Source organism: Roseomonas genomospecies 6, assembly GCF_008365375.1.
In the GTDB taxonomy this organism is placed as follows: Bacteria; Pseudomonadota; Alphaproteobacteria; order Azospirillales; family Azospirillaceae; genus Azospirillum.
In genome coordinates this window covers 1-54,905 of record NZ_QOKW01000022.1, presented here as the reverse complement: position 1 = coordinate 54,905, position 54,905 = coordinate 1, and the positions used below count along the sequence as shown (strand labels likewise).

Annotated in this window: 59 protein-coding genes and 1 pseudogene (1 of these 60 running past the window's edge); 26 read left to right on the top strand and 34 right to left on the bottom strand. The window is 63.8% G+C overall.

What is annotated here, in order from left to right; translation table 11 throughout:
* From DS843_RS22750 to DS843_RS22735, 4 genes and pseudogenes are all read left to right on the top strand, one after another.
* Nucleotides 1-571, top strand: partial view of a hypothetical protein gene (locus DS843_RS22750; protein WP_149471119.1) — the 3' portion only. 830 nt of this gene lie to the left of the window's left edge; the window shows 571 of its 1,401 coding nt (coding positions 831-1,401); the start codon falls outside the window, past its left edge; the stop codon is at nt 569-571.
* A 15-nt stretch (nt 572-586) separates the two neighbouring features.
* Nucleotides 587-1,054, top strand: a pseudogene (locus DS843_RS22745) (metal-dependent hydrolase); the annotation flags it as partial.
* Between the two features lie 217 nt (nt 1,055-1,271).
* Entirely contained in the window at nt 1,272-1,826 is a 555-nt protein-coding gene (locus tag DS843_RS22740; RefSeq protein WP_149471117.1) for a hypothetical protein, read from the top strand.
* Nucleotides 1,799-2,104, top strand: a complete 306-nt coding sequence (locus DS843_RS22735; protein ID WP_149471116.1) for a hypothetical protein — start codon at nt 1,799-1,801, stop codon at nt 2,102-2,104. Before DS843_RS22740 ends, DS843_RS22735 begins: the two co-directional genes overlap by 28 nt.
* Nucleotides 2,105-2,188: 84 nt before the next feature.
* Here the strand turns inward: DS843_RS22735 and DS843_RS22730 are convergent, their stop codons facing one another.
* Complete coding sequence (locus DS843_RS22730; protein WP_149471115.1) at nt 2,189-2,629, bottom strand: hypothetical protein; 441 nt, start codon at nt 2,627-2,629, stop codon at nt 2,189-2,191.
* 11 nt (nt 2,630-2,640) lie between these two features.
* Nucleotides 2,641-3,690, bottom strand: a complete 1,050-nt coding sequence (gene parM / locus DS843_RS22725; protein WP_149471114.1) for a ParM/StbA family protein — start codon at nt 3,688-3,690, stop codon at nt 2,641-2,643.
* Between the two features lie 160 nt (nt 3,691-3,850).
* On the opposite strand from parM, the gene DS843_RS22720 reads away from it, so the two are divergent.
* Together DS843_RS22720 and DS843_RS22715 are read left to right on the top strand one after the other, a co-directional pair.
* Nucleotides 3,851-4,801 carry a ribonuclease H family protein gene (locus DS843_RS22720; protein ID WP_149471113.1) on the top strand — a complete coding sequence of 317 codons (951 nt, stop codon included), beginning with the start codon at nt 3,851-3,853 and terminating at the stop codon, nt 4,799-4,801.
* Nucleotides 4,802-4,978: 177 nt separating this feature from the next.
* The gene (locus DS843_RS22715) at nt 4,979-6,160 is read left to right on the top strand and encodes a hypothetical protein (RefSeq protein WP_149471112.1); all 1,182 of its coding nucleotides are present in this window, start codon (nt 4,979-4,981) and stop codon (nt 6,158-6,160) included.
* Between the two features lie 122 nt (nt 6,161-6,282).
* Here DS843_RS22715 and DS843_RS22710 read toward each other — a convergent pair whose 3' ends face one another.
* The gene (locus DS843_RS22710) at nt 6,283-6,534 is read right to left on the bottom strand and encodes a hypothetical protein (RefSeq protein WP_149471111.1); all 252 of its coding nucleotides are present in this window, start codon (nt 6,532-6,534) and stop codon (nt 6,283-6,285) included.
* Nucleotides 6,535-6,715: 181 nt separating this feature from the next.
* Between DS843_RS22710 and DS843_RS22705 the strand changes: the two genes are divergently transcribed.
* From DS843_RS22705 to DS843_RS22695, 3 genes are all read left to right on the top strand, one after another.
* Complete coding sequence (locus tag DS843_RS22705; protein ID WP_149471110.1) at nt 6,716-7,378, top strand: hypothetical protein; 663 nt, start codon at nt 6,716-6,718, stop codon at nt 7,376-7,378.
* Between the two features lie 132 nt (nt 7,379-7,510).
* On the top strand, nt 7,511-7,747 hold the full coding sequence (locus tag DS843_RS22700; protein ID WP_149471109.1) for a DUF433 domain-containing protein: 237 nt from the start codon (nt 7,511-7,513) through the stop codon (nt 7,745-7,747).
* Complete coding sequence (locus DS843_RS22695; protein WP_286192266.1) at nt 7,747-8,163, top strand: DUF5615 family PIN-like protein; 417 nt, start codon at nt 7,747-7,749, stop codon at nt 8,161-8,163. Before DS843_RS22700 ends, DS843_RS22695 begins: the two co-directional genes overlap by 1 nt.
* 45 nt (nt 8,164-8,208) lie before the next feature.
* On the opposite strand, the gene DS843_RS22690 is transcribed toward DS843_RS22695, so the two are convergent.
* The 3 genes from DS843_RS22690 to DS843_RS22680 form a co-directional block, all read right to left on the bottom strand.
* Nucleotides 8,209-8,394 (bottom strand): hypothetical protein, encoded by a 186-nt coding sequence (locus DS843_RS22690; RefSeq protein WP_149471108.1) that lies wholly within the window; start codon nt 8,392-8,394, stop codon nt 8,209-8,211.
* Between the two features lie 105 nt (nt 8,395-8,499).
* Nucleotides 8,500-8,751 (bottom strand): helix-turn-helix domain-containing protein, encoded by a 252-nt coding sequence (locus tag DS843_RS22685; RefSeq protein ID WP_149471107.1) that lies wholly within the window; start codon nt 8,749-8,751, stop codon nt 8,500-8,502.
* Nucleotides 8,748-9,386, bottom strand: coding sequence for a hypothetical protein (locus tag DS843_RS22680; RefSeq protein ID WP_149471106.1), 639 nt, complete (start codon nt 9,384-9,386; stop codon nt 8,748-8,750). The genes DS843_RS22685 and DS843_RS22680 overlap by 4 nt, the downstream gene beginning before the upstream one ends.
* Before the next feature lie 538 nt (nt 9,387-9,924).
* On the opposite strand from DS843_RS22680, the gene DS843_RS22675 reads away from it, so the two are divergent.
* From DS843_RS22675 to DS843_RS22665, 3 genes are all read left to right on the top strand, one after another.
* A complete protein-coding gene (locus DS843_RS22675) occupies nt 9,925-10,350 on the top strand; it encodes a hypothetical protein (RefSeq protein WP_149471105.1) in 426 nt (141 codons plus the stop codon).
* Nucleotides 10,350-10,586 (top strand): hypothetical protein, encoded by a 237-nt coding sequence (locus DS843_RS22670; RefSeq protein ID WP_149471104.1) that lies wholly within the window; start codon nt 10,350-10,352, stop codon nt 10,584-10,586. Before DS843_RS22675 ends, DS843_RS22670 begins: the two co-directional genes overlap by 1 nt.
* Nucleotides 10,587-10,647: 61 nt before the next feature.
* The gene (locus DS843_RS22665; protein ID WP_149471103.1) at nt 10,648-11,085 is read left to right on the top strand and encodes a hypothetical protein; all 438 of its coding nucleotides are present in this window, start codon (nt 10,648-10,650) and stop codon (nt 11,083-11,085) included.
* Between the two features lie 516 nt (nt 11,086-11,601).
* On the opposite strand, the gene DS843_RS31325 is transcribed toward DS843_RS22665, so the two are convergent.
* The 3 genes from DS843_RS31325 to DS843_RS22650 all read right to left on the bottom strand — a co-directional run bounded on the left by DS843_RS31325 (nt 11,602) and on the right by DS843_RS22650 (nt 14,421).
* The gene (locus tag DS843_RS31325; protein WP_167525420.1) at nt 11,602-12,894 is read right to left on the bottom strand and encodes a calcium-binding protein; all 1,293 of its coding nucleotides are present in this window, start codon (nt 12,892-12,894) and stop codon (nt 11,602-11,604) included.
* 239 nt (nt 12,895-13,133) lie between these two features.
* Entirely contained in the window at nt 13,134-13,649 is a 516-nt protein-coding gene (locus DS843_RS22655) for a nucleotidyl transferase AbiEii/AbiGii toxin family protein (RefSeq protein ID WP_286192265.1), read from the bottom strand.
* A gap of 94 nt (nt 13,650-13,743) precedes the next feature.
* Entirely contained in the window at nt 13,744-14,421 is a 678-nt protein-coding gene (locus tag DS843_RS22650) for a recombinase family protein (protein ID WP_475849343.1), read from the bottom strand.
* A gap of 125 nt (nt 14,422-14,546) precedes the next feature.
* Here DS843_RS22650 and DS843_RS22645 point away from each other — a divergent pair, with 125 nt between their 5' ends.
* Entirely contained in the window at nt 14,547-17,609 is a 3,063-nt protein-coding gene (locus DS843_RS22645; protein ID WP_149471101.1) for a Tn3 family transposase, read from the top strand.
* Between the two features lie 17 nt (nt 17,610-17,626).
* On the opposite strand, the gene DS843_RS22640 is transcribed toward DS843_RS22645, so the two are convergent.
* The 7 genes from DS843_RS22640 to DS843_RS22610 form a co-directional block, all read right to left on the bottom strand.
* Nucleotides 17,627-18,079 carry a nucleotidyl transferase AbiEii/AbiGii toxin family protein gene (locus DS843_RS22640; protein WP_149471100.1) on the bottom strand — a complete coding sequence of 151 codons (453 nt, stop codon included), beginning with the start codon at nt 18,077-18,079 and terminating at the stop codon, nt 17,627-17,629.
* A gap of 10 nt (nt 18,080-18,089) precedes the next feature.
* Nucleotides 18,090-18,746 carry a type IV toxin-antitoxin system AbiEi family antitoxin domain-containing protein gene (locus DS843_RS22635; protein ID WP_149471099.1) on the bottom strand — a complete coding sequence of 219 codons (657 nt, stop codon included), beginning with the start codon at nt 18,744-18,746 and terminating at the stop codon, nt 18,090-18,092.
* A gap of 110 nt (nt 18,747-18,856) precedes the next feature.
* A complete protein-coding gene (locus DS843_RS22630; RefSeq protein ID WP_149471098.1) occupies nt 18,857-19,153 on the bottom strand; it encodes a hypothetical protein in 297 nt (98 codons plus the stop codon).
* Nucleotides 19,154-19,182: 29 nt separating this feature from the next.
* Entirely contained in the window at nt 19,183-19,374 is a 192-nt protein-coding gene (locus DS843_RS22625; protein ID WP_149471097.1) for a hypothetical protein, read from the bottom strand.
* A 40-nt stretch (nt 19,375-19,414) separates the two neighbouring features.
* Nucleotides 19,415-19,771 carry a hypothetical protein gene (locus DS843_RS22620; RefSeq protein WP_149471096.1) on the bottom strand — a complete coding sequence of 119 codons (357 nt, stop codon included), beginning with the start codon at nt 19,769-19,771 and terminating at the stop codon, nt 19,415-19,417.
* A gap of 37 nt (nt 19,772-19,808) precedes the next feature.
* Entirely contained in the window at nt 19,809-20,435 is a 627-nt protein-coding gene (locus DS843_RS22615; protein WP_149471095.1) for a nuclease-related domain-containing protein, read from the bottom strand.
* A gap of 79 nt (nt 20,436-20,514) precedes the next feature.
* A complete protein-coding gene (locus DS843_RS22610) occupies nt 20,515-21,255 on the bottom strand; it encodes a hypothetical protein (RefSeq protein WP_149471094.1) in 741 nt (246 codons plus the stop codon).
* A 245-nt stretch (nt 21,256-21,500) separates the two neighbouring features.
* Here DS843_RS22610 and DS843_RS22605 point away from each other — a divergent pair, with 245 nt between their 5' ends.
* Nucleotides 21,501-21,725: a hypothetical protein gene (locus DS843_RS22605; RefSeq protein WP_149471093.1), complete on the top strand. Its 225-nt coding sequence runs from the start codon at nt 21,501-21,503 to the stop codon at nt 21,723-21,725.
* Between the two features lie 893 nt (nt 21,726-22,618).
* Here the strand turns inward: DS843_RS22605 and DS843_RS22600 are convergent.
* From DS843_RS22600 to DS843_RS22585, 4 genes are all read right to left on the bottom strand, one after another.
* Nucleotides 22,619-23,227, bottom strand: a complete 609-nt coding sequence (locus DS843_RS22600; protein ID WP_149471092.1) for a hypothetical protein — start codon at nt 23,225-23,227, stop codon at nt 22,619-22,621.
* 2 nt (nt 23,228-23,229) lie between these two features.
* Nucleotides 23,230-26,877 carry a DUF927 domain-containing protein gene (locus DS843_RS22595; RefSeq protein WP_149471091.1) on the bottom strand — a complete coding sequence of 1,216 codons (3,648 nt, stop codon included), beginning with the start codon at nt 26,875-26,877 and terminating at the stop codon, nt 23,230-23,232.
* 209 nt (nt 26,878-27,086) lie between these two features.
* On the bottom strand, nt 27,087-27,380 hold the full coding sequence (locus tag DS843_RS22590; RefSeq protein ID WP_149471090.1) for a hypothetical protein: 294 nt from the start codon (nt 27,378-27,380) through the stop codon (nt 27,087-27,089).
* A 148-nt stretch (nt 27,381-27,528) separates the two neighbouring features.
* Complete coding sequence (locus tag DS843_RS22585; protein ID WP_149471089.1) at nt 27,529-27,795, bottom strand: hypothetical protein; 267 nt, start codon at nt 27,793-27,795, stop codon at nt 27,529-27,531.
* Between the two features lie 158 nt (nt 27,796-27,953).
* Between DS843_RS22585 and DS843_RS22580 the strand changes: the two genes are divergently transcribed.
* Together DS843_RS22580 and DS843_RS22575 are read left to right on the top strand one after the other, a co-directional pair.
* Nucleotides 27,954-28,289: a hypothetical protein gene (locus DS843_RS22580; RefSeq protein ID WP_149471088.1), complete on the top strand. Its 336-nt coding sequence runs from the start codon at nt 27,954-27,956 to the stop codon at nt 28,287-28,289.
* A 119-nt stretch (nt 28,290-28,408) separates the two neighbouring features.
* Entirely contained in the window at nt 28,409-30,301 is a 1,893-nt protein-coding gene (locus tag DS843_RS22575) for a sigma-70 family RNA polymerase sigma factor (protein ID WP_149471087.1), read from the top strand.
* 229 nt (nt 30,302-30,530) lie between these two features.
* Here DS843_RS22575 and DS843_RS22570 read toward each other — a convergent pair whose 3' ends face one another.
* Entirely contained in the window at nt 30,531-31,850 is a 1,320-nt protein-coding gene (locus DS843_RS22570) for a hypothetical protein (RefSeq protein ID WP_149471086.1), read from the bottom strand.
* A gap of 792 nt (nt 31,851-32,642) precedes the next feature.
* Between DS843_RS22570 and DS843_RS22565 the strand changes: the two genes are divergently transcribed.
* Nucleotides 32,643-33,436, top strand: a protein-coding gene (locus DS843_RS22565; RefSeq protein ID WP_149471085.1) for an IS5 family transposase whose coding sequence is annotated in 2 segments (ribosomal slippage) — nt 32,643-32,988 and nt 32,988-33,436 — 795 coding nt in all. Because the reading frame shifts where the segments join, the coding sequence is not laid out codon by codon here.
* Here the strand turns inward: DS843_RS22565 and DS843_RS22560 are convergent.
* Entirely contained in the window at nt 33,426-33,839 is a 414-nt protein-coding gene (locus DS843_RS22560) for a hypothetical protein (RefSeq protein ID WP_149471084.1), read from the bottom strand. The two genes, DS843_RS22565 and DS843_RS22560, sit on opposite strands and share 11 nt — an antisense overlap.
* 1,014 nt (nt 33,840-34,853) lie before the next feature.
* On the bottom strand, nt 34,854-35,453 hold the full coding sequence (locus DS843_RS22555; protein WP_149471083.1) for a helix-turn-helix transcriptional regulator: 600 nt from the start codon (nt 35,451-35,453) through the stop codon (nt 34,854-34,856).
* Nucleotides 35,454-35,635: 182 nt separating this feature from the next.
* Here DS843_RS22555 and DS843_RS22550 point away from each other — a divergent pair, with 182 nt between their 5' ends.
* From DS843_RS22550 to DS843_RS22540, 3 genes are read left to right on the top strand one after another with little or no spacing between them, the layout of a single operon-like run.
* Complete coding sequence (locus DS843_RS22550) at nt 35,636-36,619, top strand: hypothetical protein (protein ID WP_149471082.1); 984 nt, start codon at nt 35,636-35,638, stop codon at nt 36,617-36,619.
* Nucleotides 36,620-36,622: 3 nt separating this feature from the next.
* On the top strand, nt 36,623-37,186 hold the full coding sequence (locus tag DS843_RS22545) for a hypothetical protein (protein WP_149471081.1): 564 nt from the start codon (nt 36,623-36,625) through the stop codon (nt 37,184-37,186).
* Complete coding sequence (locus DS843_RS22540) at nt 37,186-38,658, top strand: hypothetical protein (RefSeq protein WP_149471080.1); 1,473 nt, start codon at nt 37,186-37,188, stop codon at nt 38,656-38,658. The genes DS843_RS22545 and DS843_RS22540 overlap by 1 nt, the downstream gene beginning before the upstream one ends.
* Before the next feature lie 454 nt (nt 38,659-39,112).
* On the opposite strand, the gene DS843_RS22535 is transcribed toward DS843_RS22540, so the two are convergent.
* Entirely contained in the window at nt 39,113-40,324 is a 1,212-nt protein-coding gene (locus DS843_RS22535) for a hypothetical protein (RefSeq protein WP_149471079.1), read from the bottom strand.
* Nucleotides 40,325-40,641: 317 nt separating this feature from the next.
* Here DS843_RS22535 and DS843_RS22530 point away from each other — a divergent pair, with 317 nt between their 5' ends.
* The gene (locus DS843_RS22530) at nt 40,642-41,361 is read left to right on the top strand and encodes a hypothetical protein (protein ID WP_149471078.1); all 720 of its coding nucleotides are present in this window, start codon (nt 40,642-40,644) and stop codon (nt 41,359-41,361) included.
* Between the two features lie 142 nt (nt 41,362-41,503).
* Here the strand turns inward: DS843_RS22530 and DS843_RS22525 are convergent, their stop codons facing one another.
* The 3 genes from DS843_RS22525 to DS843_RS22515 all read right to left on the bottom strand — a co-directional run bounded on the left by DS843_RS22525 (nt 41,504) and on the right by DS843_RS22515 (nt 45,196).
* Nucleotides 41,504-42,391, bottom strand: a complete 888-nt coding sequence (locus DS843_RS22525; protein ID WP_286192264.1) for a ParB/RepB/Spo0J family partition protein — start codon at nt 42,389-42,391, stop codon at nt 41,504-41,506.
* A 53-nt stretch (nt 42,392-42,444) separates the two neighbouring features.
* Complete coding sequence (locus DS843_RS22520; protein ID WP_149471076.1) at nt 42,445-43,473, bottom strand: AAA family ATPase; 1,029 nt, start codon at nt 43,471-43,473, stop codon at nt 42,445-42,447.
* Between the two features lie 676 nt (nt 43,474-44,149).
* A complete protein-coding gene (locus DS843_RS22515; RefSeq protein ID WP_149471075.1) occupies nt 44,150-45,196 on the bottom strand; it encodes a site-specific integrase in 1,047 nt (348 codons plus the stop codon).
* A 178-nt stretch (nt 45,197-45,374) separates the two neighbouring features.
* On the opposite strand from DS843_RS22515, the gene DS843_RS22510 reads away from it, so the two are divergent.
* The gene (locus DS843_RS22510; protein WP_149471074.1) at nt 45,375-46,085 is read left to right on the top strand and encodes a nitrogenase component 1 family protein; all 711 of its coding nucleotides are present in this window, start codon (nt 45,375-45,377) and stop codon (nt 46,083-46,085) included.
* 110 nt (nt 46,086-46,195) lie between these two features.
* Here DS843_RS22510 and DS843_RS22505 read toward each other — a convergent pair whose 3' ends face one another.
* Entirely contained in the window at nt 46,196-46,720 is a 525-nt protein-coding gene (locus DS843_RS22505; RefSeq protein ID WP_149471073.1) for a hypothetical protein, read from the bottom strand.
* 426 nt (nt 46,721-47,146) lie between these two features.
* Between DS843_RS22505 and DS843_RS22500 the strand changes: the two genes are divergently transcribed.
* From DS843_RS22500 to DS843_RS22490, 3 genes are all read left to right on the top strand, one after another.
* Nucleotides 47,147-48,028 (top strand): hypothetical protein, encoded by an 882-nt coding sequence (locus tag DS843_RS22500; RefSeq protein WP_149471072.1) that lies wholly within the window; start codon nt 47,147-47,149, stop codon nt 48,026-48,028.
* 58 nt (nt 48,029-48,086) lie between these two features.
* A complete protein-coding gene (locus tag DS843_RS22495; RefSeq protein WP_149471071.1) occupies nt 48,087-48,320 on the top strand; it encodes a hypothetical protein in 234 nt (77 codons plus the stop codon).
* Nucleotides 48,321-48,392: 72 nt separating this feature from the next.
* Nucleotides 48,393-48,827 (top strand): MucR family transcriptional regulator, encoded by a 435-nt coding sequence (locus tag DS843_RS22490; RefSeq protein ID WP_475849337.1) that lies wholly within the window; start codon nt 48,393-48,395, stop codon nt 48,825-48,827.
* 40 nt (nt 48,828-48,867) lie between these two features.
* Here the strand turns inward: DS843_RS22490 and DS843_RS22485 are convergent, their stop codons facing one another.
* The 3 genes from DS843_RS22485 to DS843_RS22475 all read right to left on the bottom strand — a co-directional run bounded on the left by DS843_RS22485 (nt 48,868) and on the right by DS843_RS22475 (nt 51,936).
* Nucleotides 48,868-49,080, bottom strand: coding sequence for a hypothetical protein (locus DS843_RS22485; protein WP_149471069.1), 213 nt, complete (start codon nt 49,078-49,080; stop codon nt 48,868-48,870).
* Nucleotides 49,081-49,453: 373 nt separating this feature from the next.
* Nucleotides 49,454-50,893, bottom strand: a complete 1,440-nt coding sequence (locus DS843_RS22480; protein WP_167525418.1) for a helix-turn-helix domain-containing protein — start codon at nt 50,891-50,893, stop codon at nt 49,454-49,456.
* A gap of 353 nt (nt 50,894-51,246) precedes the next feature.
* Nucleotides 51,247-51,936, bottom strand: a complete 690-nt coding sequence (locus DS843_RS22475) for a DUF429 domain-containing protein (RefSeq protein ID WP_167525417.1) — start codon at nt 51,934-51,936, stop codon at nt 51,247-51,249.
* A gap of 145 nt (nt 51,937-52,081) precedes the next feature.
* Between DS843_RS22475 and DS843_RS22470 the strand changes: the two genes are divergently transcribed.
* Entirely contained in the window at nt 52,082-53,431 is a 1,350-nt protein-coding gene (locus tag DS843_RS22470; protein WP_167525416.1) for a tyrosine-type recombinase/integrase, read from the top strand.
* 64 nt (nt 53,432-53,495) lie between these two features.
* Here the strand turns inward: DS843_RS22470 and DS843_RS22465 are convergent, their stop codons facing one another.
* The 3 genes from DS843_RS22465 to DS843_RS31625 all read right to left on the bottom strand — a co-directional run.
* The gene (locus DS843_RS22465; protein ID WP_149471065.1) at nt 53,496-53,861 is read right to left on the bottom strand and encodes an HVO_A0114 family putative DNA-binding protein; all 366 of its coding nucleotides are present in this window, start codon (nt 53,859-53,861) and stop codon (nt 53,496-53,498) included.
* Nucleotides 53,836-54,225 carry a toxin-antitoxin system TumE family protein gene (locus DS843_RS22460; protein ID WP_149471064.1) on the bottom strand — a complete coding sequence of 130 codons (390 nt, stop codon included), beginning with the start codon at nt 54,223-54,225 and terminating at the stop codon, nt 53,836-53,838. Before DS843_RS22460 ends, DS843_RS22465 begins: the two co-directional genes overlap by 26 nt.
* Nucleotides 54,226-54,511: 286 nt before the next feature.
* A partial coding sequence (locus DS843_RS31625) for a hypothetical protein (protein ID WP_208852299.1) occupies nt 54,512-54,905 on the bottom strand: 394 nt, incomplete at its 5' end.

Sequence of the window (54,905 nt, the reverse complement as noted above, 5' to 3'; positions counted from 1 at the left end):
GATGCTGATCCACACGGGCCAGCTCCGCGCGATGATCGACATCTGGAACCAGGAGTCGAAGCAGAGCGCGTTCTTCCCTCGGATGCCGACCTTCGACGTCGCGTTCCATCGCGCCTACCGCGCGCGGGTCGCGCAGCCCGACAAACCCGCCTTTCCGGGCCACAAGGTCCTCGTGCTCGACCCGGCGGACGGCGACGGCCCGATGGTCGTCGTCGGCAACTGGCGCGACCTGCCGACCATGGCACAGGTGATCGGCGAGCGCGCCAAACAAGCTCTGCATAACGACCTGGGCCGGATTGCCGCGGAATGGAAAAAGAAAAACCCTCACGGGGAGCGCATCGCGCCGGTCATGGTCGATCCGAAGCCTCCACAAGCGCAGCCGCAAAGGACAAACGACGCTTCGCGCGATGTCTCGGCGTCACGGGTCGATCCGTTCGCCCGCCCGGCGTTCGACGCGTTCGCCGCGCCGGCTAAAGCCACCGCCAACCCCCAGGATCCGTTCGGACCGAAATGGGGCTCCCAGCCCAAGGACGACATCCTGGACTCCCTGTTTGGAGACAACGACAAATGATGGGACGCACGCACGCACATCGCGTTCAGCCTCGCTTGCGTGACGGGCGCGGTTTACGCCGGCGCAATGCCGGTGGATTGGTTGCCGGTGGCGGGTGCTGCCGCTGCCGTGGGATCGCTGCTGCCGGACATCGACGAGCCCGAATCAAAACTCGGCCGCGTCTGCGTGCCGCTGGCCCTGGTAATCAAGCTGCTGGTCGGCCATCGCACACTCACCCACTCCGCCCTGGCACTCGCCACCGTAATCCTGCTGCCGTGGATATGGTTGTCCGGAGAGTTGGCTATCGCGGTGTCCGCCGGAGTTGGTATCGGCTACGCCTCGCACCTTCTGGGGGACGCCATGACGCCGCAGGGCATCCAGCTCGCCTGGCCGCAGCCGGCCCGTTTCTCGCTGCGCTGGTTCCGCACCGGCTCGGCCGAGGACCATTTGGCGTTTTTCGGTCTATCGGCCGCCTCGATAGCCGCTGTGCTCAGCATGGTATAAAAATATAGAATAAAAAAATAGCCCGCGGTTTCCCGCGGGCTGTAAAGGCTTCTCTCTTAATTGGCTTGCCCATTATGCTTGCCATCCGCTGGGAGTCAACGAGAATCTCGAATATTATCTGAGACAATCGATTGAGACCTGTGCGCATATATCTGAACAGCACGTTTCGCGCTTTCCAATGAGGCGGTTATGATGCTCGGGTGAAGGAGGACCTGCCATGGCGACCGAACACGAGATGCTGCAAGATTACTTTTCCGGCCCGGACCCGTATATGGCTCTGGCGATGGACCGTTTTGCGCAGCAACGCCTGGAGCAGGACCGCGCGCTCGACGACAAGAAGCGCTTCGACGACAAAGCCTTCGAGGACGCCAAGCTCTGGACCGACAAGGTCGAGAGCGATCAGCGCGTCCAGCAGCAGATCGACGAGGGCAATCGCCGTTGGCAGGAGGACCAGCAGGCCATCGCGCGAGACCGCCAGCACGCTGAGGAAAAGGCCTACTGGAAGAGCCCGGAGGGGCAGGCCCATTCCTTCATGAATGAGGCGAACGCGCTCGACATAGCCAAGAACCACATCATCGCCACGGGTGTCGGCGTCGCCGTCGGCATGGTCGCCGGCCCGGTGGCCGGGATTGCCGCCGGCAAGCTGGCGAACGTGGTTGCCCTGCAGGCCGACACCAAGGATCTGCTGAAAAATTACCGAGAGGCCAAGGAGCTTGAGAAGGAACTCAAAGAGGAGGAAGGCTCGTGGGTGCCGAAGTTACTTCGTTCCTAAAGGTCCGGCTTGACGGCGTGACCCGTCGCGACTTCACGCCGCCACCGCCGAAGACCGAGGCGCCGAAGCGCATGGGGCGTCCTCCCAAGGGCGACGCCGCCCTGCTCGGCCAAACCGTCAAAATGACCAAGGCCGACCGGGAATTCGTCGAGGCGGCGATTGACCGCGAATTTGATGCAGCCTGCGGCGCGGCGCGGGAGGCGGGCACCGAGGAACCAAAGCGCCCGAGTTTTTCGGAATGGTCGCGTCGGGTTCTGCTGCAGGCTGCCGCCGGGTAACCGGATTTTTCGACCACGCCATGCAACACAAAGGGGGCCGGAACGTGAGTTCCGGCCCCCTTTGTGTGTCGATGATCCGGCGGATCAGCCCATCAGATCAAAATCGGCCAAACCTCCTCCAGCCTCGGCGGCGATCTCCTCCTGGCTCGGGAAGAGCGATGACCCTGATGACCCTGCCGGGGGCTGCGGGACGACGGGCGCCGGCTGTTCGACGGTTTTCGCCAGCACCGCGGCAACCGACACCTCGATGGCCTTCGGAACAGCAACGGTCACCGCCTCTTCGTTTTCCCCTCCAGCGGTGGTGTCCACCTGCGCGACAGGCCCGTGATCGGGTTCGACCGGCGCACCTCCCTCCTGCTGGAAGGCGCGCATCAGGAGACCGCGCAGCCATTCCTGGCCACGACCGGACCGCACGGCGTTCTCCTCCTCAAAGCGGCGATGGATCGCCGCCTCTAGGGGCTGGACGGGTGACAGATAGACCGTCACCCGCACCGGCTTTGCACGCTCTATTTTCTTGCGTGGCATGCTCGCCTCCCTCAGCCCTTCGCCCGGCCCCACTTGAGCATGCCATTGGCATTGCTCATCTCGGCGTTGGGCAGCGTCTCTACGTTCGGCCAGAGATCGCCCAGCCCGGGGAACAGATTGACGCTGCCGCCGACCAGCAGGATGCAGTCGAGATCGGCCGCGCGGTCCTTCAGCACCTTCTCCAGGTGCCGGCGGATGCGCTTCTCGATCTCGTCCTTGGCTGCCGCGACGATCTCCGACACGTCGATGGGCTTGCCGTACGCGGTGATGCTGCCGGTGCGCGCGGCGGCCTCGGCCTTGGCCAGGTTCATGGACGAGGCCAGCCGCGGATAGGCCGACACGATGTCGCGTTCGATGCGGGCGTACATGTCCAGCGCCCCGAGATTGACGCTGCCCGAGGCCCGGCCATCGATTGTGCGGCCACCCAGGACCACGGTCACGTCGGTCGTCCGCCCGCCGATGTCCACGACGCCGATGTTCGTGTCCTTCGCCACGCGGAGCGCGCCGGCGTCGTCGTAGGCCCAGTCCACCCACGTCGAGACCGCCTGAGCGACGACACGGACGCGGGAGATGGTGACCGGCTCGATCTTGTCGAGGCCGCAGAACGCTTCCACCGGCTTGGAGAGATTGGCGATCTTGCGCGCGATGTTCTCTTCATTGCGGCTGCCGTCGCCACGGAAGAATTCCTTGACCGGCAGGCCGACGACCAGATCGACCGTGCGTCCGGCCAGACCCAGCCGGTGCAGGGCGTGGTGCACGGCCACGAGGTTCAGCGTGGAGTAATGGAAATTGTCGGTGTCCGTGGACTCGGACCTGCCGACCGCACCAGCGGCTTCGAACACCTCGCCGTCCACCTCGTAGACGTCAGCGCCGGGGCCGTCCATGGCCACGTCGCCGGACGGACCGGCGCGGAAGCGGGTGGGGAGAACGACGCTGCGGCCGTCGGCGAGCGCCTTGAGCTGGGCGTAGCCGTCATCGACGACGGCGAGGATCGGTTTGTCCACCAGGCTCGCCCCGGCGGCCTCGGCGACAACGTCCTTCTTGGCGGTCTGCTTGCTCATGGTTGCGACACCTTATTTTGCTGTTTGAATACCGTGCGGATCAGATGCGCACGGTTTCCGAGGCGTCGCACGCGGAGTGCCCGGGACGGTCACGCCCCGCGGGCCGTCGCACGGGGCTTGGCCGTCATAGGCTCACTTCAGCACCGTCTGGAGCCTCGTCATGCATCTCAGCCAATCCCTGCAGCGCCGCCAGCCCCTGAGCTGGAACGACCTCCAGACGACGGTCAGCAACACCGGCGGCGCGCTGCGTCAGATCAAGGAGATGCCCGAGGACCAGATCGGCTGGCGCCGCACGGATCTTCACAGCCTGGCTTCTCGCATGACCGGCGCCGAGCCGGACAGCCAACTCCGTACCCTTGTTGTCCAACGGCTATCTCTGCACGACCGCGAGACCGAAATTCGATTTTCTGGAATTTCCGCCGAGGACCTGCTGACCGATCCCGAGGTTCACGCCGGCCGGGTCGCGGAATATCTCACGGTGCTGGCGCGCCGCTACACGGCTGACGCCAGCATGGCCGGGGCACACTGGGAAGAGCCGCATCTGGTGGCCTACGAGCAGGCCCGGCACGCGGAGCGGATTGGACTGGGTCGTCACGATGTCGAAAAACTGGTCCTCGGACGGCTGGCCGCTGCGCTCGACCGCACCGCCGATGTGGATGCTCTCGGCACAGTTGTTCGTCGCGCCGTCAGGAACATGCCCGACCTGGAGGACGATCTGCGCCTGGCCGCGGCGCAGCGCCTAGGACATCTCACCGAAACCAGCGCGCTCGCCGGGATCGAACTGCGCCACCCGGTGATCTGGCGGTTGCTGGACCGGGACGACAAGCGGCTGCGTGAGACCGTGGCGGCTGAGGCCCCTGAGCTGCTGCACGCGTTCGGCGCCTACGGCGTGACCGACAGAGTGTCGATCACGATGCACGCCATCCTGCAGCCGGGCACCTGGCAGGCGCTCGACGAGCGCCGCGTGGCCGAGCTGGCGACGTGGCTCTGGGTGCGCCATCACGCAGGCGAGCGCGCCGGCGAACTGTGCCGCGAGATCGCCGCCGGACGCGCCGGCATGGACGAGGTGATCGCCGCCGGCGCCGACGCGGAACCCGCCATCCCCTTCTGACAACCGAAGCCGAAATCCCGCGCGCATATGAGCGCTTGGCCCTCCCGACAGCCGGGACGGTCACGGGCCAGTGCGCCCGGTTCCCAACCCACGCGTGAGACACTCCACGACAAGTCAGGCCAAGCAAAACACGTCGGCCAGGACACGACCGCCGCATTATTTTTTGGGATTGCCTCCATGAAGATCAGCATTGCCGCCCCGAAAAACGACATCACCACGCCGGAAGGCCTGATGGCGCGTGTTTCCGCTAAGGAGCGCGGCGCGCTGCGCATCGAGGCCTTCAAGATGGCCTCAAAGGATCGACTGGTGAGGCGTCATTACATGGGGCAGCTGGCTCTGCCGATCCAGGGCCGGCCGGAAACACTGCGGCGCATGGCGGTCAGCCATCGGCTGGACCTGTTCGACGCCGACGCGCGCGACGCGCTCGGCAAGCTGGCCTCCAGCGACGCGGTGGCCACCCTGACCGGCAAGGACCGCGAGGCGATCAAGACGCTCGTCGAGGCCAACGGCGACAGCATCGCCTCTTACGCCAAGACCCTCCGGGACTACCGCAAAGACCGGCATGCCTGGGACCTACGCCTCGACCCCGCCACGGTCATCGCACGCGAGCATGTCGTCGCCGGCAACCGCGCCGGCCTCGACCAGTTCCACGCCGCCGAACTGGCATTGGCAACCAAAATGACCCACGCGCTCGCCATCGCAAACGGCAAAGCGCCGCGCAACGGCAAGGACGTGTTGGCCGAAAGACTGGCCGACGCCATCACGTCCTTTTCCCCGGAAGAGAAGGAGCAGCTGCGTATATCGGTGGCTGGTCGCATCGCGGACCTGCGCGGCAGCGCTGATCTCTCGCTCTACCTCGATAATCGCAAAGCGATTTTCGAAAGCCTCAAGAGCGCCTCTGATCTCGACCAGGGCGCTGTACTGGCCACCGCTGCCCTGCTGGCCGAGCAGGACCCGCTGCTGGAGCGCAACGTCGGCGGCTGCCGCGACGCGGTCGCCCGCGCGCTGAAGCCCGAGCCGAGCATTCGGGCCGACTGGCGGGAGATCGGCCGCTATCTCGACCATCGCCGGCTCGCCGAGCGCGTCGTGTGGACCCACTTCGAGGCGCTGGTCCAGGACGGCTACGCGAGCGCGTTCGCAAAGCACGATCAGCGCCGCGACAATCCCGCGCCCTACATGGCCTGGCTGACCGAGCGCGTGGCTGATGGCCGCCTGAAATGGGAGGACATCGGGCGCTGCGCGCAGGCGTTGGGTGAGTTCGAGCAAGCGAAGGGCGTTCTCGATGAACGCGATTTCAGCACAATCTGGCAAGCCGTAGAATCATCCACCAACACCGTGGCGCCCATTGTGGCCGCGTAGCGACGCGCCTCGATCGCGTACTCGTCCGCAATAGGGTTGGTGGCGGCTGTCGGCCGCCACCAACCCTATCACTCCCTGCGCCGTCTCTCTCAGCGGTCGGGCCGCGGCGGTAGAGGCCTGGATCAAGTTATTTGTGTCCCCTGTCCCGCCTCGGCGGTCGAGGGCGCCACGGTGTCGGCAGCGCCGTCGGCATTCCCAGCATGGTCCTTGCGAGCGGCCGCGCGCCACCCGGCGATGACCCGCACGACACGCAGGGCCACCTCGTTGTCCTGAATGGCGAAATGGCGGCGCAGCTCGACCACGGCCGCCCATTCCCCTCGCTCGTGGAAGGCGGTCTGGACGGCGGAGGCGGTGATCTCATCGACGGCGAACATGGCGCTGATGATAGCCGATCCAGACGGGCAGGAGCCAGGGACATCGGCGGAATCGTTTTCCCATCGCCCTTTGAAAGGCGACAAAGAACAATAATTCGGTTCGTCAAACATGTAGGCGCTTGATGCCTAGGCGCTCACCGCCTATATTTCGTGTTAAGGATCGAACCAGGGAGGCGCCGCCATGACAAACGATCTTGCCAAGAAAACTCCGAAATCAGTCATTGACATGACGGATCGCCTGGAGAGGCTGTTCGGCTCGTCGTGGCAGGCTGCTCTCGATCACGCTGGCGTCCTCAGCCGCCGCCGGGCACGCGAAATTGGTGCCGGAGAACAGCCCAGCCCGCAGCTGATCGCCATCGTCGAACTGCTCGAAACGACGCCACGTACGTCATGGCCGGCGCGCTGGAAAGGGAAAACGCCGATGGACGCGTTTAGGCGGAAGCACAGCGAAACCTACTGGTTCCCGGTGTCGTATGGCGACGAAAATCTGTGGGCCAAATCCGCGGACCTCATCGTCATGCGGACGCTGCAGCGCGTGGCCTTCTCGGACGCCCCAGAAGTCTCGCCCGGCTATCGTGTGTTCGAGCTGGTCGAAACCCGAATCGGAACGGCTTTCCGATTTGAAATCAGCCACAAGAAGGACAAGCCAATTTCGCGGCGGCCCACGACCTATGATCGGATCACCGGTCAATCCTTGTGGAACTACCGCTTCGGTCCCGACGCCGAGGAGCAATTCGAAAAGTCCGTCCTGCGGTATCGCGAGTCTGACAAGTGGACCGAGATCGATGCGGCACGGCTGATCGACGCTCCGGCCTCGGAGCTTCCTGGTCTGGAGGTGGCGTGACGCTTGTTCCGCATCGCGCGCTGAAAGCGCTGGAAAAGGTTTGCGGCCGAACGGGCGTCAGTCTCACATCGGTTGGCGTTTCCTGGCCGTGAGCACATCTATCACCTACCATCGACACGAAGGGAAACTGACATGCTGGCGCGTCACGAAACGACTGAGCCCAGCCGCGTGGTCAACGACCCTCGCATCATGAGCGGGGAGCCGACGATCAGCGGCACGCGGATTCCGGCCATGACCATCGTGGCTTACCTTCGCGCGGGACGCAGCGATCGGGAAATCTTCGAGGACTATCCGTATCTGCCAATCGACGGCATCACGGCGGTGGTCGCTTGGGCGAATACGACGCTCGGTCCGGATTGGCGGCGCTGATGGACCAGATCCTGATCGACGCGTGCCTGACGCCGCGCCTGGTGGCGGTGGCGAAGGCCCGCGGCGTGGACGCGACGCACGTGTCGTTCATGGGGCGTGCGCGCGAAGCTGATTGGGACCTGATGCCCTTTATCCTGGGCAACGACTACGTATTCGTGACAAACAACCGGAAGGATTTTTTGAAAGAATACGCAAAGCAGGAGATCCATAACGGGCTGATCATCGTGATCCCGCAGGGCGAACGTGAAGACCAGGAGAAGCATTTCACCGCAGCGCTCGATTTCATCGAGCCGTTGGACGATTTGGTAAACAAGCTCGTCGAGGTTTTGGAAGATGGGTCGGTCCGAATGCGCGACTGGACGAAGGACGACCACGATCCGGACTATGTTTATGAGCCACCTAAGCCAGGACGGTGACGGAATGGCGTGACAACTCGGCCGGGCTGGGTTGTGCTTGTTGGCTCATGCGGCGTCCGACGGCGGTGCGGGACGCCGCCAAGTCAGGATCGTTCTGACCACGCGCTGGGCCTCAGTGTTGTCCTGGATGCCGCGAAAAAGGCGACGCAACTCCACCACAGCAGCCAACTCGCCGCCGTGGTCGAAAGCCTCATGGATTGCGCGGATTTCAGTGTCGGATACGGCGAACATCAAGCGATCTTACCAATCCCGTCGCCACACGGCACTGGCGATGTCGCGCGCTCGCCCGCGGTCAGACAAGGCCCCGAAACGCCAAGCGTTTCGGGGCCTTGTTGTTCAATCGCTCTCGTGGTTGGCCGGCAGACCGTCTTCAACTTTGGCGATGATCGCCTTCGCCTGCTCGATTTGCTCCGGCGTCAGCAGGGACAGCAAGGCGTAGATCGCCACAGTCGGCCGGCTGGTGGCCTTGCTGCCGCGCTCGATGTCGCTGATCCATGGTTGGCCGGCGGTTCCGCGTTCGGAAGCGAAATGGGCGAGACCGGCCTGGTTTAGGCCGGCGCGCCGCCGCAGCTCGCGAAGCGTCGTCACACCTCATCCTCCCTGACGCGCGCGATGACCTCGCGGATCACGCCCTCCAGGTCGCCGGCGACTACGATGCCCTGCAGCTTGATCTCGTTCTTCAGGGACGCCACCGAGGCGGCGATGTCCTCGTCGGTGGCGCTGGTGGTCAGCCCCAGTTCGCGCAGGACCTCCTGGTCCGAGTTGTTGCCGATCAGCCAAATCCCAGCATCCCACACCTCGACGGTCGAGGCGTAGGCGTCATCGTTGATCAGATCGCGCAGTTCGCTCTCGGCGTCCTGTGCGTCCTCCGTCAGACGACCGACGTGGTTGCTGCCGTCCCATTCGACCGAGTGGCCGGCCCGAATGCGGTCGATCAGGATCGCCAGACGGCCGCCGTCGGCCAGGTCCGTCTTGAGGCGGGCGATGTCGAGCGCACGGGCGCCGCCCTGGGCGTCGGCAAGGTGATAGGTCAGGGTCCGCCGGTGCCACTCGGCCGCCGGCGTGCCGGCGTCGCCGTCGTACGTGCGGGTCGAGATCGACACCTGGCCGTGCTCGTCGATCATCAGCAGCGCCGCCTCGTGCGAGCGGCAGGCCAGAGACGTGTCGGCGGGGGTCCGCTCCAGGAGCAAGCTGTCGAAAACGATGGCGGTGTAGTCGGTCATAAGGCCCTCAATCGGTTCGGGTTTGCGTTTCTGAGATCAATATATCTCCCTAGAAGATAAACGTCAAGCCCATCATCGTCTGAAAAGATATTTTTCGCGCTCGTGCCGTTGGGCCCACGGCGGTCGCAGCCAGACGATATTCGTCCCAAAGCCAAGGCGGGGCCGGTGGCCACCGCAAGAGGACGCCGACGGGCGTGATCTTGGCGCGCAGACGGGCTGGCTGATGCCAGCTTGTGGGCGATCTGGGCTGCCGGCCGAACATGGCGCCACGTCCAAATCCAAGGCCAGATACATACCGCATGAGGTGAGAAGGGAGGACAGATTGCCGTCCTCCCTTCTCGGCATCGGCAATAGCTATCCTTTAACAATGCTCACAGTTAAGCGATAAATAAAAAATAGTGTTTTTCTTCATTTTCCTCTTGATCACTCCAACTTGGACCGTATTTATATAAACAGAAAGCGCGACAAGTTGGGCGGAAGGCGCTCCGCCAAAGAATCAAAGCAATCCACCCCAGATTTAATGAGAGGAAACCTCATTATGACCAAGCGCATCAAGATCACCGCCGAAAACGCCGACGCTCTCGAAGCCGCGCTGAAGGCCGGCCAGGGACGCGCCCAGGTCAATACTTTCAGTGTCGAACGACTGGTCCGGGTTGCCGAAAAGGCCGAGGAGGAGCTGGCCGATCTGCTTCCGAAAGCGGAGCGCAAGGGCGCTCGGTTTGTCCGGCGCGATGCGGGCCCCGCGGCCAACGCATACTCTTATAAGCAGGGAGCGACAAAGGTCACCATCGAGCGCGGCTCGTCGGCCTGGTATCTCTTGGACATCGAGAGGGTTGAGGCCCACCCGCGGCAGCCGGGATTGTCCGATCTGCTCCTAACGCCTGCGCAGAAGGCCGAGGCCGTGCGACGCTACGCCGAGAACCTCGGCTGCTACACCCCGCAGCCCACGAAGCTGGCCGCGTGATGTCGCAAGCAGACAACAAGACCAAGCTGCAGGGCCTCCTCGTCGATCTCGGGGAGGCCCTCGCCCCGAACACCAGCAACGAAAGGAAAATCGCCGTTCTGGCCGCGGAACTTCGCGCCGCGGAGAGCACCGTCAACAAGTGGTTTTACGGCGTCGCCGCGCCGAGAGGCGCGGCGTTCAACTACCTCTGCGGCGACATCCAGAGGCGTCTGACAGAACGCCAGTTAGGTCCATGAGAACGGCGTCCGCGACCATCTCCAGACTTTCTGACCAACCCATTGTGTCCGAGGAATTGCCATGACCGTCATTGTGATGCCACCGAAGCCCTGCCTGACCGTCGCCGAGATGGAATACTGCATCGACGTGCTCGGGTTTGAGCCGACGACCAAGACCGAAGCCGACGAAATGCTGGCCGGCTTCCGCGCGGCAAAGCCGTCACCGAAGCCCCGAACGTCTCCGGCGATGAACTCGAAGCACGACGCGGCGGTGAAGACCGCTCGCGCCGAGGCGCGGCAGGCCGGGTTGGCGAAGTTGACCGGCTCTACCGCGCAAAAGCGCTGGGCCGAACAGATCCGTCAGGACATGCTGCGTCAGGTGACGGATCAGGCTGTCCGCGAGGCCATGGGAACCTACCTGACCTCCGCCAAGGACTGGATCGACAACCGCACGAACCTGACCGGCCTGCGCACCATGGCCCTCGGAAGGCGCGACCGCCACCGGGCGCTGATCCGCTGATCACATTGGGTCAACATGCACTGGAAAGTGCCGACCACGCAGGATGAGGAATAAGGGCGTCCGGGACGCCGAGGCGGCCCAAGCAAAAGGGGGCGCGATCCGCGCACCCGCACCAGGAACTCGATCCAGGCCTCTGCCGGGTAGGGGGCGAGTGAGCGATTTTCTGCCGCGACGGGAGTGATAGCCATCCACGCGGCCCTGCCGCGTGGATGGCTATTGCGGATGGAGTGCAAAAATCGTGAGCGAGGCGGGACCCACCCGCTCTCGCCGCCGCCGGAGGCCACAATGGCGCTCTCAGAGCCGATGAGAGGGGCGATCCAATTTGGCAAGAGGTCCTTGCCTAATTTGGCCGGGGACAAAGACCAGACGTCAATGCAGCGCTGCCGTCGCGGCTGGGAAAGGCCTGCGGCCACCCGGCGCCCCCTCCTCCACCGTCGGTCGTCACACAAAAAAGCTGCCGGGGGACGCATATCCCCCGGCAGCTCCGCTTACATCAGGTCCCCTCGCTCTGCTCCGTCAGGTATACATCACCGCCAGATAGCTGCTGTCCCCGACCTGGCCGGGCAGGATCGTGAACTGGTTGGTGGTCGCCGCTGTCGTGCCCGAGAAGGTGATCGAGGCGTCGATGCTGCCGTTGCCGTCCAGGTCGGCGTGGAGCGTCCGGCCCCTGAAACCGTCGGCCCCGGCGCTGTCCACCCACGAGAAGCCGGACACGCCAGGCTTGTATCCCCACAGCGTCACCATCTCGCCCTTCTGGAAGTCGGTGATCGTACCCCAGGTCACCTGTCCGCCGCGGCCGTCGATGAAGAACGTGTCGATGCCGGCACCGCCGGTCAGGAAGTTCGAGCCGGTGCCGCCGTCGAGCACGTCATTGCCAGCCCCGGCGTCAATCGCGTCGTTACCAGCCAGCAGGTTGATGAAGTCGTTGCGGCTGGAGCCGATCACCGCCTCATTTGCCGCCGAACCGAGCCACTGCGTCTCCAGCGTCGTCACCGGACCGGAATAGAGGCTCATGGTGGCCAGTCCGCCGACGCCGTCGATGTTGACGGCGATCGTCGGCATAGTCGCCGGATCGATCGCCGTGCCGGCGCCGGCAGCTGTGTGGCTGGCTGTCTCGGCGTCGATCTTGACCGACGAGGACCCGACCGTCACGGTCTGCGACAGTGGGTTGGTGAACCCGGCACCGGAGAAGGTCACCGTGTAGGAGCCCGGCCCCACCGCCGCCTGCCAGCCGCCGGACGCGGTGGTCTGGACGATCTGCGAGCCGACCACGACCGTGGCGCCGCCGACCCCCTCGCCCGGATCGTAGAAGCCGTTCTTGTTGAGATCGTTGTAGACGACACCAAGCGCATATGTCTTGCCAGTGTCGGCGAGCAGCTCGGACACGCCGATCGTGCCGCTCGTGGTCCCGGGCGACACCGTGATGCCCACCTCGTTGAGCGCGGCGTTGATGAGGTTCGCTCGAAAAGGCAGGCCCGGAAGCATCCCACCGGTGCCTCCCGGGCCCCAGCTGACCGCATATTGCGCGTTGATGAAATCGAGGTCGCCGGCGACGTTCGACGCGGCGTTCTCGGCCCAGTTCTTGACCGCGCTCTTGTCGATCGCGCCGTTCCACGCGAGCGGAGCGAGCGGCTTGAGGCTGGCGGCTTGGCTTGCGACCAGGCTCAGGTCCACGCCAAAAACCCGCAACGCGCTTTGGATCTTCGGGTCGGCGGAATTGAGGATGCGGGTCAGTTCCGACTGCGGGCTCAGCCGGAAGCGGTTCACCAGCTCCAGCAGATATTGTTCGTCGTTGGTCGGTGCTCTCATGATGACCTCGGCAAAAGGGGTGGGCAGCAAGAAGCCGCTGCTCAGAAATGGCTGTCGTCATATGCGCGCGGATTTCCGGTTTGATTTTTTGTATGAGCGCCCGACCGTCCGAGCGAGTTGGCGCAAAGCGGTGAGGTAGGGCGGTCGGCGGAGGAACGCAGCGACGACGCCGGGCACCGCCCACTCTTACCGCTGCGTACATGAGCGATGGCGGTCGCCCGCCGCGCCCTGTGGGTGCCTCAGGGCCTCAAGACCAGGGATTGCCCCCATCCCTGCCCCGGCGTCCAGCGTCCGAGCTGGTGGCCGTCGCCAGCTTTCGCCGCGGCCATCGCCGGACCGAGAAATTCCCGGATTTCCGCCATGACCACCCGGATGTCATCCGGCGGCTGTGACCGCAGTTTCTCGCGCCCAACCCAATTCTTCCAGCGATCCGACAGGAATTCTGCCATGGGTTCGGCCCAGGTCAGGCAGTTCTCAACGTCGGGAATGGCATCGCCCCTGTGCTCGAAGACGGCGGCGATTGCCTCAGCAAAACCCTGGCCATCCACCTCCAGCCGACATGCGCAGGCCCAGAGATCGTGCCAGTCCTTTCCACGCGTGTTGCGCGGCCCCACCATCGCGCAGGCATGGGCTTTCTCGGCCAGGGCAAGAGCTGGCGTATAGGCCAGCACGCGGGCCGGCGGATCACCCGCGACCATCGAAGGAAGCTCCATAAACCGCGCCGCCGGTTTGGCGACCAGGGGGACGGTAACCAAAGCTGCGTAAAGTTCACACAGGGAGCGGCATGTCCCTCAATCGCGTTTTTTGCGTCCTGTGGACGCCGGAACGTCGGCTTTCCGGGTGATTCCGTCACCCATGGCGCCGGTCGAGCAGCTTGCGTCCGTCCTCCCGCAAGGAACCGTCGGGTCCGACATGACGGTATAGCGTCTGCCGGGTGATGCCCAGTTCCCGGCACAGCTCGTTCACCTTCGTTTCCGGTTTGCCCATGGCCGCCATAGCGAGGCGCAGCTTCGCCGCGGTCATCTTGAATTTCCGCCCGCCCGTCCGGCCGCGCGCGCGCGCGGCGGCCAAGCCGGCCCGGGTCCGTTCGGCGATGAGTTCGCGTTCGAACTCGGCCAGGGCGGCAAAGATGCCGAACACCAGCTTGCCTGATGCCGTCGTCGTGTCGATGGCGGCGCCGTGACCGGTCAGCACCATCAGCCCGACGCCGCGCGCGGTCAGATCATGCACCGTGTTGACCAGATGGCGCAGGTCGCGGCCGAGGCGGTCGAGCTTCCACACCACCAGGGTATCGCCGCCGCGCAGCGCCTTGAGGCACGCCGCCAGCCCGGGCCGGTCGTCGCGACGGCCCGAGCCCAAATCCTCGTACAGGCATTGGGGATCGACGCCGGCGACGAGCAAGGCGTCGCGCTGCAGGTCGAAGACCTGCGACCCGTCCACCTTGGACACCCGCATGTAGCCGAGGAGCATGCTCCCTCCCGTCACGCCAACGGCCGATTGCGTGACACCGGAAACCGGCGTCGTCATCCGGCGCCGAACAGTCACGCAATCGGTCTCGCAGACTATGACATGCAAACGGTCCGTGAATAGAATAAGTGACAGACTGGGTTGGCCGATGGCGCTCCCGGACCCGCGACCTTGGATTTTCCGCGATGCCCCTGATCCAGGACACCGCCTATCCGCGCTTGGCGGCGTCGCCTGGCATGGCGGAACTGGCCGGCTTCACGCCGACGGCGGCGGAGATGGTCTTCGTCGTTGGGCGCACCCGGCGGGCGGGGCCGCGGCTTGCCTTGCTCGTTCTGCTCAAAACCTATCAGCACCTGGGCTACTTCGTCGCCCTGGGGCAGGTGCCGCCCGCGATCCGCGACCATCTGGCCACCATCGCCGATCTCCGCGGCGCTCTCGACACGCTGCCCGATTACGACAGCTCCACCTACCGCGTCCGCCTCACGGCGGCGGTGCGGGACTTCGTCGGTGTTTCCAACGACGGCCCGACGATCCGCCGCACCGCCGTGCGGGCCAGTGTCGCCGCCGCCCGCGCCCGGGACGAGGCCGCTGACATCATCAATGCCGCCATCGAGGAGTTGGTGCGCCAGCGGCTCGAACTGCCGGCCTTCGACACCCTGCTGCGGATCGCCTTGGCCGCCCGCGCCGCGATCAACCGTGGGTACCATCGGCAGGTTGCCGACGCGTTGGGCGCCGACGTGCGTGACCGCCTGAAAGGATTGCTGGTTCTGCCGCCCGGCCAGACGCGCACCGCCTGGGACCGTGTGAAGACCGAACCGAAGCGGCCGACCCCGCGCCACCTGCAGGATTTCCTGCGCCATCTCGATTGGCTGCGCGAGCAGGGCGCCGACACCGCGGTGTTCGCCGAGGTCCCGGACGCCAAGGTCCGCCACTTCGCCGCCGAGGCGCGCTGCCTCACCGCCAACGTGCTGTCCCGGATGGTCGAGCCCAAGCGGTTGTCCGTGATGGCGGCGCTGCTGCAAAGCCAGATTGCGCGAACGTTGGACGATCTGGCCGACATGTTCGTCCGGCAGATGCAGAGGATGCATGCCCGCGCGCAGGACGCCTTGCGGCTTCATCAGCTCGAACAGACCGAACAGGCCGGCGCACTCATCGCCCTGCTGCGCGAGACGGTGCTGGCCTGCCGCACCGAGCGCAGCGGCGAGGAGCGGCTGGCCGCCATCGAGTCCTTGCTGCTGTCCGATGCCGACACGATCCTCGATCGCTGCGAGGCCCACGCGGCTGCGGCCAGCCACAACCATCTGCCGTTTCTACCCCGCTTCTATCGCGGGCTGCGCGGGGCGTTTCTGCGTTTTCTGGAGATCGTGCCCCTGACATCGACGTCGCAGGACCGCAGCGTCGAAGAGGCCATCGCGTTCGTGCTGAAGCAGCGGACCCAGCGCGGCTCCACCCTGCGCGTCGCCGATGACGAAGCGAACGTCGAAGGCCGAGAGCGTCGGCCAAGCCTCGATCTTTCCTTCGTGTCGCCGGCCTGGTGGCCACTGGTCACCGGGCAGAACGGCCGCGATCCGATGCCGACGACCGTGGATCGCCGGACCTTCGAATTGTGCCTGTTCACCCAGGTGATGAACGACCTCCGGTCGGGCGACCTGTGCATCCCAGGCAGTGACGCCTACGGCGACTACCGCGCCCAACTCGTGCCGTGGGAGACCTACGAACGGGAGATCGCCGCCTACACGGAGCAGGCCGGCCTGCCGGCCACACCCCAGGGGATCGTCGCCGCGTTGCGCGAGCGGCTGGCGGCGACGGCGGAGTCCGTCGATGCCGCGTTCCCCGACAACGAGCACGTCGAGATCGTGAACGGCGAGCCGGTCCTGAAGCGCCTGCGCGCCAAGCCTGAGGCCGCCGGTGCCGCCGACCTGGAGCGTCAGCTGAAGGAGCGGCTGGCTCCGGTCGATCTGGTGGACGCCTTGGCCGACACCGAGCACTGGCTGAACTGGACCCGCCACTTCGGCCCGATTTCCGGTTTCGACGCCCGGATCGAGCGGCCGCAGGAACGGTACCTCGCCACGGTCTTCTGCTACGGCTGCAAGCTGGGTCCCTCCCAGGCCGCGCGCTCCATGAAGGACCTGGACCGGCGGCAGATCGCTTTCCTCAACCAGCGGCACATCACCGAGGATGCGCTGGACGCCGCGATCGCCACCGTGATCAACGCCTATGCCGACTTCGATCTACCGCGGCACTGGGGGTCGGGACGATCGGCCTCGGCTGATGGCACGCAGTGGGATCTCCATCCACAGAGCCTGATGTCCGAGTACCACATCCGCTACGGCGGCTATGGCGGCATCGGCTATTACTTGGTGTCGGACACCTACATCGCCCTGTTCTCCCGCTTCATCGCCTGCGGTGCCTGGGAGGGCAACCACATCCTGGACTTCGTCACCGAGAGCCGGTCGGCTCTCCAGCCCGACACCCTGCATGCCGACACCCAGGGGCAAAGCGCCCCGATTTTCGGTTTGGCGCACCTGCTCGGCATCCAGCTGATGCCGCGGATCCGCAACTGGCAGGACCTGCACTTCTACCGACCGGACAAGGCAAGCCGGTACGAGCACATCGACACGCTGTTCACCGCGACGGTGGACTGGGAGCTGATCGAGACGCTGCTGCCCGACATGCTGCGCGTGGCCCTGTCGGTTCGCGCCGGGCGGATCCGCCCCTCGGCCATTCTGCGCCGGCTCGGCACCTACAGCCGCAAGAACAAGCTGTACTTCGCCTTCCGGGAACTGGGCCGGGTGGTCCGGACGATCTTCCTGCTGAACTTCCTGTCCTCGCTCGAACTGCGCCACTTGATCCAAGCGGCGACCAACAAGAGCGAGCTGTTCAACAAGTATGCTCAATGGACCGCCTTCGGCGAGAGTGGGCTGGTGAGCGAGGGCGTGCGGGACGAGCAACGCAAGCTGATAAAGTACAACCACTTGGTTTCCAACTTGCTGATCTTCCACACCATCGCGTCAATGACGCGGGCCCTGGACCAGATGGCCATCGAGGAAATCGCGGTGGACGCGGACACCTTGGCCAACCTGAGTCCTTACCAGACCGAACACATCAACCGCTTCGGACACTACACCCTGAACTTTGCGCGTGTTCCCGCTCCCTTGCCGTCGCAGATTGCGGTCCCAGCTCCGCGGTCAGAGGCGCCCTCCGTGGCCATTTCGGCTCAGGAGGCCCCTCAGCTCGCCGATGTGTGAACTTTACGCAGCTTTGATTACCGTCCCCCGACCATGCCGGACGTGGCGTCGATGCACATGGGCGTGCGCGTGGCTCCCATCCGCGCCTCAAACCGCACACGGATGGCGTGCCATTCTTCGCCCGCCAGACGCTCGACCTTGGCGTTTTCGAGATCGTAGGTCCATGGGTCGGCCGACGGCTGCGCCGCAGCGGCACGCAGGACGTCCATGACCCTGGTCTCGTCGGCGTCCTCGACGAATACGAGATCGATGTCCTTGGTTGGCCGGGCGATGTCAAGCAAGAGCGCGCCCATCAGAAGGCCGCCCTTGAGGACCACATCCTCGGCATGCTGGGAGGTCCCGATGCGCGCGAGAAGCCGGTCCTTGGCGTGACGGATCAGCGCCGTGTTCATATCGTGGCCGTTCGACGCGGACCACTTCTTGATGCCCTGAAACGTGTCCCTGACGTGCTTGTCGAGAATTGGCCCCATGGTGTCCTCCCTACATTTTTAGAGCGCCGCCGCCGGGGCCGCCGTTGCGGGCCAGTTCAGCCCATTCATTGATTTTTGCGAGGTCCTGACCGCGCAACAGACGCTCGGCCATGTCCTGCAGCTCGTCGAGATCGTGGCCGTCGCGGACGTATTGGCCAAAGGCCGCCACCCCCAGGTCGCCGCCGGCGATGCTGTCGTGGCGGACCAGATCGACCACGGTCCGGGCGCGGCCCGTGATGCGGAATTGGCCGTACGGATTGCCGGTCATAGGGTCGGCCACATCGACCGTTTCGACGCCGATCGTGAACAGATCATCGTCGCGCCACCGGACGACACGGAGTTCAACGCTTCCGATGCTCTGAGGTGGGCGGGACATCGCGTGTGGAACGCCCACCCAGATCTGTGTCGGCACCTGGTCAATCAGGTCCCAGTGCGCGCCGGCGGTGAGCAGGCAGACCACCGCATCAGGCACGGCGGCCGCCAGTTCGGCACGCTCATCGCCGATGGCATCAGCCGAGCGATAGACGCCGTCGGCCACGCGCTCGATCAGCCCATCCGCGACGGCGCGGGCTACCGCCTGCCGGTGGATGCCGGACGCGCGCAGGTCCGCGGCGGTCAGCAGCGGCTTCGCCGAGATCAGAGCTTCCAGGGTGGATTTCTGGGACATCGTTTGGCCTTGTGACGCTGTGCACACGGATCGGGAAAAGTGTGTGCACAGCGTCACATTAAGGGCCACGGGCGTAACCGCAAAGGCGGCGGGACATTATTTTATCAACGTCAGTAGATCGTGCCGTCGATGCGGGCAGGAGCAGCCGAAGTGCCGGCCGGGCTGGAGGTCTGGCTGACCTCCGGCAGACCCGCCGGGACGAGTTTGTGGTCCTCGACAGCGTTCTGCGACACCCGCGCTTGGAGTTCCTGGACCATCTGGTCGTGTGCGCGATCGAGCATCCGCTCCTGGCGGTCCTTTTCGAGCGCAGCGATCTGCGCCGGATCCACCAGGGCACCAGCACCAGCGGTCGAGGAAATAAAGGCAACGGAGGCGGCAAGCGCCAGGGAGGCAAAGGTGGCTTTCATGTCGAAGGTCCTTCTGCTGATGGTGGAAATCACGGGTTGATGGTGCCGTTCGGGGCCGACTGGAGCGCTGACAGGTTCACGTCGATCCGCGCACCGGCGCGGTCGAAGAGCTCCTCCTGGGCCGACGCCGGGCCCGGGTCGTCCAGCATTGTCGCTATGGCGTCCTGTTTCTCGATGACGACCGACGCGGTCAGGATGGCGATGATAATGAGCGCGTTCATGATGGTTTCCTTTCGGGAAGAGGCGGGTGATGGGATGGAATCAGTCCTTCTTGGCGCGGTCCGGGACGACCCACACATCGTGGGGCTCAGGGATGATCCAGCCCGTGATCGGTTCGCGCTTATGGATCGGAAATTCGTCTGAAGCCTCGCCGAGCAGCGCGCGCTCGATAGCGAACAGTCGCTGGTTGGCGATGGCGAGCTGTGCTTGGGCCACCGCGGCACCCTCGCGGGTCGCCGACATCTGTTCTTCGAGCTGCTCGACTTTGCTCTGCAGGCAGGCGTAGCTGCAGGGGGCGGCGCCTGCCTGCTCGGCCTCGTCGCGCGTGTCGTAGATCGCGTAGGCTGGGGTCGCGGCGGCCGACAGCATCAGGACGGCCAGAAAAACGGTCTTGGTCATGGTGTTGGATCCTCTCGTGTGTTGGTGATTGGGTGGATCAGGCGGCGCGCTTGCGCTGGATGCGCTGGACGTGCGCGCGGCGGAGGGTGTCCTTGTGCTTGCGGCCGTCGGCTTCGAGCGCCGTCAGGCTCTTCCAGGCGCGCGCCACGGCCGCGGCCATCGGCTTGCGCCGGGTCACCAGCGCTTCGGCGAGGTCGCCGATCTCGACGACGCCGGAGGGCATCGGCACGCACCACACCGCGTCGCCAGCGAAGACCACGATGTTCTCCATCCAGACGTCCGAATGGTGCGCCTTGAGCGCCCGGATATGCCCCCAGTTCTGCTGGAGCGGATTGTCCAGGCGGTGCTCCTGGTTGCCGTAGCGAACGACCCAGTAGGGCGCGTGCGGGTCGGCGGCGATGATCTCGCCGGAATACGTTTTGGTTTCGATCACGGCCAGGAAGCCACCGAGACAAACGACGTGATCGATCTGGCTCGTGCCGCCGTTGTGGGGCACGTAGAGGTCGGACAGGATCGGCAGGCCGAGGCGCGCGACGGCCTGGTGCACGCGGTCCTCGCCGGCGGCGCCGATGCGCTCCGCCCGGGATGGGGACGATGCCTTCCGGCTGAACAGCGCCACCGCGATGATGAGCAGCGCCACAGCGAGAAATACGAGGTCGAACATGGTGCCCTCCGTTGCGGGAGGGCCTTCTGGCCGTCAGGACCAGCTTCTGCTGGCCGCGTGGGAAATCAGAAATCAGAGATCAGTGGATAGCCTGGGCAACCTGGATGTCGGGGATCGGCGGCGGGGTCGGCTTGTCGCGCAGGGCGGCAACCAAGACCTTCCGGCCGAACGCGATTTTTTTGTCACGCTCTGCGATCTCCGCGACCTCGATGCCGAGACGCCTGCTGGCGTAGGACCAGTTGCGCTCAAGGCGAGCTTGGTACTGCTTAAGCAGATCGTCCTCGGCCCACCGAAACCATCTCGCGCCGGCTTGCAGCCAGGACGCCTCGGGGCTGTTCTTGCCATGGCGGGCTTCGAGGATTTTCTTGTTGGCCACGATCTGGTCGGCGGCCATGCGGGCGGCCAGCACTGGCTCAGTGATGACCGCGAGGTAGTCGTCGAAACTCGCGAACTTGTCGCCGTGCCATTTCCAGTTGTGCTGCCAGCAGCCGATGTCGATGTTGGTCTTCTTCTGAGCGAGGATCTCCCGGGCCTTGGCTTTGGCCTTCTCCGGGTTGCCGGAGAAGTCCCAGCTGTTGATGCCACCCTTTTTGTTCATGCCGGCGGTGACCACGGCCGGCGCCGGACCGAAGCGGCCATCAGGTCCGATGCGGCCGGTTTCGTTCAACGACAACCCCCACAGCAACCCCGGCGGCAGACCCTTTTCCTTTTCCACTTGCTTCGCGGCCTCGATGCAGGCCTCACCGGATGCCTGGGGAGGAGTGGCCTCCTCGGCGGCCAGGGCCGAGAAGGAAATGGTCAGGCACGCCGCGGCGGCCAACGTAGTACAAAATTTGCGCATTATATTATCACCCAAGTCGTTATGCGCAGCGTTCTGCCGCGTCGGCGTTTCCTCTCGATCTACACATGCGCACGCACAATTAACCACGGATGCCGGAAAGCAGAAAACTTTTCGGCATCCCGTATTAATCGCGGAAAAACACTGAAGATGTAGTTTTTGCTTACGGTACAATACCGTATCCTGGGAGTATCAAAGGACCACGGGCCCTGTCAGGGAGAGCCGACATGCGGATCACTCACGGGATGATCGATCACGTCGCAGATCTCGAAACGCTGATGGCGGCAGCCGTCCTGGGCTATCGCGGTGTCGATCTGCCCGAGGCGGTGGTGATCCCCTACGGCGTTCCAGAGAGGCTAAGGGGCTGTTGGCGCGACGCCTTCGAAACCGGGTTCGTGGACAAAATCCTGGCCAGCGTGCCGCCTGAGTTCATCTCCTCCGACGACGATTGACCGCGCCGGGACAGCGGCGCGAGGGCGCCCCGGATCACCGCCCCGCCTCACCTCCGGCTCACTGAGAATACCGACGTCACAACGCCATCGGCGGCCTACGGGCCGCCGATGGCGTTTGGGCGTGCCCGCGCCCTGTCCGCGAACGGGTTGACCGGATGAGGCCTGGATCAGTGAGCGTCAGCGGATTTCCCGAGCGGTCGGTTGTCGGAAAACCTGGGGCTGAGGGCGTTCGGACGAACGGGAGCACCGGCAACGAGTGCGCTTCGCCAATTACCCGACCCAACTGGAATGAAGGTCGGGTAATTACCCGACCGGCCAAAACCCAGCAAACTCAAGGCTTTTGCGGCATTTCGCCCGGCGGCCAGACCTAATTACCCGACCGCTCGGGTATAAACTCGGGTAATTAAAATCCTAGGCTAATCAAAGCTTTAAGCTTCATCAACACCTAATTACCCGAGATTCTAAGAAAAGGGTATACCATGTAGGAACAAATTTCCCCGGCGGAGACGATGGAGAGCGTGGAACCTGGGGGTGGCAGGGGCCTATAACCCATCGACCCATTCCGGAGAATTTTTCTCCGTATAGGGGCACACCTTTTTTTTGAAAACTCGGGTAAATAGGGTTGGTTGTGGCGAAAGACGCCGGCCTTGCTAGGTTCTTTCAATGCCGGAATTTACCCGAGCAGGTCGGGTAATTAGGAGTACAACCAAGCCGAGAGCCGCAAAACTCCAGATGCCACGGGGCTTTTTGTGGATTCTGGTGCCTCGGAAATCACCCGAGTGGGGTGTCGGGTAATTACCCGAGCGCTCGGGTAATTAGGGGGTTGGCTCGGGTGATTGCTGCCTGTCATGATCGCTGAAACGACGAAGGGGGCCTAAAAGGCCCCCTTTGCTTCACTTCCGGTCATCAGCGTCCGGTGGAATTCCGAATGGTCGCCAGCGTTCGATCCGCGCACGCACATGAGCGCGGTGGCGGTAGAACTCATCGTCCAAGAAAGCGTCGTCCACCGGCATCCACACCCCGCTGATGGCGCCTATCTTGCCGTAGCTGAGCGGGATGTAGCTCGTTGGTCTCGACACAGGTTCCGCGAGGACCTCGCGCATCCGACGTTCGATCTCTGTGGTAGGCGGGGTGTCCTTTTCAGCCGCCGCCGCGCGCTGGAGAGAGATGTCCAGCGGCTGCTTGGATTTCCGGTGTTGGAGGATGGCGCGGAACACCGCGCGATCCAGCTTGGAGCCGAACTCATTCTGCATCGTAGGCGCGATCAGCGGGAGGTCGTCCTCCGTGAGGCGTGTCTTGAGACACTCGGAGCTGGCCGTCGTGGTGTCGCTCACCTCGTAGTTCACCGACAGCAGCGAACGTGAGGGCTTCGAGGTGGTGGGCGTCCTCTCTGGCGGAGGAGGAGGGCTCGCCGGCTTGTCAGCCGACGCCCCTGCCGTCACACTCCCCTCGTCGTCATTGTCATCGTACCGGATGCGTCCGTCGAGCAGGCTTGGCGCCATGATCAGCCCTCCTCGTTCTCGTTCTGAGGCGCTCCTGCATCCTCGGTCGTCCACATCTTCTCGACCTCTTCGATGGCCGACATGCGGATATTCACCATGCTCGTCTGGCCGCTCTTGTAAGGCGCGATCTTCTTGGTGAAGCCGGTTTCATCCGCGTTGATCCAGCCGCGCTCCTTCCACTCGGTCAGAATTTGGTCAGGGCGATAACCCAAACGGTCCAGGGTTTCGTTGAGCTGCGGCTTGAAAATGTGCAGGTGAGGTTCAGCCTTGCGACCGCGCTGTTTGACCTCGGTTCCTTCGGAGGTCATTGCGGGCTTCGGCCAAGACCCATAGAACGCATTCGGCTCGCGCGTTTCGTCGTGGCGCCCCCAGAAGAGGCCTTCATTCTGAAGCGCCCAGTCACGAACGTCCATCAGAGCTTGGGCGCCACCAACCGCATCCCGGCCAGACGCGATGATCTCCTTCCAGATTTCCTCGGGAAACTCGGCGTCCTTCCACAAGCCAAACGGCAGCAGGTGGTTGTCTTCATCCTCGTCCTCCTCGACGCGGATCGCATGGGCGATCTTGGCCGTCAGCACGAGGAGGGCGACATGCTTCGACAGCCGCTCAAGACTGTCGTTGTCCTTGTGTTGGGAGGACGCCCTTTTGCGAAGATCCTGGGCGATCTGGTCGCGTTCCGCCATGAGCCAATCGGCAAACTCGATCCGCTCGTCTTCTGGTTTCTCTTGCTCCGCGGCATCATGCTGGTCCTTGAGCTTGAGGAGTCCCACGACGAAGTCGGGACCGGTCCAGCCGAAGTTTTTGCGGCAAAGCTTTCCCGCCTCTTCGACGTCGGCAGCGGTCTCTTTTGTCTTCTGCCTCCCCCAGGGATAGCTGATGGAGATCGTACGACTCCGTGCACCGCCGTCGGTGCGTGGCACGAAGGTCAGGATGCTGCTCTCGCCTGTGGAAATGGTTATCACGCGGGCATCCGCCGTCTCGCGAAGGCCTCCGCTAGACGTGGCTTTCTGGTCGCCCTCTCCCATGTATAGGATCTGACGTGCCTTTTCGCTGCCGTGCTGCTCGTTCAGCTTTTTCGACTCGTCGAGCCACATCGGAAGGCCCCTGAAGTTCGACGCGAGATTTTTGATGCCAGGCTGCGACATGCCCCAACTGCGCATGAGGCCAGTGTTGTACGAGCCAGAACCAGCACTCTTGCCGTCGGGACGGCCCCAGAAGGACATAACAGCGCACACGCCTTCGGTTTTTCCTGACTGTTGGCGTCCATGGACATCGATGGTGACGACCTGGCAGCCAGTCATCATCTCCATCACCACCGGGGAGAGAGCGGCATAGATCAGGACCCGCATCTTCGGGTAGTTTTTGATCCGCCGCAGCATAGTCTTCACCTCGCGCCGGCTGCCGCTCCGAACGAATTGCTTGACGATCTGCTCGGCGCCTTTGTCCGGACCATCGCTGGTCATGCGCGGGCGGAAGCAAATGCCTTCACGCGGATCGGTGATAAGGCTGCGCTGCATACCGGAGGCGGTCAGCACAACCGACGGCCCCCACAAGAATTTGTCGCGGGCCTCAACCCATCCGATGGCCGACACCGCGGTCGTGGTCTGAAGCCGATGCAGGTTAAAGTACAGCACTTCCGAGATGTACTTGGCCACTTGGTTCCTGTTCATCGAATGCACCGGCACGCTCTTCTTGGCGAGCTGCTCAACGACCTTTGCCCCCTGGAGGTCGGCGGTTTCCGCCTCGATGGTGTCCCAGGTGCGATCGGCACGACGGACTGCGACGGAGAGAAGGTCGCCGCGGCTGCCCTCTTGCTGAATCCGACGCATGGGGGCGATCACGGCAGGGCAGATCAACCTCGGAGAGCCGGTGCCGTCGTCTTCCCAGATGCCCATTTGGTTGACGCGGTACCCAGGAACGCGGGACAGCGTCGAGAGTTCGACCGGTTTTTCGTCGATGCCCTCGATGAGTTCCGGGAGCGCGGCGTCAGCGTCGGCCTGGACGCCGATGGAATTCAGTTCGGCCGCACGCTTTTCGTTTGCGACCGACTCCTCGACGCGCTGGATGGACCTTTTCCATTGACGCATGGAGACGCCCTGCTGGCGCATCCCGGCTTCGAGGCGCGCGTATTGCGCTTCCTTGGTCTCATCATTCTTGAGCGCCACAGCGAAACGCAGGGCGGCATCGAGAAACGGTGTGCCCTTGTCCTGCGCGGTGAGTTCAAGCAGCGTCCGGACGCTCAGATTGTCCGGGAGTTCGGCTTCGCATTCGGGAGCTGGGTCGGACTCCACTGCATCTGGAACCGTCATCAGGCTGGTCGAGGGGTGAGTCTTGACCAGAGCCGCCTCGACGTCAACGACCACTGCCTCTTCTATGATTTCGGCCGGGACGCCGGCCACCACACTGCCAGCCATGTTCCCCTCCCCGGCCGTCTTCATCTCCGTCACATGCGCGCGGTCCAGCCATTCCTTGGCCGTGATCGCGGTCTCCAGATGCTGCTGGAAGCGATCGATGCTCCAGGGTTGGTCGTACGGCGGTGCGAACTCCGGTTTGGGGAACAGGGCGTCAGAGATGTCCCATTTCTTCGGGGCGTCGGCAGGCGGGGGCAGGACGAGGATTTCGACCGCACCGGCTTCACGGCAGCGCTCGATCAGATCGACGGTGGCCGCATCGCCCGACTTGTCGGCATCCGGCCAGATCACCGCAGCACAGCCTTCGAGGAGCGAGAAGTCAGTGTGGTGCGAGGCTCCGGCACCACCCACCCAGGTTATCGCCACGCTCGGAGAGCCATTGGCGGTCAGCTGGTCCATGAACTCCTTGGCGTCCTCAACGTTCTTTTCGCCCTCCAAGAGGTATGCGGTGGCGACAACGCCGGCGTCAGCCGCGGAGGCCTTCGCCGCCACGATGGCAGGCGCGTTGAACAGAGGCACCTTCCTGTCCGGAAACGCGTGGCTGAAGCCCTGGAAGCACCAGCCGTTTTGCTTCGAACCGTCAGGCATCTTGACGCCGGTCAGATGCATGACCTGCGGCGTGGACTTCTTCTTTTTCTCGCCCGGCTTCGCATACTTTGGTGTGCGCACGACGTAGCCAAAGAGTTCGCCCTCCGGCGTCCGATACTCATGGAGCCGGTCGATAGGCAACGAGCATTCCGGAGTTTCCTCGTTGGCAGGATTGAGGATGGTTCGAGTGCGCGCCTGTGCACCATCCCGAATGCCCCTCATGGGACCCGTCGGCGCCGGAATAGCCGGAGTGCCGCGCAGGCCGCTGGCGGCCACCTTCGGCATCTCGCTGGCGCGCTTCTCGATGACCGCCTTGCGCTGCTTGACCGGGATGCCTGAGGCACGCTGACGAAGGTAAGCAATGGCGTCGGCGGCGTCTTCGGCCTGGCCGCTCAGGACCAGAAAATCGATGACGGAACCTCCGTCATGCGCTTTGCAGCCAGCGGCTTGGCACTTGTACCGGTGTTGGTTGTCCTTACCGAGGAACAGGGTGAAGCTGGGATCACGGTCATCATGATAGGGGCAGAGCCCCTTCCAGCCAGAGCCGCTTTTTGTCAGCTTGATGCCGGCCGCCTCCACCTCGTCTTTCAGCGGGTACAGAGCTTTAAGTTCGTCAATGTCAATCAGTCTCGGCGCAATATCTCTGGGCATGATAATCCCCCAAGGAATTTTTTAATCCCTGAGGCCGACCACCCACAAAACCGCTGCTAACGCGTTACCGACCGTTGATTTCCGACGGAAACCAGAGTACATTCTGGTTGCGACACCGAGGCTCGTTTGGTTTTTCGTCTGTTCCGGTTGGTTTAGCGCCAGCTTGCAGATCGAGGGCAAAACGGGCCTCGAACCTTTTCTGGCTAGGCTTATTCGGCCGCGGCCAGCACCTCCCGGATCTCCTGCAGCGAACCCTGCTTCATCCGCTGCATCACCTTCCTGCCTGCGAGCCGGCTCTTCCGCTCGGCCAGGAACTTCTCCAGAAGCTTGCGCTTTAGCAAAATCACGGCCCCCTGCGGCATGTCCACGCGGACACCCATCTCCGGCATCGCATCAACCCAACGCCACACAGTGGACACCGCCACGTTTTCGCGTGTGGCAACCTCTTTGATGAGCAAATGGTCCGGATCGCGCCAGACCAGAACTTCGCACTCTTTTGTCATGGCACTCTCCAGGATGGCTGTCACTGCATGGTGCTTTGCGTTACGTCGATCATATATCGGCGCGAATGGCCGACGGCAACCTCAATTTCTAAAATCTTCGTCAGTTCTCAAGAAAAACATTTAACGGTTATTACCGATTACTAATCGTTTAGCTGCGCTTTAGCTGAACGATGTTGGCCGGCGCCAAATCACCGAGCGGATCGTCCTCCATCAGCCGCCACTGCAGCCGACCGATGCGCTCGCGCAACTCTGACATCCACTCGATTTCTTCGGGTGCGCCGTCGCTCAGTCGCATGACTGCGTGGATTTCCGCCTGCATGACGCCGATTTCGTTGCGGATCTCGTCGCGCAGGTGCGCCACACCGACGACGTCGATCATCATTTCCATCACGGTGATCACTGAGTTGTCGGCCATGGCTGTCCTCCCTCGTTGCCTATTCATATGCGCGCAGTGAAGGTCGCTGGCCCGCCCGTCCGCCCGCCCGCCGCTCGATGTCGCGCGCATATGGTAGGTGAGCCGCCAAGAAACCGGTCGATCACCGACCGGGACGGTCCCGCCGAAGGAATCCAGACGTGATTTTTGCGCCGAACGCCCGCTTGAAGCTTTTCGCTGCGCGCCTGGAGGGGGGCGAGCTGACGCCCGTCCAGGCCGACCGGTCGGAAATGACCGACGATATTCCGGTTCTCGGGGTGGACGTCACCCAAACCTTCGAGGAACTGAAACTCGAAACCGAAATTCCCGGCCAGTGTGTCGTCGAGATCGACGAGTTTATCACGCACCTCATGGCTCACCACCAGGGCATGCGCGCCCGTCCACCAGGCGCCCGTCTGTTCGCCCGAAACTGGGTTGTTCTGGCCTCGGCCGGACGCTCCGTCGGCGCAACCCACCTGGCGGCCGCTAAGGGATAGCTATTTCGGATTAAAGAATTAGAGTTCTGCGATCATTTATGTGTTGACACTTTGGATTTCGCCGATATATCACCGAGGGAAAATACAAAAAACCCTCTCAAAATTGGCGGATCGAAAAAATGGACCACAGCCTCTCCGCGTTTATCGCCGCTCAAAAATTCCTTACTGCCGCCGAGGAGCGCGATCTCATTACGCGCGCCCAGGCTGGCAGCAAGCGCGCGAGGGATCGCCTGGTGGAGTCCCACCTGCCGCTGGTCGCCGCCAACGCCGCTCGCGTTGCGCGCTGGTCCGGGCTTGATGATGAGGAGCTGCTCTCCATCGGCTCGGAGGAGGTTGTGAAGGCCGTGGACCGTTTCGATCTTTCTCGCAAGGCGCGCCTTTCCACTGCCGCCGGCCAGTCGGTCAACCGGGCGATGGTCGAGTATGTCCTCAAAAATCGCTCTATGATTTTCCATGGCGGCCGGAAAGGGCGCGCCGCTCAGCGGATGCTGACCAAATACAGCCACGAGCGCCTGGAGTGCGACCTCGACGCTGTCATCGCGGAAATCGCAGAGGCCCTTGAGCTGGATGGAGTGGATCAGCTGGCCCTGTACCGCTCGCGCTCGCGCGATATTTCGCTGGATGCGACGGTTGGTGAGGATGGCGACACCACGGTTGGTGAGCTGATGTCCAACGGCGAGGGCGAGGACGACGTCATCGAGATGGTCGAGAACAACCGCCGCCTCTCTTTGCTGGACCGCGCCCTGGCGTCCCTTTCGGAGGTCGAGCGGGAGATCTTCAAGGGCCGCACCCTCACCGAACCTGCGATCAGTATGAAGGCTCTGTCAGACCGCTTTCATATTAGCGCAGACATGGTGCGGGAGATCACCAACGTTGCGCAGCATAAGGTGACCGCCTTCGTGCTGTCCGGCGGCAAGGTTGCGCCGCAGATTGAGGCCGTCGTCAAGCCGGTCGAGACGGTGGCTGAAGAAGCCGTGGTCGTCGAGACCACCGTGGTCGCCGCTGAGACCGTTGAGGTTATCACCCCGGTCGCCGAAGCCACTCTGGCCACCCACGAGACCTCCGCCGCTCTGCGCAGGCTGGCCTTGGCCGACGAACTGTCCTTCGGCCCGGCCCGAGCGATGGTCACGCAGCACCTCGCAACGGTGTCCGGACGTCGGGCCCCTGCACCGCCCTCCACGCCGATCCTCGTGGTTCCGCGTCAGGTCGGCAGCGGTGTCGCCCGGGAAGTCGTACAGCATCTCACGCCGTCGAACACCGTCGTGCAGCGTCATATTTCGTACGACAAAAAGTCGGAAGCCGCTTCGACGACTGAACTGGTGGTTGGCGCGACCGCTTCGTATTCGCCCAGGATCGACGGCAAGGAACCGTATGGTGACGGTGGAAAACCGTACGATAAGGTTTCTTACCGTCAGACTGACGGTGAAGCACCTCGTGTCGAACCAGGCGCGGCCTCCAGGCCGGCGCAGGTGGCTGAGAAAACGTCGGCACTGTGTTTTCCCAGCGCGTCCACTTTCCGGCCGCCGGAAAGTGGACGGCCAGGGGTTGCCCCTGTTGGCCAGCGGCCCGCGGCACACCCCTTGGGGCACCTGCTCCAGGTTCGCCCCGGTGGGCACCTGCCTCCGGTCGTCCTCGACGGGCGTCCGCCCGCGGTTCACCTCGGTGGCGCCGCCACCCGTTCCCCGACGCGTCTGCGGACGACGGTGGTTTCTGATTCCGTTCCCCTGGGTGCCGCCGGCGGCGGGTTTAACGGTGGCGCAGCCACCCGCACGCCCGAGGTTCTTCCCTTCGTCCGCCCGGATGGCTCTGCCCTTGGTCAGCCGCTGGCGACGACGTCGGGCCAGCCCAGAGGCATCGTCCCCCGGCAGCCGCAGGCAAAGGCCAAGGGCGCTCCAACCCAGTTGGGGCTTGCCGGTGGTGGCGGCTCTCGTCCACCGACGGCGCTGCAGGCGACCGTACGAGCGTCGCTCGGTCTTTCCCGCTCGCCGCAGGGGCTGCGCCTGGCGGCGTGAGATGCATCAGGGCTCCCGGCGCCGCAGAGGCGCGGGTTGCCTGCCCTCCTCTTCACTTTCTCGGCTATTCTCGCCTTACGCGAACGATTTGACTGCTTGACAAAGCAGGATTTTGATGGGTATGGGCAATAGATTGGTGCCGTTTTCGATGAAGTCGAGACCGTGTGATGAGCTTCACCATATCACCTTCGCTCGCGGTGCTCCAACAATGGAATGTGAATAGCCGTTCTCAGGCGATGCTCTGCTTGTAATCTGCCTTCAAGATGAATTCCTCCTGAAATGGAGCATTTACCAACCCGAAAAGCTGATGATCTTCGGTGCCCGTTGCTGAGAGCAGAAGGGAGGTCTCGATGACGGTTCCTCGGGCTAGAGCAGCCATCGAGGAGAGGGAACGAACCCCCTGCAGAAGGTCCGGGCGGACGCGGGACTCTGGCTTTATTCTCATACCATTAGGGTCCTCTGACTGCGCTGCACCCTGCAATACCCTAATTACCCGGAAAACATCTCTAAGCTCTGGGGCAAAAGCACCAAACGTCGCTCTTAGGGATTTAAAATAGGTCTGATCTGCAAGAGATCCTAATTTTTTATCTTCAGCTGTAAGTAGCCCAATCACTAAATTTTCGACTTTTGCGACGTCGCTTGCAGAGACCGCCGCAGAAGTATTGCTATTTAATTTCCTGCGTCGATCGGCGAGCAGTGCTTCGGAAAGTCTATGGCGTGAAGGAATTCCATCTATGTTTTCCATGTGATCACACAGTTCAAGCAGCTCATCGCATGAGGCATCCTCGACCCATTCGGCGAGTGGCACTTCGTCAAGCCAGTGACGCAACAGCGTGTTGTTGGTCTGTTGAACGCGGTCACAAAGGTTCACAGCCGCGTCTCTTGCGGACTCCACCTCGCTCAGCGCCAAATCGATTTTGATTGTGAGCAATCCACTAAGTAAATGCATTCGGGTCGATTCTGCCCAGCCCAAATCCCCTTTGGGCAACGCGTCCTCGTATTCTTCAATTAATTTGTCAAAAAGGCGAATGGCCTTGCGTGATGCGGTAATATTGCTCGACACAATCCCCCGTGCCTCAGAAGGATTTTTACGGTCAGCATAGGAAAGTGTATCGAGCACGGCTCCAATTTCGGCGAATACTGTGTCCCTGTGACGGCGGTCAATTTTCCCGCTCAGCGTAGCTAACGCACTGCCGACGGCATCTATCTTGCCGTCAACCTGCTTGACCATGCCGATGAGCAATTCAAGTTTCTGATCGACACAGTCAATCTTGGTGTCTATCTGGTCCAGACGTTTATTAAGTGCTTTAAACTGGCTTCGCATATAAGAAAAGCTTGCTATTGACACGCCTAAGTTCAAAACCGAAGAAATTGCGGTAATGCCAGGAAGAGTCGGAAAAGGCATGCGGAAGACCTCAACCATGTGGCCTTCGATCCGTCCGCTCGTAAGGTTCTTAATGACCGTTCCATCTCTCGTCAAATCGGACTTTCCGGCTAATTCCGTCGGCCACTTCATCAAGACAGAATCGTGCATCAGACCAGTAATCATTTTGGTAGCCTGTTCCCGTGAATTGATGCAGTCCTAAGATTTTTCATGCGAAAGCGCGGGAGCGCCCAGTTAACTTTATGGAGGGCTTCATACGACAACACACCCCATGCGTTCATTTAACGACGAATGTAGGAAGACAATCAAGCGCCATTTGCAAAGCGTCCTTTGCGGAGAGGCGCCACATTCCAGGAGGTTCCCCGCAGCTTTGGCATGGACCAGCACCTCGCGGCTTGTCCCTGGCGTCGTGAAGGCCGGCCCCCTTGCCCTTCAATCCACCATTTCTGCCAGAGTTTGAGCGTTCGGACCTTTCCGAATGCGGGGGCTGCGGCAGCTGGGTCCGGGGCGATCACGTCGGAATTGAGCACCACCAGCCCTACGACGCGCGTGGCGATCATCTCCGTGGCCTTTACGACCCCCGCATCTATTGCGTCTAGCACAGCGACGCTTGACTGAATGCGAGCGTCACCTGGATGGACGGAACGGGTCAGCTCCGGAAGCTGTCGGGTTCCATGTAGATCCACTCGGCATTGGATGGCTGGACCGCGGGGCACTGCTTGAGTCAACGCGTTTTGCACGTTCGCTTCTGTGTTGCAATGCGGTTGCGCAATGAGGTCTGGAACCCTTTCGACAAGACAACCTATTGAGACGGGTAGGTCAGGCGGTTTGGCACCAACATCCCGCCCACCGGGAAGGACAGGTAGGGCTGGTCGGTGTTCGAGGGCTGCACGGTCAGTCCTGCTTGTCGTCGCCTAGGGCCTGTTAGCGCTTGAAGTTGGCCCCCATTTCATCCGGATGGCAGTTGAGTACGGAGACGAGGTTCTGACGGATGCGGAATGGGACATTCTGCATCCGCTGATCGAGGAATGTCGGCCGCGGGGTAAGACAGCGCCCCAGCACCTGCGCCGGACGATCACAGCAATCGTGTGGCGCCATACGAACGGTGCCAAATGGCGCGCCATCCCGCCCGAGTTGGGGCCGTGGTGGATGGCGGCACAGACGTTTATCCGCTGGGCTCGGCTGGGCGTGTGGGAACGCTTGCTCGACTTGGCTCAGCAGCGCGGCGTCGCGTTGGGCATGACCTTCCTGGACGGCACCACGATCCGGGCGCACCCGAAGGCCGCGGGCGCGTCCAAAAAAGGGGATCTGGAGCACAGCGGGACCTGCGTGAAGGCCTTGGCCGTTCGCGTGGCGGCTATGGCACGAAGGCCTGCGTGATCGTGGACAGCGGCGGGCGGGCGCTCGGCTTCGCTCTGGCGCCCGGCCAAGCCCATGAACTGCCGCTCGCTCCCGATCTGCTGGCCATCCTGCCCGATGTCCCGGGTTGGGTGGTGGGCGACCGCGGGTACGCCGCGGACGCCTTCCGCCAACGGATCTGGGATCTGGGCGCGCGACCGGCCATCCCGCACAAGAAGACCGATGCGCCGGTCGCTTGCCCGGCGTGGATCTACAACAACCGCAACATTGTCGAGCGCTTCTGGGCCAGGATCAAGGAGTGGCGGGCCATCGCAACTCGCTACGAGAAAACGGCAAACTCCTTTATGGGCGTACTCTGTCTCGCCGCCGCCCTCGATTGGCTCAAGCGCTAACAGGCCCTAGGCCGGCCTCGACGCCGCTCAGGAACGCGTCGAACTCGCCGCGGAAGGTCCGCAGCTCCAGCGCCGTGACGTTCGTCGAGTTCTGCAGCGAGTCGATCGACGAGCGCATCGAGCTGAACGCGGTGCGGACGCCTTCCGCCAGCCAGCGGAAATCGCGGTCCAGGTACTCCAGACGCTTGCGGTTCTCGGCTTCCAAGGCGTCCATGCGGGCCGCCAGATCGCCGCGGGCCGGCTCGGCGGGCACAGCCGCATGGCGCGCCTCGGCCGACCGCAGGATCATGTCCAGCGTCTCATGGGCGTTCGGCATGTCGAGGTGCTGGCTCAGGGCCGTCAGTCGGGCCGCCAGATTGCCGGTGATGGTGATGTCGTTCGGGGTCACGTCGGTCATGGTCATGATGGGATCCTCTATGGGCTTTTGGGCGTTGAGCAATCATCTGCGCACGACGTCGGACACCACGAAAAACCCTCGGAAGCGGCCGGCCGGTAACCGCATAACCGTGTAACCAGCCCCCAGAGAACCATAGAGATAAATATTTCCCGAGAGCCATGAGAGAGAGGTATTCCAGGAATCCGGAAATTTGGTTCCTACGACTCTATAGATCTTCAGTTACAAAGTAAGAATCGGTTACACCCGTTGGAAATCCTGGGTTTTTGATGTAACCGACCGTGTAACCGGATGTGCCCGACAGGCGCTGGACCGGTCGGCCATGGCAGGCATAGCCTTCCGATTTTCCGTCGTACAAAAACATACAGCGTCAGACCGCGTGCGATGCTGTTAGGCGGTGTGCGACGGGATTGGGTGGTGCACCGGGCATGCCGAGGCATCGCCGGCGGATCGCCATGGTTGGCCGGGCCGGGCGAACTTGCTTTGATTGGGCGATCGGCCGTCGGCCGCGGATACCGGTGAAAAACATTACCGTACCGTCAGGCTACCGGTAGCTTACCGGTAGAATACCTTATCGCACCGTACGATACCTTATTGTACCGGTAAACCACTGCTGCAAAACGGTTTTGCACGGTTTTCTGACGGTGGAATACCGTCATTCCACCGGTACGGCAAACCTTACCGCTCGGGGGAATGACGGTCACAGGCGCCTGCCGGCGGGGCTGCCGGGGGATGGCCTGGCCGATGGCCAGCCTGACAGCTGGCGGCCGGGAGGGCGGTGGGATCGGAGGGAAACTTGGGGCGGAGGACCTGGGCGGACTGGGGCCGTTGGCCTGGGGTAGACCGGGCCTAGGGCCCTGGGTCGGACGAGGGGCTCTGGCCCTGGTCGAACTCGGCGCCGGCGACATATGGGATGCCGGGAAGTGGGGGATTGGGAAAACACAGTGCCGGGCGCTTTGTGCACCCGGCAGGTATCCACTGTGTGATGAAGCCCGGTATTCCCGGAGATCGAAACTCCCTGCTCTACGCTTCCATGGCCGCGTTCTCCTCGCGCGCGATTTCCAGGTCTACCGACGCCAGGATGTCGTCGCGCATGGCGTGAATGTCGGCCTTCGACAGTCCGCGGGACTTCAAGGTTTTCGCCTTGCGCATGAAACGGCGAATACGGTCGGCTTCATGGCGCAGGCGCCACTGAGCAATGCGCTTATCGCGCCATGCCTTTTCGCGCAGTTCCTCGGTCGGCTGCGCTTCCGGGTCGATGAGCATGCGGCCGGCCATGCCGACACGGTCGATCATCCAGCGATCGTACGGGGACAGCAGCGTGTCCAGCGCGGTGCTGACCACCACGCCCTCGTCACGCTCCTGGCGACGGATCAGGTAGGGAGCGAGGCCTGAACGGCCCAGGATTGCGCAGAGCTGATGGATGCGCGCCGGCGACCATTTGGCGCTGTAAGTGCCGGCCATGCCGTGGCCTTCGACCTGGCTGACCATGTGGCTCTTGACGCCCAACTTGCGAGCAACCTGACCTTGCGTGAGGCCACGCTCCTCCCGCAGGTGCTTCAGCACACGGGCAACATTGGCGGAATTGCTGCGGTAGGTGTCCGGGCGGCTCTTCTTCGGCATGACGTCCTCATGAGCAAATTGATGACGTGTCTCATTATAGCGGCCAAGCGTCGGATGCGCCGGTCAGGGGCGCAAAAAGCCATCAGGAAAACTTGATGGGGGACGGTCCCGCCAGGTCGCCTGGCGTGTCCTCGCGCGTGCGCAGATGATGGCCAGGAATTCCAAAAACCGGGAAAACGGCCGTGCTGGACCTTGATCTTGTTGCCAAACTCATCGTACCCGAGGCGCGCGCTCTGGCCGCGACGCTGCCGGAGAGGCACGTCCAGGCCAAGGTCGCTCGACTTTATCTCGCGACGCTGGAGCATATGCGCGGCGCGCCGAAGGACCGCCAGGGCCGGCCGTTGACCGCAGCACCGAACGACAAGAGCCCAGACGACACGAGCACCCGCAAGAACCGCCAGCACTACCGAAATTCGGTGACGTTCGGCCACGGAATCCAGCTGCGCAATGCCCTGCAGCTGTACGATGAGGCCGTCGAGACCGGCGACCAGGACCTGAAGATCGGCTCGCTGTACCTGATGCGCGAAAGCCTTGATTGGCTACGCGCCTATCCGCCGCGCGACCCAGCCGTGACGATCAAACGTATCCAGGGCCAGGGCTGGAAGACCTATCGGCGCCGCAACGAGCGGCCTGCCGGCGGCGCCAAGAGGGTCCTCAAGGGCCAGGATCACGTGCGGTCCGGGCTCATCTGGGGCGAGGTTGACGAGGACTCGGTCTACCGCGCCGGCATTGCCGTGCAGCTGTTGACCGGCTTCAGGCCGGTCGAACTCCAGCGCGGTGTCCAGGTGACCATCGACGAGGAGCGTCAGGCATTGGAGCTGGTGACCAGGACCGCCAAAACGCACAACGGCAAATACGGCCAACCCGAGCGCTACCACCTCACGGCCATCGACCTGCCCTGGGCGCACTTCCTGGCCGAGCTGGCGCGGGAGAAGGGCGGATCGACGATCGTCCGCATCCCCCGGGCCAACGGCCTTGCGCATCGCTACTGGAAAATCGGGCAATCCCTCATCGAGAAGGGTCTGATTCCGCCGGGCACCAGCGTCAGCGCGTATCTCAAGCGCAACGAGATCAACGGCATCCTGGAGCAGCACGATCCGCTCGTGTCGGAGGTCGGCACAGGCCACAAACTCAAGGTCAACCGCGCTGCGGCCAAGGAGGGCTGAGCCATGGCAAAAGTCCGCAGCCACTCGATGTATGCCAAGTTCGGCGACCTCGCCCACCGTCAGATCGGTGGGCGCAAGGTGCCGGTCGAGATTGCCGACACACCGACCATCCTTGAGGTTGGCGGTTCGCGGCCCCTGGCGGACATGAACGAGATCGACCTGCCGGAGAACGTCAGCATCGAGATGGGCAACGCGCCAAAAATTCGGCTTCGGCCTGGCGAGGATGAGGCGACCATCAGGATATCAATGCAGGACCTGGAGCCTGTCGAGAATGCATCGCTGCAGATCGACCAGGAGCGTCTCGCCGGCGAGGTACTTCGGGCCAACCTTTTCGAGGCCGCGCGCCGCCGTGCGCTCGCAATCGCCAAGGTGACGGGCCCGCGTTTCCGCGCGCTGGAGATCGGCTTCATTCCCGGCCATGAGGTGGACCTTCCTGCCCTCTCGGCCCCAACGGTCGCCCTGCCGAAGACCACTGTCCAGGCGCCCAAAACGCCCCCGACCCCCAACATTCCCACGCCGACGCCCACCAGCCCGGCCCCGATCAGGAAAACACGGAGGAAAATCTGATGAGTGGATCTCCCAAGGTCGGCGCCGGTGGTCCGGCGCTGAACAACAATCGAGGAGCCCCCGCGGTCAACGCGGAGGTATCCAGCCTCAAAGCGCGCGGCGCGGTGGACCAGTTCCAGCGCGGCGGTTCCGGCCGTGAGGCCGCGGCCCACTGGGGCGCTGCGATGCGCGGCGTCAACCAGGAAGCCGCCGGGCGCATGCAGTTGGAGGATCTGCAGAAACTGCAAAACGGCAGTCCGGCTCAGCGCGCAGAGCACCTGAAGACACTCGGCGCCGAGCAGAAGCTGGCCGAGGAATACATCCGGCAATACCGCCAGCAGGCCGTGGACCGCCGCAACAGCGGCAAGCCCATGTCGTCGAGCGAGGATCTGGTCGAGCAGCGCCACAGAGAACTGGTCGTCAGGCGCTATCAGGACATCAAGGAAGCTCAACGCCTCTTCGGCGGCGGTCAGCCATCGCGTGCGGCCAATGACCAGCCTCGCTCGATCAACCATGGTCGTCAGGACCAGGGCGGCCCAGGCGTGCGGCGCGATCAGCCGGAGCGTGACGCTTTTCGGCGCGACGTGGGGGTGTCACGCGGTCAGGAGCAACGCCGCGGAGAACCCGAGCAGCGCCGGCGGCAGGACATGGGTCGCGGTCAGCAGGACCAGCGCATGGAGCAGCAGGGTCGTCGCATGGAGAGCGATCCGCGGCGTTCCCAGGACCCGCGCATGGGTCAGCAGGATCCGCGCAGGGACAACGATCCGCAGCGCAGCCAGGATCCGCGCCGCCAGGCGAACAATGTCGTCAGGCCGGCGGAGTTTAACCCGCATATCCCCGCCGATCTGCGCCATCTGGAGGCCGGCCCGCAGACCCGCGTCGATATTCACCAATACGAGTACAGCCTGCAGACCGGCATGGCGCACAGTTCGCCGGAGGAACGTCACCAGCAGCGCCAGGAAAAGCTGACGAGCCTGCGTGACACGGCCCGGGAGATCGAAAAGATCGCCAACGACCCGCGCCACGCCGACAAGCTCGACCAGATGGTGGACCACGCCGACCGCCTGGGTGTGATCGACAAGGATCACGTCCAGTATGGCTCCACCGCGGATATTGCGAAGCACATGAAGGAGTTGGCCGAGCGCTACGACCGGCAGGGCAAAGTCGAACAGGCCTGTTGGAACTACGAGCAGTCCCGCGAAACCATCGGCCGCAAGCCCTCCAACCAGGTCAGCCGCGACGAATGGGGGGATTACGTTGGCAATCGTAATCGCGCCGCCGGTGAACTGCTCAAGTGGCACCGAGACCGGGAACGCAACCCGGGCCTCTACAGCAGAATCGATCTGGAACCGGACAGGGCTGAGGAAATCCAGACGGCGCTGCATCAGGCGCACGAGCGCGGTCGTCGCCTGGCCGAACAGAAGCAGCAGTCCTCTCGGAACTTGCTGCAGGCGTACCGGGCGCGGAAGGAAGCCGCCTCCGGCAGCGAATAATAGCCTACAACCCGAACACAGAACGCCGGGAGCTGACCGCTCCCGGCGTTCTGCTTTTCCGAGGGCACACGGAGCAACTCAGCGGCAAATTTTTCTCTCCACCCGTCGCTCGATGTAGGAAAATGTACGACAAAAACCTGCGCCAGAGGTTTTCGGAAAATCCGGGGAAATCGAAGGTTAGCGTAACCTTATCAATTTCCCGGGCTGATTATTATAGAGGCCCGATGAATTCCACAACCACCGGGGATATTGTGTTTTTCGGGAAATCCTGATTTCCTTGGTTTTCCCCGTAACCTTTGCAGTTTAACGGGTCGGCCTGCGGGGGCACTCGGAGGCCGCTTGGGCACTGGATTTCGAGGTTCCCGGCCGTTTTCCGGGAATTGAAAAGGTTTAACCTAGGTTGTCGTGGACGGTAACGCGGACAAGTCAATTGTCCGGTGGCGTCCTCGTACCTTCAAAAACGACGGCCACCGGCGGGGATACGGACCTTTGGGCGGGCCGCTTTATCGACATCAGGGGCGGCCGTGGAGCCGTTGCCAGCGGAGTCCCCAGCCCCCTCTGTGGGCCCTTTTTTCCCACCCTCCGGGGTGACCTCTCGCACGATCTCAGGGTCCAACCCGAGCGCCAGCAGCTGCTCCGGCGTCCAACTGGCCTCCCCCTCCTCCATGGCGGCCTCGGGGGTGGGCGCCGCCGGGTGGATCTCCGAGGGCTCCGCGGTTGACCAATCGTGGTCGCCGGCATCGACCTCCAGGTTCTCCTCGGCCCAAGCGAGCAATTCCTCGGCGGACACCGTGACGTTCAGCACCGTGTCGGACGCGCCGCCGGCGTCTTCAGGGGCGGCCTGGATCGGTGCCTCGTCCGACTGGGTCGGGGCGACCGTCTCAGGGATCACCGGCTTCGGCGCCTCGACAAGCTGATGGCCAAGGGCGTGTTCGACGGCAAGCCGGACGGCTTCCCGGTAAACGGTGGTGATTTCCCCGCCGGGCTCCTTCGCTGCGCGCCGCCGTGCCGCGATCTCTTCGATGGCGCGGTGCGTGGCATAGGGGATTTTCGCGCTGGTCCGCGCCAGGTCTTTCCTGCCGTCGGCCCCCTTGGCTCGCAGGGTGTCCCGCAGGCGCAGCAGGTCCTGCGCCGTCGGCGGCTGCTCCAGGTAGCCCAGGGCGGCCTTGGCCACGATCTCCTGGCGGGTGGTCCCCAGACGGTCAGCCTCTCGCTGGCACCATTCCAGGTCCTCGGCGGGCAGCGAAAGGGTGACCAGCACCAGGTCGGCCGCGGCGACCGGCGCGGGGGCGTCGGCGGGCGGCAGGTATTTGTCGAGCGCCAGCCGGATCCATGACGCCAGGCGGCCCTGGGGGAGATCGACGTAGCGCTCGATGGGCGCGAAATTCACCGCTTTCCCTTCCTTGCGACCGGTCGGTCGGAAGGGGGCCTCAAGGGGCGGCGGAGTGAGGCCAGCCTCTTCGGCGGCCCGAACGGCGTCGTGCACCACGGCCGTCACACCCTTGGTCGGAAGGTCCTTGTTGCGTGAGGAGCGTTCTTCGGGTGGCAGGTTCGGTGTGGCCAGCCGGCGGCGGGTAACCTCGGCCACGAGGCGCTCGTTGAGATCGGCGTCCAGGATCGTCGCCATCCAGATGGCACGCGGTTTCGGCGGCGACTTGGTGAGCACGGTTTTTCCAGAAAGCCGAAATATGATCTCAGGACCAACCTAATTCGCGGAAGGGCCTGATGCAAGGCGGGCTGTCGCCTGGGGATCATATGGGGCGGGGCCGAAACAAGGCACGGGAGGGACGACAGTCCCTCCCGTGCCTTGTGGTCACCATGCCGGCGGCACGCGTCAATCGCTCTGCTGGATGACGTCCAGACCCTCCATTGCCTTTGCCTATTTCAAATTCTCGTCAGCCAAGCCGGGACGGTCACGCCCTGCCCTATGCCCAGGCTCGCGCGCGCAGCTGATAATCGGGGCATCCATTCCCCGAGGTCGCCATGAAGATGTCCGCCGCCCCTACCCGCTCCGCCGCTCCTCAGATCGACCGTGCCACCGCCGCGGTCACCGAGTGGATTTCGCGCAAGGCGCTGTTCGACAAGGGACTGCTGACCCGATTTGAGATGCGTGTGGCCGACCGGAAATGGGTCGAGGCCGGCGCACCGAAGGGACCGCGGCCGACCACGACCATCGGAGCGGTCCAGGCGAAGGTCAACGAAATTGTCCGATCTCTGGGCGACAAGGGCCAGAGGGTCGCCGTGGAGTTCTGGGCGGCTCACGCGTTGTCCACCGCCGGCAAGCTGCTCGATATCGACGGCATTCCGTTCGCTCGCGAGTTCAGCCGAGCAGGAAAGCCGAAACTCGTGCAGGGCCCCGAGGCGCACGCGCGCGTCAAAACCAAGGCTGCGGAGATCTTGGGCGAGGTCAATCGCCGGCGGCCGACCATCGAGACGATCCGCAAAGCGCCTGTGACGGGCCTCTCGCGGGTCCTCTCCGACCAGGATCAGGAAGCCTGGGAAACTCGGCTCGCCTGTGTGCAATGGAACCTTCACTGCGCCCGTGTTGACCGCGATGACGCGGCTGTGGCGGACTGGGGCGATGCGCTGGACCTGGTTATCGATGTGGGTGGCCGGGCAGGGGCGTGGCCCGCGGTGAAGCGCCAGCCAGTGGCCTCGAACGAGCAGGTCGCCACGCGGCAGCGGGAGTTGGTGGCGGCTTGAGGCTATGCGGGAGAGGCAGGCCCGCCGGACCGGGGGCGCCGTGATGGGAGAGTTCTGACGTCAGAACTCTCCCATCATTGATAGGGCGGATTGGCTGACCAAAGAGCGGGAAGGCCGTCCCGCGGTCAGGCGTGGAATGCGATCATCGCTCGTCGAGCATGTCTTCAATCTCGCGCTTCAGTTCGCGCAGTCGCTCCTTCGCGTCCTCGCCAAGAAGACGACCGCTCTCTCGTGAGCTGCGCAACCCGACCACGAAGCGATCAATGGCCTTCATCGTGATTGCCCTGCCCTTCCCGCTCGTCTTGGCAGCCGACCGGGCCTGCTCCGCGCCGGGTTCGTCGTCAGAACCATCCGTCTCGCTGGCTGGGGCAGCCGACGGTTCCGGCACGCCCTCCTCGCGGACGGTGCGAATGGCCCGGATCGTCAGCGTGCCGTCCTGCGCCAGCCCGATCAGGTACTCGCGCATCTCATCGTCGTCGATGCGCGCGAGTTCCACGAGCAGGTTGCGCGAGATCACGAGTTCTGACGTCAGAACTTTGGCGAGGAGGTCATCGGGAAGCGTAAGAATGCGCAGCGCGGCGCTGATCTCGCCCTTGCTTTTGCCGAGGGCGTCCGCCGCCTGGGTCTGGGTCCACCCCTTGTCCTGGATGAGTTGCGACAGCCCTCTCGCCTCTTCGACCGGGTTCAAATCTTTGCGCTGTAGGTTCTCCAGCAGGCTGACAACCGAGGCATCCCCGTCGCACTCGATGGCCAGCATCTTGGACCATTTGTTCAGGCATGCGGCCCGCCACCGGCGTTCACCGGCGACAACAATCCAACGACCGCGTGCGCCCGGATCGCGACGGACGAGGATTGGCTGAAGCTGCCCATGCTCAGCCATCGTGGCGGCAAGCTGCTCCAGGCTCTCATCGTCGAACACCTTGCGCGGTTGGTTAGGGTCCGGACTGATGTCCTCCACCTCCACCTCGAAGGTGTGGCGAAATCCGTTTTCCTCGGTTAGCAGCGTGTTTGACGCGTCGTCGATCATCATGGTCGCCGCACCAAGAATGGGCGACCCTGGCTTTTTCCTTGCTTGCGCCATGATCAGCCCTCCGCCGCCATGACGGCATCAATGTCCGCTCGCGGCAGAGGCGCTCCGGCCACGATTGCCTCGGCCAGACGGCGGTACACCACGACGCCCGGCGACGACGGCGAGACCTCGATGGCGATCCGTCCATCGCGAGCGGCGTGCCCGAAGGCGGCGGCGTAAGCGATCGGCTCAAGGACCGGGGCCTTGTCGCCCAACGCACGTGCCAGATGCGCCAGCACCTCCCGGTCTACCGATTTGCGGTGGTTGTATTGGGTCGGCAGGATGCCGGCCAACCGGAGACCCGCGTTGAGGCGCCGCTGGACCTTGTTGATCGTGCTGATGATCAATCCCACGCCCATGGTGTCGTACGGCTCGCTGCGGACCGGAATAATGACATCCTGCGCGCAGGTCAGCGCCATGGTCGTGAGCGCCCCCAGGTTTGGCGGCGAGTCCACGACGATGAAATCGTAGGACGTGAGGACCCCCTCAACGGCCTCACGCAAAGCCACATCGGACCCGGGCTCGCGCCGAGCGTCGGTCTCGGACAGCTCGATGTGGCTGGCGGCCAGATCGAACGGCGCCGAGTAGCTGGGGAAGTCAGGTGATCCCTTGGTGATGATGATCTCGGACAAGGGCCGATCCCGCAGGATGACGTGCGCCATCGTCTTCTCGCGCTTGTAAGCCGTCACATGATCGGCAGCGAGCAGCGCGACCGTGGCCGTGGCTTGGGGGTCCATGTCGATCAGGAGGACCCGGCGGCTCATCTGAGCGAGCGCACACGCAAGGTTGAGTGCGGAGGTCGTTTTCGCAACTCCGCCCTTATGGTTGGACAGCGTCAGGGTTCGGGCGGAACGCGGACGACCCGACACCATGGCCTCCAGTTCGGCCGACACATCGTCGGGAATGGCCTCGCGGCCATTTTCCCAACGGCTGATCTTCGGCTTGTCGTAGCTGCGGTTGAGCCGACGGTTCAGCTCGTCTTTAAGGTCCCCCTGACTTAGACGGAGTTCCTGGCGCAATTCGCGCATCTGCTCGCCATCCATGATGCTGCCTTCGGGTTGATTCGTTGCATCAAACCTTGCAGATCCCAATCAACCCGTCAACCTCAACGTTGACAGTTGATGGTTGACGAACGTGGTGCAGTTCTGACGTCAGAACTTCTCAACGGCGGCGGTCCCCGATGCAGTGGCATGGGCGCTCCGATCCGTGCGCACCTGATGTTCAGCGTCCATTGACGTGATCCTGTCTCGAAGCGTCGAGAGAACCTCGCCCCGGCGCCGTCTGGCTGCCGGGGCTTCTTTTTTCGTCTCCCGTGCAGATCGCCCCCAGGCTCACCGCTCACCGACCGCCGAGGCGACGCGCCCGCCGTTTCCGTGCGCATCTAATGTTGTGCGTTCTCCAACGCGCGTTTCGACGAAGACACCTCGCCCCGGCGCCTCCCTGGCTGCCGGGGCTCCTTCTTTTTGGCGCCCGGTTTCTGACGGGGCAAGGACCCACCCGGCGCGCGATGCTGTGACCGAGTGGCCCACGAGCGCCGACGACGCCAGCTCAGCCTGCAGCACTCACTCACCCAGGCCAAAGCCCGCGCGCGCGGCGCTGAGCGCGCATGGTCGCACGCACGTAGTGACCAGGCCCCGCGGCCTTGAGCGGCCGGGATAAGTCCGCGTCCAGGGAAAGGGGCAGGGGAGGGGGACCGGGATGGAACGAGGACGGGGGCGCCTACGACGTACCCTTGGTGTTGCGTGTGTCGTCGCCGGTTCCGCCGCTCTTCGATTGGCGGCCGCGCCAGGGGGTTAGCGGCGTTTTCCCCTCGTTCAGCGCTCGGACCTTCTCGATGTTCGCCTCCGACGGCACGGGCAAGAAAAAACGGTCGAGCGCATCACTGGCGTAACCGTAGTGGAGCGCGGCCGTGCGGACGCTGCGATGGCCGAGCAGCGCTGCCACCTCGTCCTTGGTCATGCGGCTTTTGGCGTTTGCCGAAAATTGGTGCCGTCCGCTGTAGAGCGTGATGTGCCGCTTCCGGTGCGGCCAGAGCGCCCGGTTGGCGCGCCACAGCGCCTTGCGGCAGTCCGCCATGACGGCCTGGAACCGCCCCTCTCGTTGGTATCCCTGAAGTTCTTTCATCAGGTCTTTGAGAAACCCGATCCGTTTGGCGGGGAGAGGGCTTAGGTCGAGCAATCGCGTCGGGCCGAACGTCCGGCCTTGCGTGGCTTTGGCATTGCCCACGAGCAGGTGCGGTCGTCCTTCGTGATTGCCGATTTGCGCGTTGAGCCATTCGCTCGGTCGGAGGCCTGTATATTGACCAGCAAGGAGCCACCGAAAGGCCAAGTTGTTGGCTTTGATGTCACTCGCCGGAATGCCGCTGTTGGCGTCCCCTGGTTTGGCCCCGATACGCCGGCGCAGCATGTATTCCCCGAGCTTCTCCAGGTCTGCGACAGGCGCACTTTTCTTCTTCGTTGCGACCCGAACGGAGCGCTTCAGCGCAATGGCGTCCGTGACGGCGGCCAAGCGATCCCGCGCTTCCCGCGCGGCGGGGGAGGGGGCGACCTTGGCACAGTGGTGGAGCAGGGCGGCCTTGTAGAGGCGGAACGTGCGTTTCGTATAGCTGGGCGCGGCTCGGATGAGCCACTCCACCACATCCTCCTCGGTGACCTGGTCGAGGTCCATGCCTGCCGCGCGCCCGGTCAGGCGACGCATGCGCTCCACCAGCGCGGCGTATTGCGCGACGGTTTCGGTGGTCGGTGGATCGGGCTGGCGCGGGGTCATGGATCACCTCGTGGACGCTCAGGTGTAGCCCGGCACCGATGAAGGCGAGGCTACGTCCACTCATCTGCGCGCAGACCGGGACCGTCCCGGCCGGTGGCCGCCACGGTTCGGGAATCCGGGGGTATCGTCCTCTCAAGACAGATCGACGAGATCGCCCCGAACCCAAAGGACCCCGACCATGCGCCTCACCGCCGCCAAGCCCTCCGCCCCGACCGTCGCCGCCCCCGCCAACACCGCCGTCGCGCTGACCCGCTCCGCGCAGGGTGCCCTCCGCGCCGATCTCCGGGTCGCCCAGACGGTCGGCAGCACCGACTTCCCGGGCTACCGCAAGGCCCTGGTGGCGCTGTCCCGTGGCAAGCTGACCGCCGGCGAGCGTCTCTTCTCCATCGCGGCGAGCCGTCCCGAGGACCTGGCCGAGGAGCGCAAAGCCCTGGCGTCCATCAAGAGCCTCAAGCAGATCGCGCCTGCCGAGGCCACGGCCGCCTTCCAGCGCTCCTGCGACTTGGGTTACGGCCGCAGCCCCGAGGTCCGCATCGATCCGTTGATCCGCTTGGCCACCCGTGAGGACCCCGCAATTGTGAAGGACCCCCGCTTCAAAAAGGAGTGGCTGGACACCCCCGAGCTGGCGAAGTCCATGGCCCACGCCGTCCTGGAGACCCACCAAGCCGATCTGGCGGAACTCGCCAAGGGTGGCCACGAGGCGCTGAGCGACATCGCTCAGCATCCGGTTCATCAGGAACTGGAGGCCCAGGTCATGTTGAAAGTCGAAAGCCTGCTGCCGGTGGGCGACCACGACATCGAATGCCGCACCGCCATCCGCGAGGCCATCGTCGAGCATCTCCCCTGGGGCGAGGACTCCGACGAGTGGATGCAGTCCCTGGCCGCATGAAAAAATGGGGAACGGGAGGAAACGCAAAAACCAAAAACCCCAACGAAGAGGCCCGCAGTCGAACCGCGGGCCTCTTCCCATGTCCGGACGCCAGGCCGCCTCAGCAGCAGTCAAACCGGCTCGGTAACGAAGACCTTGGGCTCACCTGAATGCAGCTTCACTTTCGACCATTCCCAGACGGCTCCGGCGCGCTCCAACGTTTCAATGCGCAATTCCATGTTGCCAAGAACAGTCATTTTGGCCGACACCACCGCGGCCGTCTCGCCCTTGAGAAACAGCCAAAGGCCGATCTTCCAATCCGGTGGGCAGGCCACCCCCAGCTGCTCTTGAATCAGCGCTTCGTGTATTACGTAATTCCTGCACTTTTTCAGGAGCTTACTGACTTCCTGCGCCCACGAGACCTCCACAAGCCAAACCTGCTTCGCCGCTGGATCCAACGCAACGAAGTCCGGGACGACTTCGCTCCCGTTCAACAACAGCGGGAATTGCGGATTGACAAAGAGCCTCTTACCCGCGGTGAGATACACGTGGACCACAGTTTCCTGTATGCGATTGACGTCCACTGCGACCCCCGGAGCATAGTGATGGATTTGAGCGAGGCTTACCGCAAACAACTCCCGCTTGTCATCGAGCATCCGGTCGGTGGGCCCCGGATTATCGCAGCTTTGGTCATCGATGAACGCCGTCTAGCGTTTGCCCAGGACGGCTGGAGCTTGGGAGCTACCAGCCACCCTCTCCATATCTTGGAGGGATGCAATTCCGGGGACGGACCGTGGTACGTTGGCTCTGCTAAGATCCGGGTGCTCGACGAGCATGAGAGCCTCATGTTCTTCTGGAAAGACTGGAACCGCACGACGGAACCGGCAGCCCGAGGCCGAGCCGAGGAACTACTCCGCGATCTGTTGGGGAGCAGTGAAGCTGAGATGACCTGAGGCGTAACTGCGGACCCACAATCAGCCGCCAAGCTCTCGGGTTTTCCACATTCTCAAGAAATTCCCGATTTTCCAGCCTTTCCCGCGCGCAGGTGATGACCACGACCTCTCATCACCAGAGCCGCCGCCATGCCGTTTACCGCCTTTCTTGATGACCGGATGATCTGGTCCTTCGATTACGACGCCGACCAGTGGGAGGCCCTGCGTCAGTCCCATCGCCGCGGCGAGGTCGCCCTTACGCTGCCCTGCTGCGGCGAAGAGCTGGACCTGGTGGCGCGCGGCGAGACCCTGTATTTCCGCCATCGCCCCGGCACGCTGTGCGACGCTGTCGAGCACGCCGGCGGGGCAGGGGAGGAGGCAGACCGGCACGGCGCCGTGGCGGAGCCCGCCGACCGCGATGAGTTGATGTCGGTCATCCGCTGGGCGATCCAGAGGGTGGGCTGGCGCGAGACGCAGCGCGACGGGAGCCGCATCCCGAAGCGGGTGGAGTGCGAGCGCGACGGCCGCAAGGCGGTCATCCTGCTGCAGACGCGTCGGCTGCCGGAGGGCCATCGACGTCAGACCGACTTGGTGAGCCGGAGTTTCGAGGTTCCTTCGCTCTGGTTCTTTACCCGCAACGTCGGTATTCCCGAGGGCCTGCCGCCGGAGATGGCCAATGTGTTGCCGATCGATCAGCCCGTGGTCACCCGCGATGTCAGGGACATGGTGCGCGACCGCGTGGCCCGGTTCTTGGGCCGGATCGCCGACGGCGCCTTCCAGCTGCCCGAGCGGCCGGTCGCGCCGCCGCAGCGGGATGTTCGTGAGGGACGCCCCGGTGGGGACCGGGCCGAAATCCCGGCGCTTGACGACCCGGAATGGATCTACACGTATCTCCACCTCCCCGACCGGCCGCCGATCCTGACGCTGCGCGAGCGCAGCCGTGTGTGGGGCCTGATCGTCACCGAGCGTCACCCGCTTGCTCATCTCGGAACCTACTCCGACAGCCCGGAGCCGGCGGAAAAGACGCGGTGATGTGGTAAAACGCCGCCGTCCCTCCCAACGCCTACCGCCAGACCCGAGGAAACCAACGATGAGCACCACCGCCCCTTCCTGGTCAGTCCGCCAGCTCGCCGGTCAGGCTTACGGCTGCACGCTGTCCGTCACTTACCGCGGCCCCGATCAATGGCTCTGGTATGTGATGGTCGTGGATCACCGCATCGGTGATGGCGTGGCGCGGACGATGAAAGCCGCGCAGGATGCGGCGGTGGCTGCCGCCAAGCGCCATGCTGACCAGGGCGGCACCGTTCAGCTGGGGCTCTTCTGACGGGCTCAATCGAACCAATTCAGGATTTCTTCAGAAAATCGGAAATAAGGTCCTGCGGCAAAATACCTTCTGGTGAATACCGTGACCGGCAAAGCCCCCGACCTTACTTCGCTGACCGCAACTATTTCTGCGGCATATTTTGAAAACAACAACGTTTCGCTGCAAGACGTTCCGTCGGTGATCAACGCCGTCTACGCGGCGTTCGCCGCCCTGGGCCAAGCGCAGCAGCCGGCCGCCGAGCGGCTCATCCCGGCGGTGCCGATCAGGAAGTCGGTGACACCGGACTACATCGTCTGCCTGGAGGACGGCAAGCAACTGAAGATGCTGAAGCGCCACCTGCAGAGCACCTACGGCCTGACGCCGGACGAGTATCGTGCCCGCTGGGGGCTGCCGGCCAACTATCCGATGGTCGCGCCGAACTACGCTGAGCAGCGCAGCTCGCTGGCCAAGCAGATCGGCCTGGGCCGGACTGCCGGCCGCGGGAAAGGGAAGGCCGAGCGCGCGTGATGCGCGACTTGAGCCCCTGGCGCCGGCCGGCGCCAGGGGCTCAAGTGTTCTTCTCCGCGACGTTCATCAGCACCCGCATAGCGGTGTCCTTGGCCACCTCGTCGGTGTCGGCCGTTCCGCTGCCGGCCTCACGATCAAACGTCACGACCGCCCAGCGCCAGGTCACCAGGTCGTCGTCAAGCCAGACCATCGCGATGTATTTCCCTGCGTAGCTCCGCTGATAAGCACCCACACCGGTCAGCCACTCGACCATTTTGATCCTCCCGTCCGCCGTCCAGCTTACGCCGGACATGCCTGGAAAAAGGAGAACATTTCCGGTACGAAATTGGCGCGCGGCAGGGGAGGGTAGGGCGATGGGGTTTCGGCGGGTCGAGACGGTTTCTGACCATCTTTTGCATGCTGTGCCGCTGGCGATCCTATGCCTGTCGTGCGGGCGCTACGTCGAGCTGGACCCGGTGGATATCGCCAAGCATTGCGCCAGCCATACGAGGCCGGAATACCTGCCTTTTCGCTGTAGCCGCTGTGGCGCGCGAGGGCAGCAACTGGCGCACGGGAAAGAGGCGCGGCGTCTGCATTACGGCCGGCCGGTCGAGCGGCGGGGGCAGCCGTGGTGAACGCGGTGTCGCTCACACCGCCCGCCACACGCGGTCCCGTGTCCGGTCCACCGCTGGCCGCAGCACGCCGGCCCGATTCAACTCGTCAATGTGATCCTGGGCGGTCCGGGGCGCGATGCTGAGCTTCCGGGTAACCAGTTTGACGGAAACCACCGGAACTTCGTCCAGCAGGTCCAGCAGCCGTGGCAGGCCGCTGGACGCCCGCCGCGCACGCGGTTTTGCCGAAACGTCCCGCCGTCGCGCGGTCGGCCGCTCGTAGGGTTCCGCGGCCGGCGCCTTTCGTGGTCGCCGCACCGTGGCGATGGCCTCGTCCCAGCGCTGCCGCCGACGATCCAGCGATCCCCACCGGTCTTCCTCCCGAGCCGCCGCGGTGACGACCGCCCGAGCCAGCGTGCCGATCCAGTCGTCCTCGGACGCGGCCAGCCCGATGCGGAAAACCGCCACATCGTCCGCCCAAGCCGCGCCAATCGGCAGCCACAGCGAGCGCAACCCGCATGCCCGCGCCAGCAGGGTAGGGGCGATCATCTTGGCGAAACTCGGCCACCAGGCCGCGCGTTTCCCCTCGGTCAGCGCTCGAAACCGCCTCACCCAGTCCGGATCGGCGTTCAACCCTGGTGCCGAGACCGGCAGGGATGCCTCTGGCAGTTCTTCGATAAACTGCAGCCGATGCAGCGAGCGGGCGGCGCCGGTCAGGCCGGGATCAAGGACGAGCGCTTGGTCGATCATGGTCAGGGCTTGCCCGATGATGGCGAGCGCCTCGCCGTCCAGCTCATCCGGCCGCACGCCGATCTGCACCTCGGTCCAGCGGACGTAGATCTCAACCACCCATTCCGGGGTCCAGGCTGGAATTCGCTGTGCGATTTTCGGAGAACCTGAAAACTCCAGGTCCTGGGCCTCGTCGCGCAGCGCCAGTTCGACGTCGAGGAGGCCTTGGGTGGCGGCGCGGGTGGTCGCAAGGATCGCGGCGAGGTCCTGGCGCTGATCGGACGGCAGCTTGCCGCCCCCGCGGTGCACCTTGGCAACGGCGGCCGTTCCGTCCCCCAGGATTTCGTCTGCGATCCGCTTGGCGTCCCTGTCCAGCCCGGCGGAGTCCACGATCTGCCGAATGGCCCTGGTGGAAATCCGCCGGTCCTGCAGCAGGTCGGTGTCCAGGCCCGTTTTCCGGGGCTCCAGACCGTCCTGAAGGTCGGACAACAGGCTGCAGAGGCCTGCGCCGAGACGCGCGACGGCCCGTCGTGGCGGATCAACGACATCGGGATCCACCAGGGCCAGATCCAGGTCGGCCGGGTCGAGGAGCTGTCCTTCCAGCTTTACGAGACCCAGGCAATGACGCCTTGCGGCGTCACGACGCTGACGCAGCTCGCGGGCGGCTATGCCGCCCGCGAGCGCGTCGAGCCGCGCCAGAGCCCGTTCCGCCGCGAGGATGTCCGGGATGTGACGCGCGGGAATCATGAGCGCTTCCTGTGTGATCTCCGGTAGGCCAGCCGGTCCGATGCGCACCGGAACCGCCGCCGAAAACGCACAATAACACATTGACATCAAATGATCCTGCAGACAATCGGTGTTTGTCCGCCGATGGTGTGGTCGCGTTTCTGGAACTCCATGTCAAAGGTTCATCCAATGGCCCTTAGATGAAGCTTGAATTTGAGGGAAGGGCAGGGCACGCTGCGGAGACCGTGAAAATTGCCCGCCCGAAAACCAGGAAGCGCATGCACAAACTGTTGACCGATCGCGGTGCGCCGAGCGGCATGGCGCACAGTGGCGCCATGCCGGATCACGGGCGGAGCTGCGGCTTGCGCAGCCGGTCAGTAGCACATTTCCATTCGCAGGCCTCGCTGGTCGCGCTCCAGGGTGGCCGGCACGACCCGCGCCATCCCGGCGAGCGTGTCGCGCGCCGCCAAGGCGAGGACACTCGCGTCCAGCACGTCGTCCGCCGCAACCCCGGTGCCCCAACGCTCGTCGATCCAGCGCCGTGCCTGCGGCAGCCCGTTCGCCTCCAGAATGTGCAGCCGCTGCTCGCGACCGGGTGCGCGGTTCTTGCGGGGCAGAAAGCGCCCGCCACTCAGCCGGTGAAAGGTCAGTTCCGGATGCCCCTCGCGCACACGCGCCTGCAACGCCGGCGCGATCGCCTCATCCATGGCGCGCACCAGAGGAAGGATGTGGAAGAGCTGAAGGCTGATGCCGCAACCATCCCTCTTCGCCCAAGCCTGAGCGGCGGCCAGATCTCCCACGCGATCCAGCAGCGGTCGCCGGACACCGGTGAAGACCCGCGGCCATGCCTTGCCCAGAAGCCTGCGGGCCTGCAGATCGGCGGCCCTGTGGCCGGTCGGCGGCAGTCCCACCGGCACATCCACGAGCGTCAAATCGGCCGACTTGGCGTCGGCAAGGACTTGGGCAGCAGGTCCAACCCGCCAGTCGGCCATACCGGTTTCCGTGTCGAGACGAACCACGACCAATCGGCCCCGACCAGCACCATCAGCACCCTGAACGATCATGATGACCCTCCTCACCTTACAGGACACGCGATCCATGGGAAGGGCCGGGTACCGGGCGGCTCCAGTACGGACGCTTTCCGGCGGCGTGTCAAGATGAGGCTCCGGCGCGCAGATGACCGTAAGGAACCCAGCCGAATGCAACGCCATGACTGACCAAACGCTTCCCCTGCCGCTGCGCATCCCTGACCCGATCACCACGATCGAGGACGATCCCGACCTGCCGGTCGAGGTGCGTGAGCAGCTCGCCGGCTTCGGTCGCCGCTACGCCCGGGCCAAGGCGCCGCGCACCGTGCGCGCCATGCTCGACGGCGTCCGCCTGTTCGCCTTGTGGTGCTCGGAACGCGGCCACGTCTGGCTGCCCGCGACGCCCGATACCGTCGAGGCCTACATCGAGGAGGTCGGCCACCGGGGTTACGGGCGTTGGCGTCGTCCGGATCCCCGATCGCTGGCCCGCTACACCCGTCTGCAGGAGCGGTACGAGGCCCTGCAGCGCAAGGCCGCACAGGAGAAGCGGACCTGCCGGGCAAAGCCGCCGACGGCGCCCGAGAGCGTCTGGCTGGAGCCGAAGCCCCTGAAACCAGCGACGTTGCAGCAGCACCTCTGGGCCATCAGCACGGCGCACCGTGCGGCCGGGTACGAGGACCCGACGAAGCACGATCACACCAAGCTGGCGCGCGAGGCACACACGCGGGAACGCGGCGCTCGCCAGAAACAGGCACGCGCGCTGAACGAACCGGATTTTACGAGAATCGTGGAAACCTTGGACGCTCGGATTGCCGAGCACCAGGTCATCCTTCACGATCTCCGGGAAAGCCACACCCGCCTTTCGGCGCTGACCAGCGCCGCCGCCCGGGCGGCCGAGGTGGCGGCGAAGATCGCGGCCGAGCGCACCGCGCTCACCTACGCCCTGCGGGACCGCGCGCTCGTCCACACGTGGCACGACAGCCTGCGACGGGTGTCGGAGCTGGTGGCCTTCCAATGGGAGGATATCGGCCGGGATACCGACGGCAGCGGCACGCTGCTGGTCCGGAAGTCCAAGACCGACCAGGCCAAGGCCGGCAAGATCGCCTGGTTGTCGCCGGAAACCATGGTCGCCCTCGATACGTGGCGCCCGGAATGCCATCGGGTCGTCACCGCGGCGGTTGAGCGTGGTGCCGCCAAGTGCGTGCGGATGGGCACCGCCGATGAACTGGACGCGGCCGCCGCACTGTTCGTCAGCCATCACCGCGGTGGCGTGTCGCCCCTCTCCACCGTCGCGGCCGTGGGGATACTGAACGAGCGCGCCGCCCAGGCCGGCATCCTGCACCGGTTCAGCGGGCACAGCATCCGAGTCGGCGTGACCCAGGACCTCCTGGCCGACGGCGAGGACATCGCGGGGATCGCCCAAGCCGGCGGCTGGGAAACGCCACGCATGGTGCTGCGCTACGGCGAGCGCCTGCTGGCGGGGCGCAACGCTGTGGCACGGCGTTGGAAGAAGAAGCACGGCGGGGAATGACCTCCCCACAAAAACGGGGCCATAGGGGCCCGCTTTACAGCAAAACATGAACTTTGGAATGGGCTCATTCCGCAGCGATCAGCTCGCAGGTGTTGTGAGCCAGGTTCACCTTCACTTCCCTGGCCACAAGTTCCGGCCGGATCGACATGCCCTCGCGAACCAGTCGGACCAGTCCGACACGAGCCAGGTCCTGCAGGGAGCGGGACACATTCGACATCTTCCGACCCGCCATCTCGGCAAGCTCGGACACCGTCGCCGGATGACGCTCGCCAATCAGCTGCATCAACTCCCGGTTTCCGTCCGTCATGACGCTGAAGAAGTTGGGGAGTGGCTGGCGCTCCGCCTTGAGCCAGTCCGGCGCCGGGCGCTCGCCGCGAGCAGCCGACCGCAGCTCGTCTCGTAGATCAGTCAGTGATCTCGTCTTCGTCATCGCGCCTCTCCTGGTCCTCAAATTCGAAGGGAACGCCTTCGGCTTGACACGCGGCCTCCACCGCGTCGAACACGTCAGCGATCAACCTGTCCGCATCGATGAACGTGTACGGAATGTGCTCTTCGACCCGACGCAATGGGTGCCTGTGATCGTATTCGATCCGCTTCGGCACTTGCTGCGCGTTGTCAAAGCCCAAAAGTCTCGTGCCATCGACATCGTGCAGATTGAGTGCGTACTTGATCCCATGCGGCCGGCCTTCTGTCTTCGCCACCACTCTGACGTGGCATCTCAACGACCAACCATTGGGGAGCCAGAACCACCAGCCGTCGAGGTCCAAAATCCGTTCCATGCCCTGATCAACCATATATCACCGCATGATAAAAGGTGCAAGTCCCGCGCGCACCCCAAAGGAGGTAGCTGGTCCTCGACCGCGAGATCTTATCAAATTCACTTCTTGGGCTGCGACGGGGTGCGGAGCCAGTGAGGGATGGGCGAGCCTGCCTGTGCATCGGCGCCCAACCCCGACCAGCCGGTAGGGGTGACGCCATAGGACGGACCAATTTATACGCTAAGCGGACAAACCAAGAACGCGGTTGCTGAAAGCTCGTACGCCAAGGATGTCCAGAGGATGTTTGTCTCAGTTCTTCGAGTCAAATCAACGAAGAAAATGCAAGAAACGTCAAGTGGGCCAGCTTGCTGGTGGCAATGGCGATCATATAATGAATGAATGCCCAACCAATAGCTCTGGAACATAGACCTTGGCGCTCGATGCCAGCTATTGCAGAGATTCCGAGCAGAGCGAAAATTGCTAGCCAGTTTGATAATCCTACCCCCACAGCGATGAAGGCGATCAGGCCCCATGCCCCTCCGCTGCCGATGAACTCCACGAGTTCCTTATGAGACGTGTTCCGTTGCATCAGGCGCAACACCGCAAGTCCACACTGCCCGAGAAGTCCCGAGATCACCCGAGCGTTGCAATCCCAGCAGCTTCGGAAAGAGGTGTGGCGCTGGTAAGAGGCACAGCGAGCACATCGCACGTCATAT

Coding starts and splice junctions, on each gene's coding strand:
- DS843_RS22740 (WP_149471117.1), top strand. CDS start 1,272: ATGGCGACCGAACACGAGATGCTGCAAGATTACTTTTCCGGCCCGGAC.
- DS843_RS22730 (WP_149471115.1), bottom strand. CDS start 2,629: ATGCCACGCAAGAAAATAGAGCGTGCAAAGCCGGTGCGGGTGACGGTC.
- parM (WP_149471114.1), bottom strand. CDS start 3,690: ATGAGCAAGCAGACCGCCAAGAAGGACGTTGTCGCCGAGGCCGCCGGG.
- DS843_RS22720 (WP_149471113.1), top strand. CDS start 3,851: ATGCATCTCAGCCAATCCCTGCAGCGCCGCCAGCCCCTGAGCTGGAAC.
- DS843_RS22715 (WP_149471112.1), top strand. CDS start 4,979: ATGAAGATCAGCATTGCCGCCCCGAAAAACGACATCACCACGCCGGAA.
- DS843_RS22710 (WP_149471111.1), bottom strand. CDS start 6,534: ATGTTCGCCGTCGATGAGATCACCGCCTCCGCCGTCCAGACCGCCTTC.
- DS843_RS22705 (WP_149471110.1), top strand. CDS start 6,716: ATGACAAACGATCTTGCCAAGAAAACTCCGAAATCAGTCATTGACATG.
- DS843_RS22700 (WP_149471109.1), top strand. CDS start 7,511: ATGCTGGCGCGTCACGAAACGACTGAGCCCAGCCGCGTGGTCAACGAC.
- DS843_RS22695 (WP_286192266.1), top strand. CDS start 7,747: ATGGACCAGATCCTGATCGACGCGTGCCTGACGCCGCGCCTGGTGGCG.
- DS843_RS22690 (WP_149471108.1), bottom strand. CDS start 8,394: ATGTTCGCCGTATCCGACACTGAAATCCGCGCAATCCATGAGGCTTTC.
- DS843_RS22680 (WP_149471106.1), bottom strand. CDS start 9,386: ATGACCGACTACACCGCCATCGTTTTCGACAGCTTGCTCCTGGAGCGG.
- DS843_RS22675 (WP_149471105.1), top strand. CDS start 9,925: ATGACCAAGCGCATCAAGATCACCGCCGAAAACGCCGACGCTCTCGAA.
- DS843_RS22670 (WP_149471104.1), top strand. CDS start 10,350: ATGTCGCAAGCAGACAACAAGACCAAGCTGCAGGGCCTCCTCGTCGAT.
- DS843_RS22665 (WP_149471103.1), top strand. CDS start 10,648: ATGACCGTCATTGTGATGCCACCGAAGCCCTGCCTGACCGTCGCCGAG.
- DS843_RS31325 (WP_167525420.1), bottom strand. CDS start 12,894: ATGAGAGCACCGACCAACGACGAACAATATCTGCTGGAGCTGGTGAAC.
- DS843_RS22650 (WP_475849343.1), bottom strand. CDS start 14,421: ATGACGACGCCGGTTTCCGGTGTCACGCAATCGGCCGTTGGCGTGACG.
- DS843_RS22645 (WP_149471101.1), top strand. CDS start 14,547: ATGCCCCTGATCCAGGACACCGCCTATCCGCGCTTGGCGGCGTCGCCT.
- DS843_RS22640 (WP_149471100.1), bottom strand. CDS start 18,079: ATGGGGCCAATTCTCGACAAGCACGTCAGGGACACGTTTCAGGGCATC.
- DS843_RS22635 (WP_149471099.1), bottom strand. CDS start 18,746: ATGTCCCAGAAATCCACCCTGGAAGCTCTGATCTCGGCGAAGCCGCTG.
- DS843_RS22630 (WP_149471098.1), bottom strand. CDS start 19,153: ATGAAAGCCACCTTTGCCTCCCTGGCGCTTGCCGCCTCCGTTGCCTTT.
- DS843_RS22625 (WP_149471097.1), bottom strand. CDS start 19,374: ATGAACGCGCTCATTATCATCGCCATCCTGACCGCGTCGGTCGTCATC.
- DS843_RS22620 (WP_149471096.1), bottom strand. CDS start 19,771: ATGACCAAGACCGTTTTTCTGGCCGTCCTGATGCTGTCGGCCGCCGCG.
- DS843_RS22615 (WP_149471095.1), bottom strand. CDS start 20,435: ATGTTCGACCTCGTATTTCTCGCTGTGGCGCTGCTCATCATCGCGGTG.
- DS843_RS22605 (WP_149471093.1), top strand. CDS start 21,501: ATGCGGATCACTCACGGGATGATCGATCACGTCGCAGATCTCGAAACG.
- DS843_RS22600 (WP_149471092.1), bottom strand. CDS start 23,227: ATGGCGCCAAGCCTGCTCGACGGACGCATCCGGTACGATGACAATGAC.
- DS843_RS22595 (WP_149471091.1), bottom strand. CDS start 26,877: ATGCCCAGAGATATTGCGCCGAGACTGATTGACATTGACGAACTTAAA.
- DS843_RS22590 (WP_149471090.1), bottom strand. CDS start 27,380: ATGACAAAAGAGTGCGAAGTTCTGGTCTGGCGCGATCCGGACCATTTG.
- DS843_RS22585 (WP_149471089.1), bottom strand. CDS start 27,795: ATGGCCGACAACTCAGTGATCACCGTGATGGAAATGATGATCGACGTC.
- DS843_RS22575 (WP_149471087.1), top strand. CDS start 28,409: ATGGACCACAGCCTCTCCGCGTTTATCGCCGCTCAAAAATTCCTTACT.
- DS843_RS22570 (WP_149471086.1), bottom strand. CDS start 31,850: ATGATTACTGGTCTGATGCACGATTCTGTCTTGATGAAGTGGCCGACG.
- DS843_RS22560 (WP_149471084.1), bottom strand. CDS start 33,839: ATGACCATGACCGACGTGACCCCGAACGACATCACCATCACCGGCAAT.
- DS843_RS22555 (WP_149471083.1), bottom strand. CDS start 35,453: ATGCCGAAGAAGAGCCGCCCGGACACCTACCGCAGCAATTCCGCCAAT.
- DS843_RS22545 (WP_149471081.1), top strand. CDS start 36,623: ATGGCAAAAGTCCGCAGCCACTCGATGTATGCCAAGTTCGGCGACCTC.
- DS843_RS22540 (WP_149471080.1), top strand. CDS start 37,186: ATGAGTGGATCTCCCAAGGTCGGCGCCGGTGGTCCGGCGCTGAACAAC.
- DS843_RS22530 (WP_149471078.1), top strand. CDS start 40,642: ATGAAGATGTCCGCCGCCCCTACCCGCTCCGCCGCTCCTCAGATCGAC.
- DS843_RS22525 (WP_286192264.1), bottom strand. CDS start 42,391: ATGATGATCGACGACGCGTCAAACACGCTGCTAACCGAGGAAAACGGA.
- DS843_RS22520 (WP_149471076.1), bottom strand. CDS start 43,473: ATGGATGGCGAGCAGATGCGCGAATTGCGCCAGGAACTCCGTCTAAGT.
- DS843_RS22515 (WP_149471075.1), bottom strand. CDS start 45,196: ATGACCCCGCGCCAGCCCGATCCACCGACCACCGAAACCGTCGCGCAA.
- DS843_RS22510 (WP_149471074.1), top strand. CDS start 45,375: ATGCGCCTCACCGCCGCCAAGCCCTCCGCCCCGACCGTCGCCGCCCCC.
- DS843_RS22505 (WP_149471073.1), bottom strand. CDS start 46,720: ATGCTCGATGACAAGCGGGAGTTGTTTGCGGTAAGCCTCGCTCAAATC.
- DS843_RS22500 (WP_149471072.1), top strand. CDS start 47,147: ATGCCGTTTACCGCCTTTCTTGATGACCGGATGATCTGGTCCTTCGAT.
- DS843_RS22495 (WP_149471071.1), top strand. CDS start 48,087: ATGAGCACCACCGCCCCTTCCTGGTCAGTCCGCCAGCTCGCCGGTCAG.
- DS843_RS22485 (WP_149471069.1), bottom strand. CDS start 49,080: ATGGTCGAGTGGCTGACCGGTGTGGGTGCTTATCAGCGGAGCTACGCA.
- DS843_RS22480 (WP_167525418.1), bottom strand. CDS start 50,893: ATGATTCCCGCGCGTCACATCCCGGACATCCTCGCGGCGGAACGGGCT.
- DS843_RS22475 (WP_167525417.1), bottom strand. CDS start 51,936: ATGATCGTTCAGGGTGCTGATGGTGCTGGTCGGGGCCGATTGGTCGTG.
- DS843_RS22470 (WP_167525416.1), top strand. CDS start 52,082: ATGACTGACCAAACGCTTCCCCTGCCGCTGCGCATCCCTGACCCGATC.
- DS843_RS22465 (WP_149471065.1), bottom strand. CDS start 53,861: ATGACGAAGACGAGATCACTGACTGATCTACGAGACGAGCTGCGGTCG.
- DS843_RS22460 (WP_149471064.1), bottom strand. CDS start 54,225: ATGGTTGATCAGGGCATGGAACGGATTTTGGACCTCGACGGCTGGTGG.